The 57671-nt window shown below is 59.1% G+C and carries 46 protein-coding genes, 2 tRNA genes, 3 rRNA genes and 1 pseudogene (2 of these 52 cut by a window edge); 32 read left to right on the top strand and 20 right to left on the bottom strand.

Annotated features, from left to right (window positions below):
• From ACSQ87_RS28235 to ACSQ87_RS28225, 3 genes are all read left to right on the top strand, one after another.
• Nucleotides 1–845, top strand: the 3' portion of a protein-coding gene (locus ACSQ87_RS28235; RefSeq protein WP_008156521.1) for a LysR family transcriptional regulator. The gene continues 85 nt to the left of window position 1, outside the view; the window shows 845 of its 930 coding nt (coding positions 86–930); the start codon falls outside the window, past its left edge; it ends in the stop codon at nt 843–845.
• Nucleotides 846–1161: 316 nt separating this feature from the next.
• The gene (locus tag ACSQ87_RS28230; RefSeq protein ID WP_150656527.1) at nt 1162–1896 is read left to right on the top strand and encodes an ArsR/SmtB family transcription factor; all 735 of its coding nucleotides are present in this window, start codon (nt 1162–1164) and stop codon (nt 1894–1896) included.
• Nucleotides 1897–2023: 127 nt separating this feature from the next.
• Nucleotides 2024–3406 carry an MFS transporter gene (locus ACSQ87_RS28225; RefSeq protein ID WP_436274843.1) on the top strand — a complete coding sequence of 461 codons (1383 nt, stop codon included), beginning with the start codon at nt 2024–2026 and terminating at the stop codon, nt 3404–3406.
• 119 nt (nt 3407–3525) lie between these two features.
• Here ACSQ87_RS28225 and ACSQ87_RS28220 read toward each other — a convergent pair whose 3' ends face one another.
• From ACSQ87_RS28220 to ACSQ87_RS28210, 3 genes are all read right to left on the bottom strand, one after another.
• The gene (locus ACSQ87_RS28220) at nt 3526–4479 is read right to left on the bottom strand and encodes an adenosine deaminase (protein WP_436274842.1); all 954 of its coding nucleotides are present in this window, start codon (nt 4477–4479) and stop codon (nt 3526–3528) included.
• 82 nt (nt 4480–4561) lie between these two features.
• On the bottom strand, nt 4562–5527 hold the full coding sequence (locus tag ACSQ87_RS28215) for a 2-oxoglutarate and iron-dependent oxygenase domain-containing protein (RefSeq protein WP_436274841.1): 966 nt from the start codon (nt 5525–5527) through the stop codon (nt 4562–4564).
• A gap of 158 nt (nt 5528–5685) precedes the next feature.
• Entirely contained in the window at nt 5686–6768 is a 1083-nt protein-coding gene (locus tag ACSQ87_RS28210; protein ID WP_436274840.1) for a BMP family ABC transporter substrate-binding protein, read from the bottom strand.
• Between the two features lie 298 nt (nt 6769–7066).
• On the opposite strand from ACSQ87_RS28210, the gene ACSQ87_RS28205 reads away from it, so the two are divergent.
• Nucleotides 7067–8155 (top strand): calcium:proton antiporter, encoded by a 1089-nt coding sequence (locus ACSQ87_RS28205; RefSeq protein WP_436274839.1) that lies wholly within the window; start codon nt 7067–7069, stop codon nt 8153–8155.
• A 123-nt stretch (nt 8156–8278) separates the two neighbouring features.
• Here ACSQ87_RS28205 and ACSQ87_RS28200 read toward each other — a convergent pair whose 3' ends face one another.
• From ACSQ87_RS28200 to ACSQ87_RS28190, 3 genes are all read right to left on the bottom strand, one after another.
• Nucleotides 8279–9637, bottom strand: coding sequence for an 8-oxoguanine deaminase (locus ACSQ87_RS28200; RefSeq protein WP_223433628.1), 1359 nt, complete (start codon nt 9635–9637; stop codon nt 8279–8281).
• 167 nt (nt 9638–9804) lie between these two features.
• Complete coding sequence (locus ACSQ87_RS28195) at nt 9805–10491, bottom strand: SDR family oxidoreductase (RefSeq protein WP_150656521.1); 687 nt, start codon at nt 10489–10491, stop codon at nt 9805–9807.
• Nucleotides 10492–10516: 25 nt separating this feature from the next.
• Nucleotides 10517–10867 carry a MerR family transcriptional regulator gene (locus ACSQ87_RS28190; protein WP_223433636.1) on the bottom strand — a complete coding sequence of 117 codons (351 nt, stop codon included), beginning with the start codon at nt 10865–10867 and terminating at the stop codon, nt 10517–10519.
• An 82-nt stretch (nt 10868–10949) separates the two neighbouring features.
• Here ACSQ87_RS28190 and ACSQ87_RS28185 point away from each other — a divergent pair, with 82 nt between their 5' ends.
• Complete coding sequence (locus tag ACSQ87_RS28185) at nt 10950–11372, top strand: hypothetical protein (protein ID WP_436274838.1); 423 nt, start codon at nt 10950–10952, stop codon at nt 11370–11372.
• An 85-nt stretch (nt 11373–11457) separates the two neighbouring features.
• On the opposite strand, the gene ACSQ87_RS28180 is transcribed toward ACSQ87_RS28185, so the two are convergent.
• The 6 genes from ACSQ87_RS28180 to ACSQ87_RS28155 form a co-directional block, all read right to left on the bottom strand.
• Complete coding sequence (locus ACSQ87_RS28180) at nt 11458–12384, bottom strand: ABC transporter permease (RefSeq protein ID WP_436274837.1); 927 nt, start codon at nt 12382–12384, stop codon at nt 11458–11460.
• The gene (locus tag ACSQ87_RS28175) at nt 12384–13490 is read right to left on the bottom strand and encodes an ABC transporter permease (RefSeq protein WP_436274836.1); all 1107 of its coding nucleotides are present in this window, start codon (nt 13488–13490) and stop codon (nt 12384–12386) included. The genes ACSQ87_RS28180 and ACSQ87_RS28175 overlap by 1 nt, the downstream gene beginning before the upstream one ends.
• Before the next feature lie 11 nt (nt 13491–13501).
• The gene (locus ACSQ87_RS28170) at nt 13502–15061 is read right to left on the bottom strand and encodes an ABC transporter ATP-binding protein (protein ID WP_223433633.1); all 1560 of its coding nucleotides are present in this window, start codon (nt 15059–15061) and stop codon (nt 13502–13504) included.
• Nucleotides 15062–15592: 531 nt separating this feature from the next.
• Nucleotides 15593–16174: an IMPACT family protein gene (locus ACSQ87_RS28165; RefSeq protein WP_223433634.1), complete on the bottom strand. Its 582-nt coding sequence runs from the start codon at nt 16172–16174 to the stop codon at nt 15593–15595.
• A 7-nt stretch (nt 16175–16181) separates the two neighbouring features.
• The gene (locus ACSQ87_RS28160) at nt 16182–16832 is read right to left on the bottom strand and encodes a TetR/AcrR family transcriptional regulator (RefSeq protein ID WP_046044703.1); all 651 of its coding nucleotides are present in this window, start codon (nt 16830–16832) and stop codon (nt 16182–16184) included.
• Between the two features lie 96 nt (nt 16833–16928).
• Nucleotides 16929–17849, bottom strand: a complete 921-nt coding sequence (locus ACSQ87_RS28155; protein WP_046044702.1) for a LysR family transcriptional regulator — start codon at nt 17847–17849, stop codon at nt 16929–16931.
• Nucleotides 17850–17973: 124 nt separating this feature from the next.
• Here ACSQ87_RS28155 and ACSQ87_RS28150 point away from each other — a divergent pair, with 124 nt between their 5' ends.
• The 13 genes from ACSQ87_RS28150 to ACSQ87_RS28090 all read left to right on the top strand — a co-directional run bounded on the left by ACSQ87_RS28150 (nt 17974) and on the right by ACSQ87_RS28090 (nt 38585).
• Nucleotides 17974–19323, top strand: a complete 1350-nt coding sequence (locus ACSQ87_RS28150; protein ID WP_436274835.1) for an aspartate aminotransferase family protein — start codon at nt 17974–17976, stop codon at nt 19321–19323.
• A 66-nt stretch (nt 19324–19389) separates the two neighbouring features.
• On the top strand, nt 19390–20883 hold the full coding sequence (locus tag ACSQ87_RS28145) for a CoA-acylating methylmalonate-semialdehyde dehydrogenase (RefSeq protein ID WP_223433635.1): 1494 nt from the start codon (nt 19390–19392) through the stop codon (nt 20881–20883).
• A 626-nt stretch (nt 20884–21509) separates the two neighbouring features.
• Nucleotides 21510–23048, top strand: a 16S ribosomal RNA gene (locus ACSQ87_RS28140).
• 82 nt (nt 23049–23130) lie between these two features.
• Nucleotides 23131–23207: transfer RNA gene (locus tag ACSQ87_RS28135), tRNA-Ile, on the top strand.
• Between the two features lie 27 nt (nt 23208–23234).
• Nucleotides 23235–23310, top strand: a tRNA-Ala gene (locus ACSQ87_RS28130).
• A gap of 252 nt (nt 23311–23562) precedes the next feature.
• Nucleotides 23563–26454, top strand: a 23S ribosomal RNA gene (locus tag ACSQ87_RS28125).
• A 147-nt stretch (nt 26455–26601) separates the two neighbouring features.
• Nucleotides 26602–26717: ribosomal RNA gene (gene rrf, locus ACSQ87_RS28120) — 5S ribosomal RNA — on the top strand.
• Together the 16S, 23S and 5S rRNA genes with 2 tRNA genes alongside form the textbook arrangement of a ribosomal RNA operon.
• A gap of 157 nt (nt 26718–26874) precedes the next feature.
• Nucleotides 26875–30324, top strand: coding sequence for an exodeoxyribonuclease V subunit gamma (gene recC / locus ACSQ87_RS28115; RefSeq protein ID WP_436274834.1), 3450 nt, complete (start codon nt 26875–26877; stop codon nt 30322–30324).
• Nucleotides 30324–34010, top strand: coding sequence for an exodeoxyribonuclease V subunit beta (recB, locus tag ACSQ87_RS28110; protein ID WP_436274833.1), 3687 nt, complete (start codon nt 30324–30326; stop codon nt 34008–34010). Before recC ends, recB begins: the two co-directional genes overlap by 1 nt.
• Nucleotides 34007–36115 (top strand): exodeoxyribonuclease V subunit alpha, encoded by a 2109-nt coding sequence (recD, locus tag ACSQ87_RS28105; RefSeq protein ID WP_436274832.1) that lies wholly within the window; start codon nt 34007–34009, stop codon nt 36113–36115. The genes recB and recD overlap by 4 nt, the downstream gene beginning before the upstream one ends.
• A gap of 120 nt (nt 36116–36235) precedes the next feature.
• Nucleotides 36236–36811 (top strand): YfiR family protein, encoded by a 576-nt coding sequence (locus ACSQ87_RS28100; protein ID WP_223433116.1) that lies wholly within the window; start codon nt 36236–36238, stop codon nt 36809–36811.
• Nucleotides 36808–38076, top strand: a complete 1269-nt coding sequence (locus tag ACSQ87_RS28095; RefSeq protein WP_436274831.1) for a diguanylate cyclase domain-containing protein — start codon at nt 36808–36810, stop codon at nt 38074–38076. Before ACSQ87_RS28100 ends, ACSQ87_RS28095 begins: the two co-directional genes overlap by 4 nt.
• A 5-nt stretch (nt 38077–38081) precedes the next feature.
• Nucleotides 38082–38585 (top strand): OmpA family protein, encoded by a 504-nt coding sequence (locus ACSQ87_RS28090; RefSeq protein ID WP_223433118.1) that lies wholly within the window; start codon nt 38082–38084, stop codon nt 38583–38585.
• Here ACSQ87_RS28090 and ACSQ87_RS28085 read toward each other — a convergent pair.
• Complete coding sequence (locus ACSQ87_RS28085; RefSeq protein WP_150658678.1) at nt 38582–39529, bottom strand: LysR family transcriptional regulator; 948 nt, start codon at nt 39527–39529, stop codon at nt 38582–38584. The two genes, ACSQ87_RS28090 and ACSQ87_RS28085, sit on opposite strands and share 4 nt — an antisense overlap.
• Before the next feature lie 163 nt (nt 39530–39692).
• On the opposite strand from ACSQ87_RS28085, the gene ACSQ87_RS28080 reads away from it, so the two are divergent.
• Nucleotides 39693–41219, top strand: coding sequence for a CoA-acylating methylmalonate-semialdehyde dehydrogenase (locus ACSQ87_RS28080; protein ID WP_046045739.1), 1527 nt, complete (start codon nt 39693–39695; stop codon nt 41217–41219).
• Nucleotides 41220–41229: 10 nt separating this feature from the next.
• Nucleotides 41230–42117 (top strand): 3-hydroxyisobutyrate dehydrogenase, encoded by an 888-nt coding sequence (gene mmsB, locus ACSQ87_RS28075; RefSeq protein ID WP_046055589.1) that lies wholly within the window; start codon nt 41230–41232, stop codon nt 42115–42117.
• A 243-nt stretch (nt 42118–42360) separates the two neighbouring features.
• Here mmsB and ACSQ87_RS28070 read toward each other — a convergent pair whose 3' ends face one another.
• The 4 genes from ACSQ87_RS28070 to ACSQ87_RS28055 form a co-directional block, all read right to left on the bottom strand.
• Nucleotides 42361–42705: a cupin domain-containing protein gene (locus ACSQ87_RS28070; protein WP_007946320.1), complete on the bottom strand. Its 345-nt coding sequence runs from the start codon at nt 42703–42705 to the stop codon at nt 42361–42363.
• A 109-nt stretch (nt 42706–42814) separates the two neighbouring features.
• On the bottom strand, nt 42815–43186 hold the full coding sequence (locus ACSQ87_RS28065; RefSeq protein ID WP_150658680.1) for a MerR family transcriptional regulator: 372 nt from the start codon (nt 43184–43186) through the stop codon (nt 42815–42817).
• A gap of 46 nt (nt 43187–43232) precedes the next feature.
• Entirely contained in the window at nt 43233–43808 is a 576-nt protein-coding gene (locus tag ACSQ87_RS28060) for an NAD(P)H-dependent oxidoreductase (protein ID WP_223433122.1), read from the bottom strand.
• A gap of 45 nt (nt 43809–43853) precedes the next feature.
• A complete protein-coding gene (locus ACSQ87_RS28055) occupies nt 43854–44738 on the bottom strand; it encodes a LysR substrate-binding domain-containing protein (protein WP_436274830.1) in 885 nt (294 codons plus the stop codon).
• Between the two features lie 94 nt (nt 44739–44832).
• Here ACSQ87_RS28055 and ACSQ87_RS28050 point away from each other — a divergent pair, with 94 nt between their 5' ends.
• Nucleotides 44833–45597: a sulfite exporter TauE/SafE family protein gene (locus ACSQ87_RS28050; protein WP_436274829.1), complete on the top strand. Its 765-nt coding sequence runs from the start codon at nt 44833–44835 to the stop codon at nt 45595–45597.
• On the opposite strand, the gene ACSQ87_RS28045 is transcribed toward ACSQ87_RS28050, so the two are convergent.
• A complete protein-coding gene (locus tag ACSQ87_RS28045) occupies nt 45587–45901 on the bottom strand; it encodes a putative quinol monooxygenase (protein WP_223433125.1) in 315 nt (104 codons plus the stop codon). The genes ACSQ87_RS28050 and ACSQ87_RS28045 overlap by 11 nt on opposite strands.
• A gap of 160 nt (nt 45902–46061) precedes the next feature.
• Between ACSQ87_RS28045 and ACSQ87_RS28040 the strand changes: the two genes are divergently transcribed.
• From ACSQ87_RS28040 to ACSQ87_RS27995, 10 genes are all read left to right on the top strand, one after another.
• Complete coding sequence (locus tag ACSQ87_RS28040; protein ID WP_223433126.1) at nt 46062–46652, top strand: NAD(P)H-dependent oxidoreductase; 591 nt, start codon at nt 46062–46064, stop codon at nt 46650–46652.
• A 57-nt stretch (nt 46653–46709) separates the two neighbouring features.
• Entirely contained in the window at nt 46710–47621 is a 912-nt protein-coding gene (locus tag ACSQ87_RS28035; RefSeq protein ID WP_223433127.1) for a LysR substrate-binding domain-containing protein, read from the top strand.
• A gap of 103 nt (nt 47622–47724) precedes the next feature.
• The gene (locus tag ACSQ87_RS28030) at nt 47725–48618 is read left to right on the top strand and encodes an NAD-dependent epimerase/dehydratase family protein (protein WP_436274828.1); all 894 of its coding nucleotides are present in this window, start codon (nt 47725–47727) and stop codon (nt 48616–48618) included.
• A 207-nt stretch (nt 48619–48825) separates the two neighbouring features.
• A complete protein-coding gene (locus tag ACSQ87_RS28025; RefSeq protein WP_436274827.1) occupies nt 48826–50271 on the top strand; it encodes a SulP family inorganic anion transporter in 1446 nt (481 codons plus the stop codon).
• A 214-nt stretch (nt 50272–50485) separates the two neighbouring features.
• Nucleotides 50486–51835 (top strand): GntP family permease, encoded by a 1350-nt coding sequence (locus tag ACSQ87_RS28020; RefSeq protein ID WP_008149082.1) that lies wholly within the window; start codon nt 50486–50488, stop codon nt 51833–51835.
• 15 nt (nt 51836–51850) lie between these two features.
• A complete protein-coding gene (locus ACSQ87_RS28015; protein WP_282480080.1) occupies nt 51851–52711 on the top strand; it encodes a MurR/RpiR family transcriptional regulator in 861 nt (286 codons plus the stop codon).
• Nucleotide 52712: 1 nt separating this feature from the next.
• Nucleotides 52713–54170 carry an N-acyl-D-amino-acid deacylase family protein gene (locus tag ACSQ87_RS28010; protein WP_436274826.1) on the top strand — a complete coding sequence of 486 codons (1458 nt, stop codon included), beginning with the start codon at nt 52713–52715 and terminating at the stop codon, nt 54168–54170.
• A 120-nt stretch (nt 54171–54290) separates the two neighbouring features.
• Nucleotides 54291–54659: a glyoxalase superfamily protein gene (locus tag ACSQ87_RS28005; protein WP_150658690.1), complete on the top strand. Its 369-nt coding sequence runs from the start codon at nt 54291–54293 to the stop codon at nt 54657–54659.
• 82 nt (nt 54660–54741) lie between these two features.
• Nucleotides 54742–54987, top strand: coding sequence for a FitA-like ribbon-helix-helix domain-containing protein (locus ACSQ87_RS28000; protein WP_223433132.1), 246 nt, complete (start codon nt 54742–54744; stop codon nt 54985–54987).
• Nucleotides 54984–55403 (top strand): type II toxin-antitoxin system VapC family toxin, encoded by a 420-nt coding sequence (locus ACSQ87_RS27995; RefSeq protein WP_223433133.1) that lies wholly within the window; start codon nt 54984–54986, stop codon nt 55401–55403. The genes ACSQ87_RS28000 and ACSQ87_RS27995 overlap by 4 nt, the downstream gene beginning before the upstream one ends.
• A 49-nt stretch (nt 55404–55452) precedes the next feature.
• On the opposite strand, the gene ACSQ87_RS27990 is transcribed toward ACSQ87_RS27995, so the two are convergent.
• Both ACSQ87_RS27990 and ACSQ87_RS27985 read right to left on the bottom strand, forming a co-directional pair.
• Nucleotides 55453–56157 (bottom strand): methyl-accepting chemotaxis protein, encoded by a 705-nt coding sequence (locus ACSQ87_RS27990; protein WP_415760824.1) that lies wholly within the window; start codon nt 56155–56157, stop codon nt 55453–55455.
• A 201-nt stretch (nt 56158–56358) separates the two neighbouring features.
• Nucleotides 56359–57237: pseudogene (locus ACSQ87_RS27985) on the bottom strand (methyl-accepting chemotaxis protein); the annotation flags it as partial.
• A 396-nt stretch (nt 57238–57633) separates the two neighbouring features.
• Here ACSQ87_RS27985 and ACSQ87_RS27980 point away from each other — a divergent pair.
• Nucleotides 57634–57671 carry the 5' portion of a histidine phosphatase family protein gene (locus ACSQ87_RS27980; protein WP_223433134.1) on the top strand. It continues 634 nt past the right edge of the window, so the window shows 38 of its 672 coding nt (coding positions 1–38); it begins with the start codon at nt 57634–57636; its stop codon lies off the right edge, out of view.

Here is a 57671-nt window from a genome sequence, read left to right as displayed (position 1 = left end):
CGGCCGCGGTAGCCAGTGCGGCGTTGAAGCGCATCGAACAGCAGCTCGGCGCCCGGTTGCTCGCCCGTTCTACCCGTAGTTTGCGGCTGACCGCTGAAGGCGAGGGATTTCTCGAATACGCTCGGGCTGCCTTGAGCAATCTCGATGAGGGCCGCCGTTTATTGGCCAGCGGTCAGGACCAGGTCAGCGGGATTTTGCAGCTGTCGGCGCCTTCGGACTTTGGCCGCAACCTGCTGCTGCCCTGGCTGGACGAGTTTCAGCGAGAGCATCCGAAGCTTACGGTGCGTTTGCTGTTGGGCGACCGCATCGCTGACCTGTTCCGCCAACCGGTGGACATCGCCCTGCGGTACGGCGAGCCGGAAGACTCAAGCCTGGTGGCGCTGCCCATTGCTCCGCAGAACCGCCGCGTCCTCTGTGCCGCCCCGAGTTACCTGGCCCGGCATGGCGAACCACGGCAACTGGAGCAACTGGCTCAGCACAACTGCCTGCTGTTCATGCTCGGCAGCCGGGTCCACGACCATTGGAGTTTCCACGACGGCAAACGCGAGGTCAGCCTGACCGTCAGCGGCGATCGTTTCAGTGATGATGCCGATGTCGTGCGGTTGTGGGCCGTGGCGGGTGCCGGGATCGCCTACAAATCCTGGCTCGATGTCGCGGCCGATGTGCTGGCCGGTCGATTGAAAGTGCTGATGCCGGAACTGCTCTGTGAGCGCGCACCGCTGAATTTGCTGTGCGCCCATCGCGCACAATTGAGTAAGCCGGTGAACCTTTTGCGGGAAATGCTCGCCAGTCGATGCGCCCGGTTGAGTAGTCAATTTCCGACGTTATCGGGCGCCGATCATTAGTCGCAGGCAAATAGCGAAATTTCACTCAGGAACTATCACCAGCAATGGTTTCCCAAGGGCAGGAACCGGCGGTTAACCCGCATATACTAGCGCTCGCTTCATGTACACACCGTCGATCTCGCATTGGCGAGTCCACGTCCGAGTCAGCCAGGCGCCATGGTCAATCGCCGCGGCTTTGCGAAACCTGCGAAGCAATGGCCTGTGCGATGGACGGCTTTGCCCGGGTTATGGCGGTTTCCACGCCTTGGCCGACGACACATTACTGGTCAAGATGTCTCTGAGCAGTAGACGAAACGATTCAACAGGGAGTGAATACATGGAACATGCACCTTGCATCAGCCAGATCGCCACGTTGCTGGCTGACCCAAAGCGCAGCGCAATGATGTGGGCCTTGATGGACGGCTCGGCGCGGCAAACCGAAGAGCTGGCCTTGTTGGCCGGCCTGTCACCGTCTTCGGCCAGTGCGCATCTGGGGCGTTTGTCCGCCGGAGGTCTGTTGAAAGTCGAATTCCGCGGCCGCAAGCGGTTCTTCCGTCTTGCCGCACCCGAAGTGGGGGCCGCGATAGAGGCACTGGCCAGCGCCACCCTGGCCAGCACGCCTCGGGAAGTCCCGGACGTTTTCAAGCGCACGCCCCCCCTCGCGAAACCTCAGGCGGCGCCTTCGTCACTCTTGCGCGCCAGGCTTTGCGACGACCACTTGGGCGGCACCCTTGCCGCCGATCTTTACCAGCGGCTGCTGGACGCGGGCTGGATCGAACAATTCGATCAGCGGGTCATGATCACCCACAAGGGCGCCACGCAATTGGCGACGCGGGGTGTGTTCATCCAGGCGCTGGCTCATCGCAACAGCCGGGTCGCCTGCGCTTGTCCGGACTGGAGCGAAAGACGCCCGCACATGGGCGGATCTCTGGGGGCGGCGTTGCTGCAATTGTTCATGCAGTCAGGTTGGCTGAGCCTGCCCAACGATTCTCGAGCCTTGCAGATCACCGCCGCGGGGCAGCGTGAAATCCATCGATTCGCCAAAGAAACCGAGCTGGAAATGGCGTTGTAGACGCATCGAGATCGACGTCCGAAGCTTCGGGCGTCGTTCAGAGCTGCGAACAGGTCGCATCCAGCCGTAACCCCCAGCCGCTATCGCGCACACTCGTCCGGGGACTTTCGGATTGGGGGAATGTGGCATGGAAACACGAGGCTTCAGCGCGGCAGAACGACTGGAACGGCTGCCCATCAGCGGTTATCACCGAATCATTTTCATCATCATTGCCCTGGCGTTCTTCTTCGACTCCATGGACCTGGCGATGATGACTTTTCTGCTCGGCTCGATCAAAACCGAGTTTGGCCTAAGTACGGCACAGGCCGGGTTGCTGGCCAGTTCGAGCTTTTTCGGCATGGTTGTGGGGGCGTCGCTGTCCGGCATGCTGGCCGACCGCTTCGGGCGCAAACCGGTGTTTCAGTGGAGCATCGTGTTGTGGGGGATCGCCAGTTATCTGTGCTCCACGGCGCAGAACGTTGAAACGCTGACGTTGTTCCGAATCCTGTTGGGGATCGGCATGGGCATGGAGTTTCCCATCGCCCAGTCGATGCTCTCGGAGCTGATTCCAGCCAAACGGCGCGGGCGCTACATTGCGTTGATGGACGGTTTCTGGCCGTTGGGCTTCGTCGCCGCCGGGGTACTGTCGTACTTCCTGCTGCCGGTAATTGGCTGGAGGGACATCTTCCTGGTGTTGGCGGTGCCGGCGGTGTTTGTCCTGGCGATTCGCTTTTTCATTCCCGAATCACCGCGCTGGCTGGAGCAGGCCGGGCATCATGACGTGGCAGACAAGGTCTTGCTGCGCATCGAAGATCGGGTCCGGACATCTCTGGGACGTTCGGATCTGCCTGAGCCGATCCGCCTGCCGAGAGTGGCGAGTACGCCGGGCCATTTCTTTTCCGCGTTGCGGCAGATCTGGTCGCCGCTGTACCGCCAGCGCACGATGATGATCTGGAGTGTCTGGTTCTTCGCCTTGCTGGGGTTCTATGGCCTGACATCCTGGCTCAGTGCATTGCTGCAGCAGTCGGGTTTTGCCGTGACTCAGTCGGTGTATTACACGGTGTTGATTTCCCTCGGCGGGATTCCCGGTTTCCTGATGGCCGCCTGGCTGGTGGAGCGTTGGGGACGTAAACCGGTGTGCGTGGTGACATTGCTCGGCGGCGGGGCGATGGCGTTTCTGTATGGTCAGAGCGCAGTGTTTGGCGGCAATGTCAGCCTGTTGATTGCGTCGGGTCTGCTGATGCAGTTTTTCCTGTTCGGCATGTGGGCGGTGCTTTACACCTACACGCCGGAGTTGTACCCGACATCGGCGCGGGCCACGGGCTCGGGGTTTGCGTCGGCGATTGGCCGCGTGGGTTCGTTGCTCGGGCCAATGGTGACCGGGCTGGTGTTCCCGATGACCGGGCAGGGCGGGGTGTTTGCGCTGGGGGCGATGTGTTTTGCGATTGCGGCGGGGGTGGTGTGGGTGTTCGGGATGGAGACCCGGGGCAAGACACTGGAGGAATTGAGCGAAGCCACGATCGTCAGTTGAACACTGAGCCAATGTGGGAGCGGGCTTGCTCGCGAAGAGGGAGTGTCAGTCAACATCAATGTTGCATGACACACCGCTTTCGCGAGCAAGCCCGCTCCCACATTTGATCTTCAGCGGACTTACGGTTTCACAAGCCGAGCATCCAGGCTGTTCTGCGCCAATCGCTTGGCCTGATCCTGGGTCATGCCCAAATGGGTATACAGCGCATGGAAGTTCTCGGTGACATAACCGCCGAAGTACGCCGGGTCATCCGAGTTCACGGTCACTTTCACGCCACGCTCGAGCATGTCGAGAATGTTGTGCTGAGACATGTGATCGAACACGCAGAGCTTGGTGTTCGACAACGGGCACACGGTCAACGGGATTTGCTCGTCGATGATCCGCTGCATCAAACGCTCGTCTTCAATGGCGCGCACGCCATGGTCGATGCGCTGGATTTTCAGCAAGTCGAGGGCTTCCCAGATGTACTCGGGCGGGCCTTCTTCACCGGCGTGGGCAACGGTCAGGAAGCCTTCGTGACGGGCACGATCAAACACGCGCTGGAACTTGCTCGGCGGGTGACCCATTTCCGAACTGTCCAGACCGACAGCGACAAACGCATCACGGAACGGCAGCGCCTGGGTAAGGGTTTTCTCGGCTTCTTCTTCGCTCAAGTGGCGCAGGAAGCTCAGGATCAAACCGCTGGTGATGCCCAGTTGCTGCTCGCCATCCTTCAACGCGGCGGCGATGCCATTGAGCACCACTTCGAACGGCACGCCACGGTCGGTGTGGGTCTGCGGGTCGAAGAACGGTTCGGTGTGAATCACGTTCTGCGCCTTGCAACGCAACAGGTAGGCCCAGGTCAGGTCGTAGAAATCCTGAGAGGTGCGCAACACGTCGGCGCCCTGGTAATACAGGTCGAGAAACTCTTGCAGGTTGTTGAAGGCGTAGGCCTTGCGCAGGGTTTCGACATCGCTCCACGGCAGGGCGATCTTGTTGCGTTCGGCCAGGGCGAACAGCAACTCGGGCTCCAGCGAACCCTCAAGGTGCAGGTGCAGTTCTGCCTTGGGCAGGGCGTTCAGCCAGTCGTACATAGTCTTTTCTCATCAGGTGCAGATGGCGAGCATTCTACAGATGCCCGTGGAAACAATTAGAAAAACCTGACCAGCCGGTTCATTACAGCGCTTCCTGTTCCCGTCGATAGGCGTAGGTATCGGCGAAGCGCGAGAGCAGGAATTCGGCGCAGGTGGTGGCCGGATACTGTGCCGGGTGCCGTTCATCCTGGCAGCCGGGCAGGCATTCGATGACCGTGTCGGGGTGCGGCTCGGCGAAGAACGGCATCGAGTAACGGTCCACGCCCAGCGGGCTGATCACCCTGTGCGGCGTCGACAGGTAACGGTCGTTGCTCCAGCGCGCCATCATGTCGCCGAGGTTGACCACGAACGTGCCGTCGATCGGCGGTGCATCGATCCACTCGCCTTTGACGTTTCGCACTTGCAGGCCGCCGGCGGCATCTTGATACAGCAGGGTGATGCAACCGTAATCGGTGTGGGCGCCGGCGCCTTGCTGCTCTTCGGAACTGGCGGTGTGGCGCGGTGGGTAATGAATCATCCGCAGCACGCTGACCGGCTCAACGAAACGGGTGTCGAAAAAGTCGCGCTCGATGCCCAGTGCCATGGTCATGGCCCGTAACAGGGTTAGGGCCAAGGCCTGCATGTCGACGTAATGTTGCTCCATCAGCGATTCCCAGCCGGGCATCGACGGGTGGCGGTTGGGGCCGCGCAGCGGTTTTTCTGCCAACACTTCAGGATGATCGGCCGGCAGGTGCAGGCCCATGTCGAAGGTTTCTTTCAGGTCGCTCGGTTTGCTCGGGTCGAGTTGTTCAGTGGCGATGGCGCCATAACCGCGGTGGTGACGGGTTTGGGTGATGTCGATCTTGAGTTTTTCGGCGGCGGGCAGGGCGAAGAAACGTTGGGCGTTGTCGAGCACGGCGTTAATGCGCGCGGCGCTGATTGGGTGACCTTTGATGTAGAAGAAGCCCCACTCGCGGCAGGCGTGGTCGATCTCGGCGGCCACGGCTGGCCAAGCGTTTTGGTCATCGCTGTAGAGCGGGCTGATGTCGATGATCGGGAGTTGGTTCATGCGCAGTCCTTAAGAACGCTGAAAATCCAATGTGGGAGCGGCGGTGCGACGATTCGACTTGCTCGCGAAGACGGCAGAGCATTCAACATTGATGTTGGCTGACACACCGCCTTCGCGAGCAAGCCCGCTCCCACAGGGTTTTGTGTTCGTGGCCGGAATTACTTCGGAATGTCGGCCTTCATGCCTTCAACGTAGTAGTTCATCGATGCCAGCTCTGCATTGCTCGCCGTCGCGCCCGCCGCGATTTTCTCGACGCCTGCCTGATCCTTGATCGGTCCGGTGAACGGGTGGAATGCGCCGCTCTTGATGTCAGCAATGATCTGCTCTGCCTCGGCTTTCACCGGTGCTGGCACCAGATCGCTGATCGGCAACTCAACCGTACCTTCCTTCAAACCACCCCAGTAATCCTGCGACTTCCACGTGAGGTCGAGCACGCTTTGGGTCGCCTGAATGTAGTGCGGGCCCCAGTCGTTGACGATGGACGTCAGCACCGCTTTTGGCCCGAAGTGCGCCATGTCCGAAGCGTAGCCCACGGCATACACGCCACGACGTTCAGCCGCCTGGATCGGCGCCGGGCTGTCGGTGTGCTGGAACACCACGTCCACACCCTGATCGATCAACGCATTGGCGGCATCGGCTTCTTTGCCCGGATCGAACCAGGAGTTGACCCACACCACCTTGATCTCGGTGCCGGGGTTGTATTTGTTCAGGGCCAGTTGAATGGCGTTGATGTCGCGGATCACTTCCGGGATCGGGAAGGACGCGACGTAACCGATCTTCTTGGTCCTGGTCATCTTCGCCGCGAGAAAACCGCCGACGTAGCGACCTTCATACGTGCGCGCCAGGTAGGTGCCGAGGTTCTTGTCCTGCTTGTAGCCGGTGGCGTGTTCGAAGGTCACCTTGGGAAATTGTTTGGCGACTTTCAGGGTCGGGTTCATGTAGCCGAAGGACGTGGTGAAGATCAGGTCGTAGTTGTCCTTGGCCATGTTGCGGATCACCCGCTCGGCGTCGGCGCCTTCAGCAACGTTTTCCACGTAATTGGTGGTGATCTGGTTGCCGAGTTTTTCTGCCAACGCCTTGCGCCCCTGTTCATGCTGATACGTCCAGCCGTGGTCGCCAATCGGACCGATGTAGACGAAGCCGACTTTCAGCGGGTCGGCGGCACTGGCAGTCAGGCTTGCGCTCAGACCGATGGCCGCGGCAACGGCGCAAAGCAGCTTCTTCAACGGACGTTTGTGCATGAATTCGAACTCCATGTTGTTGTGAGGTTGGCAGGGCCAATGCAAATTACTGACCAACAGGACAACAAAATCGCCGAAACCGTGGTGAAGCCTTCGCGAGCAAGCCCGCTCCCACAGGGGAATGCGATCCAATGTGGGAGCGGGCTTGCTCGCGAAGAGGCCCGCAAGGCCGATAAAAGTGCATGGCCTGACACGGCTGCCATCCACTGGTGCGCTAAGGTGTAACGAAACGTTAGCGCCGCCCCACAGTCAGTAGCTCATCACACTGGTTTCGCTTCACACGGCAAAAAGGCCCGCAATGCTCACACTCCTCAAGCAAGAAAAGTTTCTGCTGCTGGCCGTGATTGCCGCCGCCGTCGCCTATCCGCTGGAACACTGGATGCTGCACAGCGGCCAGCCCATCGCGTTAACCGCCGGCCTGGTGCTGATCGCGTTCATTGTCGTTGCCTCCATGCGCGTCGCCCATCATGCCGAGCTGCTCGCAGAAAAAGTCGGCGACCCTTACGGCACGATGATCCTGACCCTGGCCGCCGTGCTGGTGGAAGTGGTGATCCTGGCGATCATGATGAGCAACGAAGCCTCGCCGAACCTGGTGCGCGACACGATTTATTCGGCGGTAATGCTCGACATCAATGGCATTCTCGGCCTCGCTGCGTTGATGGGCGGGCTCAAGCATGGCGAACAGTCCTACAACGATGACTCGGCCCGTAGCTACAGCGTGATGATTCTCACCGCCATGGGCGTTTCCATGGTGGTGCCGGAGTTCATTCCCGAAGCCAACTGGAAACTCTATTCGGCGTTCACCATCGGCGCGATGATCGTGCTCTACGCCCTGTTCCTGCGCATGCAGGTCGGGCCGCACAGCTATTTCTTCAGCTACAGCTACCCGGAAAAACGCCGCAAGAAAGTCCCGGAGGAAGAACCTGAGCCCATCAATCTGGTGCTGAGTATCGGCACGTTGGTGTTCGGCGTGGTGGTGATCGGCGCATTGGCCGAAGTGATGTCCAAGACCCTCGACCTGGGCCTGGAAGGGACGGGCGCACCGCCGGTGATCACGGCGATCCTGGTGGCGGCAATCTCGGCGGCGCCGGAGATTCTGACCGCGTTGCGGGCGGCACTGGCCAACCGCATGCAGTCGGTGGTCAACATCGCCATGGGCGCATCGCTGTCGACGGTGATCCTGACGGTGCCGGTGATGGAAGCGATGGCGCTCTACACCGGCCAGCCGTTCCAGATGGCGATGACCCCGGTGCAGACCGTGATGGTCTTCCTCACCCTGATCGTCAGCGCAATCAACCTCAACGATGGCGAAACCAATGCCATCGAAGGCATGACCCACTTTGTGCTGTTTGCGACCTTCATCATGTTGTCGCTGCTGGGTCTCTGAACACACCACAAAACCACTGTGGGAGCGGGCTTGCTCGCGAATGCGGTGGGTCAGTCAGTATCAATGTTGACTGACACACCGCATTCGCGAGCAAGCCCGCTCCCACATTAGATCGTGGTCGGCTTAGGCGCCCGCGATCAACTGCCGAGCCGCCTGGCTGTGATCGGCAATCAACCCCTTCAAATCCAGCCCTTCAACCTGCCCATCAATCACCCGCCATTTGCCGCCGACCATCACCCGATCCGCCCGATCAGCGCCGCACAGCAGCAACGCCGACACCGGATCATGACTGCCGGAGAACCGCAGCTCATCCAGCTTGAACAGTGCCAGATCCGCTTGCTTGCCCACCGCCAGCTCGCCGATATCGCTACGCCCGAGCAAACTCGCCGAACCCTTGGTCGCCCACCCCAGCACCAGTTCCGGCGTGATCTTCTCGGCGCCATAACGCAGCCGCTGAATGTACAGCGCCTGACGGGTTTCCAGCATCATGTTCGACGCATCGTTGGACGCCGAACCGTCCACGCCCAAGCCCAGCAACGCGCCGGCAGCGGTCAGGTCCAGGGTCGGGCAAATGCCGGAAGCCAGGCGCATGTTCGAACTCGGGCAATGGCAAATCCCGGTGCCGGCGGCGCCGAGGCGAGCGATTTCGTCCGGGTTGAAGTGGATGCCGTGAGCGAGCCAGGTACGTGGGCCGAGCCAGCCGACGCTGTCCAGGTAATCCACGGTGCGCAACCCGAAGCGTTGCAGACAGAAGTCTTCTTCGTCGAGGGTTTCGGCCAGATGGGTGTGCAGGCGCACGTCGAGTTTGTTCGCCAGTTCGGCGCTGGCGGACATGATTTCCGGGGTCACCGAGAACGGTGAGCAGGGCGCCAGGGCGATCTGGATTTGCGCGCCATCGCCACGTTCGTGGTACTCGGCGATCAAACGTTGGCTGTCGGCGAGGATCACTTCACCTTCCTGCACTGTCTGCTGCGGCGGCAGGCCGCCGTCCTTCTCGCCGAGGCTCATGGAACCGCGCGTCAGCATGGCGCGCATGCCCAGTTCGCGGACGCTCTCGACTTGTACGTCGATCGCATTTTCCAGGCCTTGCGGAAACAGGTAATGGTGATCGGCCGCGGTGGTGCAGCCAGACAGCAGCAATTCGGCCAACGCGACTTTGCTGGCGAGGGCGAGTTTTTCAGGGGTGAGGCGGGCCCAGACCGGGTAGAGAGTTTTCAGCCACGGGAACAACGGCTGATTGACCACCGGCGCCCAGGCGCGGGTCAGGGTTTGATAGAAGTGGTGATGGGTGTTGATCAGTCCCGGCAGGATCACATGCTCGCGGGCATCGAAGACTTGTCCACAGGGTGCGGAAGGTTGCTGGCCGGCGGCGAGCACTTCGACGATCAAACCGTCTTGCAGCACCAGGCCGCCACGGGCATCGAGGCCATTGGCAGTGAAGATCGCGAGGGGATTTTTTAACCAGATACGGGTCGCAGGCATGTTGGCCGGCTCCTCTGAAAGTTGGGTTCAGGTTAGCCAGCTCAGTGATTACCCTGTCTGCTGATCCAGGGTCGCCGCGGGGACGAGGTGCGGAGTTTCAATCAAAAAAGCTCGGCAGACAAGCCTCGCCCGACAGGACAACACAAATCCCACAGGGGAAGGGGGGGTTACCAGGGAATGGTTTCACCCCGGTAATTCACAAAATGATGCCCGCCCTTGCCGGTATACGCATTCACCTGATCGACCAATCCGCGCGTACTGGTTTCCACATCAATGTCGGCACCTTCACCGCCCATGTCGGTTTTCACCCAACCCGGATGCAGCGACAGCACGGTGAGTTTCTGCTCGCCCAACTGAGTGACGAAGCTGCTGGTCATCGAGTTCAGCGCCGCTTTACTGGCCTTGTACAACGCCAGCTCGGGTGCATCCGGCATGGTCACGCTGCCCAGCACCGAACTCATGAACGCCAGCACGCCGCTGTCCGGACGAATCTGCCCGACAAAGCGTTGAGCCAGATTGATCGGCGCCACCGCATTGGTGAAGAACAGTTGGCCGACCTCGGCCAGGGTCGCGCCGCCCGGCGTTTGAACTTCCGGGCCTTTGACCCCGGCATTCACGAACAGCAGGTCAAACACTTCGCCCTTGAGTTGTTGGCTCAGGGCGATGACCGCCTGCTGATCGTCCATGTCGAGTTTTTCGATCCGCACCTTGCCCAAGGCCTGCAGGGCTTCGGCGTTCTGCGGGTTGCGTACGGTGGCGGTGACCTGCCAACCGTCGGCCAGCAGGGTTTTCACCAGACCGAGGCCCAAACCCCGGGAGGCACCGATGATGAGTGCGGTTTTTGCCGTAGACATAAGTGGCTTCCTTGATAAATGAGGATCACGGATTCAATGGACAACGCTGGCCGAGCCGTTGCTGCAACTCCTGACGCAACGCGTCGAGTTCGGCCATGCGAGTTTCGATCAGTTTGAGTTTGTCTTGCAGCAATTGCGTGACGGCGCTGTCCGGATCGGGCGACTGCCATATCGCGGCGACGCTGTTGCCGATCTCGCCGAGGGTAAAGCCCAATCGCTGAGCGGTCTTGATGTACTGCACCAGTTGCACCATGTCCGCCGGATAGTCGCGATAACCGTTGGCGCTGCGTTGCGCCGCAATCAACCCGCGCTGCTCGTAGAAGCGCAGCGTGTCGCGGCTGACGGCGCTGGCTTGGGCTAATTCACCGATGCGCATCATGACATCTCGAGAGGGCTTGACCCTGGAGCATACTCCAGGCTTTAGCCTTGTTGCTCCCTGAATTTATGGAGCAAGACGGATGTGGACTTCAACGCAATATCGCCGGTTGGTGAAGGGTAGCGCCTGGTATGACTTGATCGTCATGGTGGCGTTTGTCACGCCGTGGAGTTTTGCGGCGTTGCATGGAGTTTTGTTGAGCGTGAGTCAGGCGTTCAACTTGTCCGGCGAGTTGCCACCGTTTGAGCCGATGCACATGCTGATGGCCAATTTGTTGGGGTCGATTGTCTGCGTGTGGGCGGTGCTGCGGATTCGGGATCCGCAGCAGGTGTTTGGGCGGTATGACGCGGTGGGGCGGTTTTTGTTTGCAGCCTGGCAGGCTTATGCCTTGGCTCATGGCGGGAGTTCGCTATTGGTGATTTTCCTGTTCTTTGAATTGGCGTGGGGCGTAGCTCAGGTGTTGCCTGTTCGGGCGCTTTCGCGAGCAAGCCCGCTCCCACAGTAGATGTGGGTTGATCACAAAATCCAGGCTCGACTCGGTCCAAATGTGGGAGCGGGCTTGCTCGCGAATAGGCCCGTCCGGCTAACCCCTAATGCCCGGCCCGCCACGGCTGCCCCAACGACACCGGCGCATACAACCGTGTACGCAGCGCATCTCGCGACAACAGCACCAACACCACAATGGTCGCGACATACGGCAGCATCGCCAGCAGACTAGACGGAATCGCCAGCCCCAACCCCTGCGCCACCAAATGCAGGATGCTGGCGAGTCCGAACAGATACGCTCCCAGCAGCAACCGCCACACCCGCCAACTGGCAAACACCACCAGTGCCAGGGCAATCCAGCCCCGGCCGGCGCTCATGTTCTCCGCCCACATCGGCGTGTAAGCCAGCGACAAATAGGCCCCGGCCAATCCAGCCATCGCCCCACCAAACAGCACCGCCAACGTGCGCACGCCCAACACCGGAAAGCCCATGGCACTGGCCGCATCCGGGTTTTCCCCGACCGCCTGAATGATCAGCCCGACGCGACTTTTCACAATCACCCAGGTCACCAGCGCAAACAACGCGAACGACACATACACCAACAGATCCTGCGCAAACAGCATCCGCCCGATCAGCGGGATTTCACTCAAATAAGGAATCGCCACCGGCTCAAAACCTGCCAGCGGTTTACCGACCCACGCCGCGCCGACAAAGGTCGACAGGCCCACGCCGAAGATCGTCAGCGCCAACCCGGTGGCCACCTGATTGGCGTTGAACACCAGCGCCACCAGCGCAAACAGGGACGACAACAGCATCCCGGCAAGCATCGCCAGCAACACACCGAGCCACAGGTTGCCGCTGCTCAACGCGACGATAAAACCGATCACCGCACCAAACAGCATCATGCCTTCCTGGCCGAGGTTCAGAACGCCGCTCTTCTCGCAGATCAGTTCACCCAGCGCCACCAACAGCAACGGCGTACCGCAGCGGACCATGGCGTAGAAAATATTGCTCAGCAGATCGATATCCATCACAGCGCTCCTGCGTGTACGGCGGTGGCTTGTGCGCGACGGGTCCAGCGCAGGTTCAAGCGCGGTCGGTAGAGAATCAGCACGTCACTGGCCAGCAGGAAAAACAGCATCATTCCCTGGAACAATTGGGTGATTGCTTGCGGCAGATTCATGCTCATCTGCGCGCTCTCGCCGCCGATGTACAGCAGCGCCATCAGCAGGCTGGAAAACAGAATACCGATGGGATTGAGTCGCCCGAGAAACGCCACGGTGATCGCGGCATAGCCGTAACCGGGCGAGACTTGCGGCACCAGTTGGCCGATCGGCCCGGTGACTTCACACACCCCGGCCAGCCCCGCCAATCCTCCGCTGATCAACAGCGCGAGCCAGATCAGCCGCTTCTCGCGAAAGCCGACAAAACCCGCAGCACGCTTGTCCAGCCCGAGGACTTTGATCTGGAACCCGACAAAGCTTTTCTGCAGCAACACCCACACCGCCACCAACGCGAGCAAGGCGAAATACACGCCCATGTGGACCCGGCCATCCTCCATCAGCAGCGGCAATCGGCTGGCATCACCGAACATCGCTGATTCGGGAAAGTTGAACCCCGCCGGATCCTTTAGCGGCCCATGCACGCAGAACAGCAGCAGGTTCAGGGCGATGTAATTGAGCATGATGCTGGTGAGGATTTCATTGGCATTGAAACGCGTGCGCAACCACGCCGTCAGCCCGGCCCACGCGGCACCGGCCAGGGTACCGACGAGCAGGATCAGCACCAGCGCCCAGCGGCTTTGCATACCGATGATGTTCACCGCCAATGCACTGCCGGCCAGCGCACCGAGCAGCAACTGACCTTCGGCGCCGATGTTCCAGATTCGTGCTTGGTACGCCACCGCCAGACCCAATGCACAAAGCAGAATCGGCAGCGCTTTGACCAATAGTTCGGAGACGCCATACAAGTCGCTGACCGGTGCGATCAGCAAGGTGTGCAGGGTGAGCAGCGGATCGTGACCCAGCGCAATAAACAGCAGCGAGCCACAGCCCAACGTCAGGACAGCCGCCAGCAACGGCGAGCACCACAGCATCAGGCGCGATTGGTGGCCACGAGGTTCGAGAGAAAGCAGCATGTGAAACTCCGTTAAACCATTGCACGTGATTGAGGAGCGTCGAACTCGCCGGCCATCCAGCCGCCGACCTCGATCAGGCGGGTGTCGACCGTGGGCTTGAGCGGTGACAATCGACCACCGCACAAAGCGCCGAGGCGGTCGCTGATCTGGAACAGTTCGTCGAGGTCTTCGGAGATCACCAGGATCGCCGCGCCGGCGTCGCGCAAGGCAATCAGCGCCCGGTGAATGGTCGCGGCAGCGCCGACGTCCACGCCCCAGGTCGGGTGCGCGGCCACCAGCAGTTTCGGTTGCTGCAGGATTTCCCGGCCGAGGATGAATTTCTGCAAGTTGCCGCCGGACAGGCTGCGGGCCGGTGTCTGGGTGTCGGGTGTCTTCACCCCGTAGCGGCGGATAATTTCTTCGGCCAGCGCTTCGACCTTGCCGCGCTGGATCAGGCCGTTGCTGATCAGCCCTTGTTGAAAGGCTGTGAGCAGGGCGTTGTCAGCCAGGCTCAGGTCCGGCACCGCACCATGACCCAGACGTTCAGCAGGGACAAAGGCCAGGCCCAGTTTGCGCCGTGCATCCGGCCGCAAGTGCGCCACCGGTTGCCCGGCGAAATTGATCGTTGCGCCGTCGTTGCGGCTGAGCGGTTCTTCGCCACTGAGCAGGGCCAGCAACTCATCCTGACCATTGCCCGCAACCCCGGCGATGCCGACGATTTCGCCACTGCGCACTTCAAGCCCGATGTCCTTCAGCGAACAGCCGAACGGATCCGGGTTGTGCCAGGACAAGCCCGTCACGTTCAGGAATGCATTAGCGCCAGTGGCTTTCGGATAATCCGTAATCAGCGCAGCGGCTTCGCCGACCATCAACTGCGCCAGTTGCCGATCCGAACACTCGGCCGGCACGCAATGCCCGGCCACCCGACCGCCGCGCAACACCGTGGCGCTGTGGCACAACGCGCGAACTTCACCGAGTTTGTGGCTGATAAACAGAATGCTGCAGCCCTCGGTGGCCAGTCGACGCAGGGTGACGAACAATTCGTCGGCCTCTTGCGGAGTCAGCACCGAGGTCGGCTCATCGAGAATCAGCAGACGGATGTCCTGCATCAGGCAACGAATGATTTCCACCCGCTGGCGTTCACCGATCGACAGGCTGTGGACAAGTCGCTCCGGCTCCAGCGCCATGCCGTAACGCCGGGAGACTTCACGGATTTTCGGCTCAAGCTGCTTCGGTGTGCCAGCCGCCGCGCCCATCGCCAAGGCAATGTTCTGCGCCACGCTTAGCGTCTCGAACAGCGAGAAATGCTGGAACACCATACCGACTCCCAGCCCCCGAGCCTGAGCCGGGTTGCGCAGGGTCACGCGTTGCCCTTGCCAGATCATCTCTCCCGAGTCTGCATGGATGACGCCGTAGATGACCTTCATCAGCGTACTTTTGCCCGCGCCGTTTTCGCCGAGCAGGGCGTGGATTTCGCCGGGTGCAATGCTCAGATCGATAGCGTCGTTGGCCAGGCAACCGGGGTAGCGCTTGCTGATTCTGCGCAGTTGCAGACGAGGTGTTGGATCGGGGATCGGCACGGGGTTGGGCATGACAGGCTCGGGTCGATTGAAGTGATGCCTGTGGACAAAGCAATTTTCTGGCCATTGAGTCAGGAAAACTCAACAGCGTTACAGGCAAAGGCTTGGAAGACGACGGCTTGCCCTATGTCGATCCCGAACCAGGCACCACTTGAGGGCAACGTCGTTGATCAGGCTCCGGTTTTGCTCAGGGTGTTTGATCAAAAAACGAGCAACCGACGACAAGCCACGCCGGACATGGGGCGGCGACAGCCATGAACGGGTTATCCACAGATTGCTCCACAGTATTTGTGCGCAAGCCCGAAGCTCGGGCATAAGCACTGTGTGGCTTTCTTCTAAAGGTGATAAACCGCTCTAACTGATTGTTTTTACGTGGATTTAGCTTTTTTGATGGCGGATTGGTCGAAAAGTGAGCAAAGCCCGCAAAGCCGCATGACAGAAGGGTTGCAGCCGGGTGTGCTCAGGTTATCCACAGCCGGGTGCACAGTAGATGTGGGCAAATGCACCGGTTCGACGAAAGGGCTGCGAACGTTATTGGTGCGATTAGTGCTGCAACAAAATGCGTCCGCGACTCAGATCCGCCAGCTGCGTCTGCAGGGTGTCTATCTGGCTTTCGCCGATCGCCAATTGCAGTTCTACGCCGTTGGCCGTGAACGTTTCTTCCACAACCAAGCCACCCAGTTCCGCCACCCGAAGCTTCACCAGCGGCAACTCTGCAAACGCACAGGCACAACTCACCGACACCCGACTGATCAGTTCAACCTTTGCCGCCGCTTGCAGGCACTTGTTGGCGCCGCCGCCATACGCCCGGGCGAGGCCACCGGTGCCGAGTTGAATGCCGCCATACCAACGAATCACCAGCACCGCGACCTGATCGCAATCCTGCGCGTCGATTGCCGCCAGAATCGGTCGGCCAGCGGTGCCGCCGGGCTCACCATCGTCAGTGCTGCGGTATTGCTCGCCAAGTTTCCAGGCCCAGCAATTGTGCGAGGCATTCAAATCGCTGTGCTGTTCGATGAACGCCTGGGCTTCAGCAGGGCTGCTGATCGGCGCGGCGAAAGTGATGAAGCGGCTTTTGCGAATCTCTTCGCGGTACTCGCAAAAACCGCTGAGGGTAAAAGGCATAAGTGTCTTAGATCGTTGGCGTCAGGCCGCAGCCTTTGAGAATGATGCGGATCAGGTTGTTGCCGGCGTCTTCCATGTCCTGCTTGGTCAACTTGGTGCGCCCGCTGACACGGCAGATCTGTGTGGCGAAATCGGCGTAATGCTGAGTGCTGCCCCACAACAGGAAGATCAGGTTCACCGGGTCGACCGGGTCCATTTTCCCGGCGTCGATCCACGCTTGGAACACGCCCGCCCGGCCCTGGAACCAGGCGCGATAGTCCTGGTTGAAGTACTCGGTCAGGCATTCGCCACCGCTGATGACTTCCATCGCGAAGATCCGCGAGGCTTGCGGCTGGCGACGGGAGAATTCCATCTTGGCGCGGATGTAACGCGTCAGCGCTTCGGCCGGATCATCTTCCGCGGTCAGGGTGTTGAAGGTGCTGTCCCACAACTGGAGGATGTTGCTCAACACCGCCACGTACAAACCGAGTTTGTTGGTGAAGTAGTAATGCAGATTCGCCTTGGGCAACCCGGCATTCAGGGCGATGGTGTTCATACTGGTGCCTTTGAACCCGTGACGGGCGAACTCGTCTTCGGCGGCTTTGATGATGGTCTCTTCGTTCTTCTGACGAATGCGGCTGGCAGGTTTGCCGCCGTGAGCGGGGACTTCAAAGGTCATAGGCACTTCCGAACAGGTGGGTGGGTGCAACCAGTGCGTTGATAGCGCACCCACAGGCATCAGACAAGTCCTGACGCGATAAAACCCCAGGACTTTCTAGCGTGTCGCAGCCAGGCTCTCCAAAAAGCTTTCCAGCACCAAATGCGGGCGACGGCCCTTGCGCGTGACCGATGCAAGGCTCAGGTCATAAAAACGCACCTTTGGTTTCAGCGCACGCAATCGGCCTTGCTGCACCCAGAGGCTGGCGTAGTGGTCCGGCAGGTAGCCGATGTAGCGTCCGGTGAGGATCAGGAACGCCATGCCTTCACGGTCCGAGGCACTGGCGGTGCAATTGAGCGCCTGGTAGTGGGCCTGGATTTCTGCGGGCAAACGGAAAGTCGGGGCGATGGCGTCCTGGCTATTGAGGCGCTCGTCATCCAGTTGTTTATCGTCGACATAAAACAACGGATGACCAACCGCGCAATACAGGAGCGAGCGTTCGCTATAGAGCGGCTGATATTCCAGCCCCGACAGCGCGCTGGCTTGCGGCACCACGCCGACATGCAATCGACCGTCGAGCACGCCTTGTTCGACTTCATTGGGCGCGATCATGCGGATCTGGATCTGCACGTCCGGCCCGCGTTCCTTCAATTGCGCCAAGGCGTGGGTGATGCGCATGTGGGGGAGGGTGACCAGGTTGTCGGTCAGGCCGATGGTCAATTCGCCGCGCAGATGTTGGTGCAGGCCGTTGACCTCGGTGCGGAAACTTTCCAGCGCACTTAATAGCTGCAAGGCCGATTGGTAAACCTCGCGGCCTTCCTCGGTCAGGGAAAACCCAGCACGACCGCGTTGGCATAAACGCAGACCGAGGCGCTGTTCCAGATCACTCATTTGCTGGCTGATGGCCGAGCGGCCGATCCCCAGCACCGACTCCGCTGCGGAGAAGCCGCCGCACTCCACCACACTGCGAAAGATCCGAAGCAGGCGGATATCAAAGTCACTGACTTGCGCCAGCGGATCGGGGCGACGGCTGCTCATAGTTTAGTAATGACCTGACTGAACGTTAGAAGAGTTGGATTTCACCGACTTTATCCTCGTGGCAATTTAGCTGCAAGAACGCTTTTGATCTCTATGCCGCTTATTGCCCTGCGAGGTTTTGCCCATGAACTTGCCTGAAAACAACCCGACTTCCCTGGCCAGCCAGCTCAAGCTCGATGCTCACTGGATGCCCTACACCGCCAACCGTAATTTCCAGCGCGATCCGCGACTGATCGTGGCGGCAGAAGGCAGTTGGCTGATCGATGACAAGGGCCGCAAGGTTTACGACTCGCTCTCTGGTTTGTGGACCTGTGGCGCCGGGCATACCCGTAAGGAAATTCAGGAAGCGGTCGCCAAGCAATTGGGTACCCTCGATTACTCGCCGGGCTTCCAGTACGGCCATCCGCTGTCGTTCCAGCTGGCTGAGAAAATCACTGACCTGACCCCGGGCAATCTGAATCATGTGTTCTTCACTGACTCGGGCTCCGAGTGTGCTGACACGGCGGTGAAGATGGTTCGTGCTTACTGGCGTCTGAAAGGCCAGGCCACCAAGACCAAAATGATCGGCCGTGCACGTGGTTATCACGGCGTGAACATCGCCGGCACCAGCCTCGGCGGCGTGAACGGCAACCGCAAAATGTTCGGTCAGGCGATGATGGACGTCGATCACCTGCCGCACACCTTGCTGGCGAGCAATGCTTATTCCCGTGGCATGCCGAAAGAGGGCGGTATCGCCCTGGCGGATGAGCTGCTCAGGTTGATCGAGCTGCATGACGCTTCGAACATCGCTGCAGTGTTCGTCGAGCCAATGGCCGGTTCGGCTGGCGTACTGGTGCCACCACAGGGTTATCTCAAACGTCTGCGCGAGATCTGCGATCAGCACAACATCCTGCTGGTGTTCGACGAAGTGATCACCGGTTTCGGCCGTACCGGTTCGATGTTCGGCGCTGACAGCTTCGGCGTGACCCCGGACCTGATGTGCATCGCCAAACAAGTCACTAACGGCGCGATTCCGATGGGCGCGGTGATTGCCAGCTCCGAGATCTACCAGACTTTCATGAACCAGGCGACGCCTGAGTACGCGGTGGAATTCCCGCACGGCTACACCTATTCCGCGCACCCGGTGGCTTGCGCTGCTGGCCTGGCAGCACTCGACCTGCTGCAAAAGGAAAACCTGGTGCAGAGCGTGGCCGAAGTCGCGCCGCATTTTGAAAATGCGCTGCACGGTCTGAAGGGCTCGAAAAACATCATCGATATTCGTAACTACGGCCTGGCCGGTGCGATCCAGATCGCGCCGCGTGACGGCGACGCCATCGTGCGTCCGTTCGAAGCCGGCATGGCCCTGTGGAAAGCCGGGTTCTACGTGCGCTTCGGCGGCGACACCCTGCAGTTCGGCCCAACCTTCAACAGCAAGCCGCAAGACCTTGATCGTCTGTTCGACGCGGTCGGCGAAGTGCTGAACAAAATCGACTGATTTTCCCCTCTCTATATGGAGGCGCCCTTTGAAGGGCGCCTGTGGACAACTTTTCAGGAGTGCTGCATGAGCCTTATCCCGCATTTGATCAATGGCGAACTGGTGACCGAAGAAGGTCGCACGGCCGATGTGTTCAACCCGTCCACTGGCCAGGCAATTCACAAGCTGCCATTGGCCAGCCGCGAAACCATTCAAAAAGCCATCGACTCGGCCAAAGCTGCGTTCCCGGCCTGGCGTAACACTCCGCCGGCCAAGCGTGCTCAAGTGATGTTCCGCTTCAAGCAACTGCTGGAGCAGAACGAAGCGCGTATTGCTCAGCTGATCAGCGAAGAGCACGGCAAGACGCTGGAAGATGCTGCCGGCGAATTGAAGCGCGGTATCGAGAACGTTGAGTTCGCTTGCGCGGCACCGGAAATCCTCAAGGGCGAATACAGCCGTAACGTTGGCCCGAACATTGATGCCTGGTCGGACTTCCAGCCGTTGGGCGTGGTGGCCGGTATTACTCCGTTCAACTTCCCGGCCATGGTGCCGCTGTGGATGTATCCGCTGGCGATCGTTTGCGGCAACTGCTTCATCCTCAAACCGTCCGAGCGTGATCCAAGCTCCACGCTGTTGATTGCTCAATTGCTGTTGGAAGCCGGCCTGCCTAAAGGTGTGCTGAGTGTGGTGCACGGCGACAAGGCTGCGGTGGACGCGCTGATCGAAGCGCCAGAAGTCAAAGCATTGAGCTTCGTTGGTTCGACGCCGATTGCCGAATACATCTACGCCGAAGGCACCAAGCGCGGTAAACGCGTTCAGGCACTGGGTGGCGCGAAGAACCATGCGGTGCTGATGCCGGATGCGGATCTGGATAACGCGGTCAGCGCATTGATGGGCGCGGCTTATGGTTCTTGCGGTGAACGTTGCATGGCGATCTCGGTGGCTGTGTGCGTCGGTGACCAGGTGGCGGATGCGCTGGTGGCCAAGTTGGTACCGCAGATCAAGGCGCTGAAAATCGGTGCCGGTACTTCATGCGGTCTGGACATGGGGCCGCTGGTTTCCGGTCAGGCTCGCGACAAAGTCAGTGGCTATATAGAAGACGGTGTTTCATCCGGTGCTTCTTTGGTGGTCGACGGTCGTGGTCTGAGCGTGGCCGGTCATGAGGAAGGGTTCTTCCTGGGTGGCTGCCTGTTCGACAACGTCACACCAGAAATGCGCATCTATAAAGAAGAGATCTTCGGGCCGGTGCTGTGTGTTGTCCGGGTTAACAGCCTGGAAGAGGCGATGCAGCTGATCAACGATCACGAGTATGGCAACGGCACCTGCATCTTTACCCGTGATGGGGAAGCGGCGCGGTTGTTCTGCGACGAGATCGAAGTCGGTATGGTCGGCGTCAACGTACCGCTGCCGGTACCGGTGGCATATCACAGCTTTGGCGGCTGGAAGCGCTCGCTGTTCGGCGACTTGCATGCGTATGGTCCGGATGGCGTGCGTTTCTACACCCGTCGCAAGGCCATTACCCAGCGCTGGCCACAACGGGCGAGCCATGAAGCTTCGCAGTTCGCATTCCCTAGCTTGTAAGTAGAAGGGAAGAAGGCCGGCCCCTTGGGGCCGGCCTTTGCGTTTCAGGGGCTGTTTTCACCTATATGACAGAATTGTGAAGATAGGTGTTGACGGCAGATTCTGGAAGTCTATAATTCGCCCCACTTCCGGCGCAGTCGAAACGGAAAACTCCTTGGTAAACAACGAGTTATGCAGTTTTCGACAGCGAGTTGCTTAAGGTCATCGAAGCCCAGAAGGAGTTGAAAGAGCGAGGTGGTTTGGCTCTTTTAACGATTCGATCTTCTCGGTCGAAAGCGGAGAAAAAGAGGTGTTGACAGCAGCGAGTAACGCTGTAGAATTCGCCTCCCGCTAACGAGAGATCGTAAGCGCAAGTGGTTGAAGTTGCAAAGGAAACTTTGAAAACTTCTTAAAATAACCGCTTGACAGCAACAGAGGCTGCTGTAGAATGCGCGCCTCGGTTGAGACGAAAGATCTTAACCAACCGCTCTTTAACAACTGAATCAAGCAATTCGTGTGGGTGCTTGTGGAGTCAGACTGATAGTCAACAAGATTATCAGCATCACAAGTTACTCCGCGAGAAATCAAAGATGTAACCAACGATTGCTGAGCCAAGTTTAGGGTTTCTTAAAAACCCAAAGATGTTTGAACTGAAGAGTTTGATCATGGCTCAGATTGAACGCTGGCGGCAGGCCTAACACATGCAAGTCGAGCGGCAGCACGGGTACTTGTACCTGGTGGCGAGCGGCGGACGGGTGAGTAATGCCTAGGAATCTGCCTGGTAGTGGGGGATAACGCTCGGAAACGGACGCTAATACCGCATACGTCCTACGGGAGAAAGCAGGGGACCTTCGGGCCTTGCGCTATCAGATGAGCCTAGGTCGGATTAGCTAGTTGGTGAGGTAATGGCTCACCAAGGCGACGATCCGTAACTGGTCTGAGAGGATGATCAGTCACACTGGAACTGAGACACGGTCCAGACTCCTACGGGAGGCAGCAGTGGGGAATATTGGACAATGGGCGAAAGCCTGATCCAGCCATGCCGCGTGTGTGAAGAAGGTCTTCGGATTGTAAAGCACTTTAAGTTGGGAGGAAGGGCATTAACCTAATACGTTAGTGTTTTGACGTTACCGACAGAATAAGCACCGGCTAACTCTGTGCCAGCAGCCGCGGTAATACAGAGGGTGCAAGCGTTAATCGGAATTACTGGGCGTAAAGCGCGCGTAGGTGGTTTGTTAAGTTGGATGTGAAATCCCCGGGCTCAACCTGGGAACTGCATTCAAAACTGACAAGCTAGAGTATGGTAGAGGGTGGTGGAATTTCCTGTGTAGCGGTGAAATGCGTAGATATAGGAAGGAACACCAGTGGCGAAGGCGACCACCTGGACTGATACTGACACTGAGGTGCGAAAGCGTGGGGAGCAAACAGGATTAGATACCCTGGTAGTCCACGCCGTAAACGATGTCAACTAGCCGTTGGGAGCCTTGAGCTCTTAGTGGCGCAGCTAACGCATTAAGTTGACCGCCTGGGGAGTACGGCCGCAAGGTTAAAACTCAAATGAATTGACGGGGGCCCGCACAAGCGGTGGAGCATGTGGTTTAATTCGAAGCAACGCGAAGAACCTTACCAGGCCTTGACATCCAATGAATCTGCTAGAGATAGCGGAGTGCCTTCGGGAACATTGAGACAGGTGCTGCATGGCTGTCGTCAGCTCGTGTCGTGAGATGTTGGGTTAAGTCCCGTAACGAGCGCAACCCTTGTCCTTAGTTACCAGCACGTAATGGTGGGCACTCTAAGGAGACTGCCGGTGACAAACCGGAGGAAGGTGGGGATGACGTCAAGTCATCATGGCCCTTACGGCCTGGGCTACACACGTGCTACAATGGTCGGTACAGAGGGTTGCCAAGCCGCGAGGTGGAGCTAATCCCAGAAAACCGATCGTAGTCCGGATCGCAGTCTGCAACTCGACTGCGTGAAGTCGGAATCGCTAGTAATCGCGAATCAGAATGTCGCGGTGAATACGTTCCCGGGCCTTGTACACACCGCCCGTCACACCATGGGAGTGGGTTGCACCAGAAGTAGCTAGTCTAACCTTCGGGAGGACGGTTACCACGGTGTGATTCATGACTGGGGTGAAGTCGTAACAAGGTAGCCGTAGGGGAACCTGCGGCTGGATCACCTCCTTAATCGACGACATCAGCTGCTCCATAAGTTCCCACACGAATTGCTTGATTCATTGAAGAAGACGATAAGAAGCAGCCCGAAATTGGGTCTGTAGCTCAGTTGGTTAGAGCGCACCCCTGATAAGGGTGAGGTCGGCAGTTCGAATCTGCCCAGACCCACCAATTTTGTGTGGGAACCTGTAGAAATACGGGGCCATAGCTCAGCTGGGAGAGCGCCTGCCTTGCACGCAGGAGGTCAACGGTTCGATCCCGTTTGGCTCCACCACTACTGCTTCTGTTTGTTGAAAGCTTAGAAATGAGCATTCCATCGTGATGATGGTGAATGTTGATTTCTAGTCTTTGGCTAGATCGTTCTTTAAAAATTTGGGTATGTGATAGAAAGATAGACTGGACGTTACTTTCACTGGTAACGGATCAGGCTAAGGTAAAATTTGTGAGTAGCTCTTAATTGAGCAATGCATGCGAATTTTCGGCGAATGTCGTCTTCACAGTATAACCAGATTGCTTGGGGTTATATGGTCAAGTGAAGAAGCGCATACGGTGGATGCCTTGGCAGTCAGAGGCGATGAAAGACGTGGTAGCCTGCGAAAAGCTTCGGGGAGTCGGCAAACAGACTTTGATCCGGAGATGTCTGAATGGGGGAACCCAGCCATCATAAGATGGTTATCTTAAGCTGAATACATAGGCTTAAGAGGCGAACCAGGGGAACTGAAACATCTAAGTACCCTGAGGAAAAGAAATCAACCGAGATTCCCTTAGTAGTGGCGAGCGAACGGGGACTAGCCCTTAAGTGGCTTTGAGATTAGCGGAACGCTCTGGAAAGTGCGGCCATAGTGGGTGATAGCCCTGTACGCGAAAATCTCTTGGTCATGAAATCGAGTAGGACGGAGCACGAGAAACTTTGTCTGAATATGGGGGGACCATCCTCCAAGGCTAAATACTACTGACTGACCGATAGTGAACTAGTACCGTGAGGGAAAGGCGAAAAGAACCCCGGAGAGGGGAGTGAAATAGATCCTGAAACCGTATGCGTACAAGCAGTGGGAGCCCACTTTGTTGGGTGACTGCGTACCTTTTGTATAATGGGTCAGCGACTTATTTTCAGTGGCGAGCTTAACCGAATAGGGGAGGCGTAGCGAAAGCGAGTCTTAATAGGGCGTCTAGTCGCTGGGAATAGACCCGAAACCGGGCGATCTATCCATGGGCAGGTTGAAGGTTGGGTAACACTAACTGGAGGACCGAACCGACTACCGTTGAAAAGTTAGCGGATGACCTGTGGATCGGAGTGAAAGGCTAATCAAGCTCGGAGATAGCTGGTTCTCCTCGAAAGCTATTTAGGTAGCGCCTCATGTATCACTGTAGGGGGTAGAGCACTGTTTCGGCTAGGGGGTCATCCCGACTTACCAAACCGATGCAAACTCCGAATACCTACAAGTGCCGAGCATGGGAGACACACGGCGGGTGCTAACGTCCGTCGTGAAAAGGGAAACAACCCAGACCGTCAGCTAAGGTCCCAAAGTTATGGTTAAGTGGGAAACGATGTGGGAAGGCTTAGACAGCTAGGAGGTTGGCTTAGAAGCAGCCACCCTTTAAAGAAAGCGTAATAGCTCACTAGTCGAGTCGGCCTGCGCGGAAGATGTAACGGGGCTCAAACCATACACCGAAGCTACGGGTATCACTTAGGTGATGCGGTAGAGGAGCGTTCTGTAAGCCTGTGAAGGTGAGTTGAGAAGCTTGCTGGAGGTATCAGAAGTGCGAATGCTGACATGAGTAACGACAATGGGTGTGAAAAACACCCACGCCGAAAGACCAAGGTTTCCTGCGCAACGTTAATCGACGCAGGGTTAGTCGGTCCCTAAGGCGAGGCTGAAAAGCGTAGTCGATGGAAAACAGGTTAATATTCCTGTACTTCTGGTTATTGCGATGGAGGGACGGAGAAGGCTAGGCCAGCTTGGCGTTGGTTGTCCAAGTTTAAGGTGGTAGGCTGGAATCTTAGGTAAATCCGGGATTCTAAGGCCGAGAGCTGATGACGAGTTACCCTTTGGGTGACGAAGTGGTTGATGCCATGCTTCCAAGAAAAGCTTCTAAGCTTCAGGTAACCAGGAACCGTACCCCAAACCGACACAGGTGGTTGGGTAGAGAATACCAAGGCGCTTGAGAGAACTCGGGTGAAGGAACTAGGCAAAATGGCACCGTAACTTCGGGAGAAGGTGCGCCGGTGAGGGTGAAGCATTTACTGCGTAAGCCCATGCCGGTCGAAGATACCAGGCCGCTGCGACTGTTTATTAAAAACACAGCACTCTGCAAACACGAAAGTGGACGTATAGGGTGTGACGCCTGCCCGGTGCCGGAAGGTTAATTGATGGGGTTAGCTAACGCGAAGCTCTTGATCGAAGCCCCGGTAAACGGCGGCCGTAACTATAACGGTCCTAAGGTAGCGAAATTCCTTGTCGGGTAAGTTCCGACCTGCACGAATGGCGTAACGATGGCGGCGCTGTCTCCACCCGAGACTCAGTGAAATTGAAATCGCTGTGAAGATGCAGTGTATCCGCGGCTAGACGGAAAGACCCCGTGAACCTTTACTATAGCTTTGCACTGGACTTTGAATTTGCTTGTGTAGGATAGGTGGGAGGCTTTGAAGCGTGGACGCCAGTTCGCGTGGAGCCAACCTTGAAATACCACCCTGGCAACTTTGAGGTTCTAACTCAGGTCCGTTATCCGGATCGAGGACAGTGTATGGTGGGTAGTTTGACTGGGGCGGTCTCCTCCTAAAGAGTAACGGAGGAGTACGAAGGTGCGCTCAGACCGGTCGGAAATCGGTCGTAGAGTATAAAGGCAAAAGCGCGCTTGACTGCGAGACAGACACGTCGAGCAGGTACGAAAGTAGGTCTTAGTGATCCGGTGGTTCTGTATGGAAGGGCCATCGCTCAACGGATAAAAGGTACTCCGGGGATAACAGGCTGATACCGCCCAAGAGTTCATATCGACGGCGGTGTTTGGCACCTCGATGTCGGCTCATCACATCCTGGGGCTGAAGCCGGTCCCAAGGGTATGGCTGTTCGCCATTTAAAGTGGTACGCGAGCTGGGTTTAGAACGTCGTGAGACAGTTCGGTCCCTATCTGCCGTGGACGTTTGAGATTTGAGAGGGGCTGCTCCTAGTACGAGAGGACCGGAGTGGACGAACCTCTGGTGTTCCGGTTGTCACGCCAGTGGCATTGCCGGGTAGCTATGTTCGGAATAGATAACCGCTGAAAGCATCTAAGCGGGAAACTAGCCTCAAGATGAGATCTCACTGGGACCTTGAGTCCCCTGAAGGGCCGTCGAAGACTACGACGTTGATAGGTTGGGTGTGTAAGCGCTGTGAGGCGTTGAGCTAACCAATACTAATTGCCCGTGAGGCTTGACCATATAACACCCAAGCAATTTGCTGACCTGAAGAGGCACCAGATTGCGGTGTGTGAAGACGACACAAGTCGAAAATTCGCAACGCAACACACAAATCTATTGCATACCCAATTTGCTGAAACGTCGAAAGACGGTTCAGTACCCGAATTTCTTGACGACCATAGAGCATTGGAACCACCTGATCCCATCCCGAACTCAGCAGTGAAACGATGCATCGCCGATGGTAGTGTGGGGTTTCCCCATGTGAGAGTAGGTCATCGTCAAGATTAAATTCCGAAACCCCTATCTGCGTCTGCAGGTAGGGGTTTTGTTTTGTCCGCAGGAAAAGTTCTCACAGCAATACCGGACGGCTCCCGGCTGTCACAGTCTCCCGACAATGCTAAGGTTCGGCCCTAGCTTTTGTATTTTTCCAAGGAAGCCTTTATGCCGGACGCGACGTCCCTCAGTGTTGGTTTTATGGTGGTTCACGGCAACCGCCTGGACGAGTTGCGCAGCCTGGTAGTCAGCTGGATGCGGCGTTACCCGTTGGCTCCCTTGGAAAATGAAATTGCCCTGGTTCAGAGCAACGGCATCGCCCAATGGCTGAAGCTGGCACTGGCAGAAGACCCTGAAGACGATGACATGGGCGGCTGCGGAATCGCAGCAGCCATCGATGTGCAGTTACCGGGTAGCTTCATGTGGCAGCTCTATCGCATGGTGCTTGGACGTGACGAAATCCCGGTCAAATCCCTGCTCGATAAAGCTCCCTTGACCTGGCGTCTGATGCGTCTGCTTCCGCAGTTGATCAACCAACCGCACTTCGAACCCCTGCAGCGCTTCCTTACGAATGACACAGACTTACGTAAACGCTATCAATTGGCGGAGCGATTGGCGGATCTGTTCGACCAATATCAGGTGTACCGTGCCGACTGGCTTGAAGACTGGGCAGAAGGTCGCCATCAATTACGAAATGGTAGAGGCGAGTCCAAACCTCTGACCCCGGCTAACTGCTGGCAGGCAGAGTTGTGGCGTGCGCTGTTACTGGATGTGGGTGAACAAGGCATGGCGCAAAGCCGAGCCGGCGTCCATCAACGGTTTATCGAACGCATCAACAGCCTCGACGTAGCTCCCAGCGGATTGCCTTCGCGGGTGATCGTTTTCGGGATTTCCTCACTGCCCGCTCAAGCCCTGGAAGCACTGGCGGGGCTGGCCCGGTTCAGCCAGGTTCTACTTTGCGTGCACAACCCGTGTCGTCACCATTGGGCAGACATCGTCGCCGATAAAGACCTGTTGCGGCATCAATACAAACGTCAGGCTCGCAAGAGCGGAATGCCGGTTGTGCTCGACCCGCAAACCCTTCACCAGCATGCCCATCCACTACTGGCGGCATGGGGCAAGCAGGGGCGGGACTACATCAATCTGCTCGACAGCTACGACGATCCCAACAGCTACCGCTCGGCATTCCGCGATGGCCGTATCGACCTGTTCAGCGATAGCCAGCCACAGAACATGCTCAATCAATTACAGGACGACATTCTTGAGTTGCGTCCCTTGAACGAGACTCGCGAACGCTGGCCGGCTGTCGATCCGGCAAACGACGAATCGATCCGTTTTCACATTGCCCATAGTGCCCAGCGTGAAGTGGAGATCCTCCACGACCAGTTGCTCGCACGCTTCAGTGCTGATCCGGATTTAAGGCCTCGCGATGTGATCGTGATGGTCCCGGACATCGACAGCTACGCACCGCATATCCGTGCGGTATTTGCTCAGCTTGAACGCCACGATCCGCGTTTCATTCCCTTCACGCTCGCCGATCAAGGCCAACGTGGCCGTGACCCGTTACTGATTGCTATCGAGCATCTGCTCAAACTGCCCGACAGCCGTTTCCCTGTGAGCGAGATCCTCGATCTGCTGGATGTTCCTGCACTACGCGCTCGCTTCGGTGTAGAGGAACGCGATCTGCCGACCCTGCACCGTTGGATCGAAGGCGCAGGCATCCGCTGGGGCATGAATGCCGAGCAGCGCGCGGGTCTCGGTCTGCCGCAGGAGCTGGAACAAAACAGTTGGCGTTTCGGCCTGCGACGGATGCTGCTCGGTTATGCCGTGGGCAGTGCCAATGCTTGCGAGGGTATCGAACCCTACGACGAGATCGGTGGTCTGGATGCCGCGCTCATTGGGCCTTTGGTCGCGCTGCTGGACGCTTTGGAGATTGCCCACCAGGAACTCTCTCAACCCGCAGCTCCCAAACAATGGGGCTTTCGATTGCACGCACTGGTTCAGTTGTTTTTCCTGGCCAGTAACGAGCATGACGACTACGTGTTGGCCCAACTCGAAGAGCTGCGTGAAACCTGGCTTGAGACGTGCGAGTCAGTTGGCTTGCATGATGAGCTGCCGTTGACCGTGGTCCGTGAAGCCTGGCTCGCCGGCCTTGACCAAGGCCGCCTGTCCCAGCGTTTTCTGGCCGGTGCGGTTAACTTCTGCACCTTGATGCCCATGCGCGCGATCCCGTTCAAACTGGTCTGTTTGCTGGGCATGAATGACGGCGACTACCCGCGCGCGCAGCCGCCACTGGACTTCGACCTCATGGGCAGTGACTACCGCCCTGGCGATCGCTCCCGACGCGAAGATGACCGCTATCTGCTGTTGGAAGCCCTGTTGTCGGCACGTGACCAACTCTATATCAGCTGGGTCGGTCGCAGCATTCGTGATAACAGTGAACGCCCTGCGTCGGTATTGATTGGCCAATTGCGAGATCATCTGGCCAGCGGTTGGCGACTGCATGATGTCGACGAAGATCTGCTTGAGGCCATCACTCAGGAACATCCACTGCAACCGTTCAGCGCCCGCTACTTCCATGAAGGCGATGATTTGTTCAGCTACGCGAATGAATGGCAGGTGCTGCATCAGATCAGTGAGCCGTCGGCTGATATCGAGGTCCTTGATCCCTACGTTCAGGAGGAGCCGCTGAGCCTCGGTCAACTGCAGGACTTCCTGCGTAATCCTGTGCGACATTTCTTCAGTCAGCGACTGAAGGTGTACTTCGAAGCGGCTGAAGTGCCCTTGGCTGATGAAGAGCCATTTGTACTCGATGCGTTGCAACGTTACAGCCTCAGCGACAGCTTGCTCGAAGCGGCACTGGGACATCTGGATAGCACCGATCAGATACTGGAAGCGCAGGCAAAACGCCTTCAAAACAGTGGGCTTCTGCCCATGGCCGGATTCGGCGAATGCCTTCAGCGAGAGTTGATCGAACCGTTACCGGATCTGTTGCAGCGTTATCAGCAGCTCTTGGCGTTATGGCCAACGCCGCTCACCAACGCTCTGCCAGTGAATCTGGAGTTGCAGGGGCTGCGCCTGGAAGGTTGGCTCAGCGGCCTGCATCAGCGTGCGGACGGTGGTTTGCTATCAGTCACGACAATCCCCAACAGCATCGGCTCAATCAAATCTCGCAAATGGCATCGGCTGATACGGCCTTGGGTCAATCATCTGGTTGCCTGCGCCAGTGGTATGGCGATGACCACCGCGTTGGTGGCCAGCGACGACAGTCTGCTACTCGGTCCGATGGAGGAGGGTGCAGCCTTGCGGATTCTGGGCGACCTGTTAATGGCTTGGCAAACGGGCATGCGTCAACCGCTGCCGATTGCGGTGAAGACCGGCTTCGCATGGCTTGGTCAAACTGATCCGGTCAAAGCCCAGGCCGCAGCCCGGAAGGCCTATGAAGGTGATGGGTTGACCACCGACGGCGAGCGTCGAGAAAGCCCGGCACTCGCACGGCAGTTCGCCGACTTCGACACGCTTGTCGCAGACGAAACGTTCCCGGATTGGTGCAACGCATTGTACCGGCCGCTGCTTGAAGCGCCTTGGCGTTCATTGAACAGCGAGGAGGCGCGCTGATGACCACCAAACCTCTGGCCTTGGCATTTCCCCTGCGCGGTAGCCAATTGATCGAAGCGAGCGCCGGGACCGGCAAGACCTTCACTATTTCCGCGCTGTATCTGCGCCTTGTCCTTGGCCACGGCGCAGAGTCGAGCGGCTTTGGGCGTGAACTGTTGCCGCCGCAAATCCTCGTTGTGACGTTCACCGATGCCGCGACCAAAGAATTGCGCGAACGCATCCGCACACGTCTTGCTGAAGCAGCGCGGTTTTTCCGTGATGAAACACCGGCGCCCGATAGCCTTATCGCGGAGCTTCGTGAGGAGTACCTTCCTGAGCAATGGGCCGGGTGTGCGAACCGCCTGGACATCGCCGCGCAGTGGATGGACGAAGCGGCAGTTTCAACTATCCACAGTTGGTGCCAGCGCATGTTGCGCGAGCACGCGTTCGACAGTGGCAGCCTGTTTACACAAACCCTGGAAACCGATCACAGCGATTTGCTGGGCGAAGTCCTGCGTGATTACTGGCGCCTGTTTTGCTACCCGATGCAAGGCGATGCGCTGAACTGGGTGCGCGGAAATTGGGGCGGTCCGGCGGCTTTACTGCCGCGAGTACGTGGTTTGTTCGCCAGTGAGCGAGACAGTGTTGAAGGTAAAGAGCCTGCCGAGCTGATCACGGAATGTCTGCAAGAGCGGCGGGTAGCCTTGCTCGAACTCAAGATGCCCTGGCGCCAGTGGGCGGACGAGTTGCTTGCCATCTGTCACCAGGGTGTTGCGAGCAAGAGCGTCGACGGTCGCAAGATGCAGGCGCGCTATTTCGAACCCTGGTTTGAGAAGATCAGGGCCTGGGTTGAAGACGAATCCCTTGAGCAACTGGATATCGGCACCGGCTTCACGCGCCTGACACCCGAGGGTATGGCTGAAGCCTGGAAGGGCGAAGCACCCAGTCATCCGGGACTGGATGCCATGCCCGGCCTCAAGGCCAGTCTCGATGGATTGCCGACACCTGATGCCGCCGTGCTGCAACACGCCGCCCAGTGGGTCGGTACTCGGTTCGAGGAAGAAAAGCGTCGTCGTGCGGAGATGGGCTTCGATGACATGCTGCTGCGCCTCGATGCAGCATTGCAGTCCGATGGCGGTGAGCGGCTGGCGACCCTGATTCGCGAGCAGTTTCCGGTGGCGCTGATCGATGAGTTCCAGGACACCGACCCGGTGCAGTACCGGATCTTCGAGAGCATCTATCGCATCGAAGACAACAATCCCGAATGCGGTCTGTTTCTGATCGGCGACCCCAAGCAAGCGATTTACGCGTTCCGCGGTGCCGACATCTACACCTACTTGCGCGCCCGCCAGGCCACCGCTGGCCGCCTGCATACCTTGGGCACCAATTTCCGTTCCAGCCACGGCATGATCAATGCTGTGAACCATGTGTTCGAGCGTGCCGAGTCTCGCGAGACCGGGCGAGGCGCGTTCCTGTTTCGTGAAAAGAACGGTGAGAACCCGGTACCGTTCCTGCCCGTCGAATCCCAGGGACGCAAAGAAGTTCTACACATCGACGCTCAGATTGTGCCTGCTCTCAACATCTGGCATTTGTCCGCCGAACAGCCATTGTCCGGCGCGGTGTACCGACAACAACTCGCCGCCGCCTGCGCCAGTGAAATCACCTCTTTGCTCAATGGCGGCCAACAAGGTCGGGCGGGTTTCCTACAGGACGGCAAGGACTTCAGAGGGCTGCTGCCAGCGGATATCGCGGTCCTGGTCCGCGACGGTAAAGAGGCCCAGGCTGTGCGCGGCGAACTCTCCGCCCGTGGCGTGCGCAGTGTCTATCTGTCGGACAAGGACTCGGTGTTCGCCGCCCAGGAGGCCCACGATCTGCTGACCTGGCTCAAGGCCTGCGCCGAGCCGGATGTCGAGCGTCCACTGCGGGCCGCATTGGCCTGCATCACGCTGAACCTGTCACTGGCTGAACTGGAGCGGCTGAATCAGGACGAACTGGCCTGGGAAGCGCGGGTTATGCAGTTCCGCCGCTACCGCGAGCTCTGGCGCAAGCAGGGCGTGTTGCCCATGCTGCGGCGCTTGCTGCATGACTTCCAGCTGCCTCAGACATTGATCATGCGCAGTGACGGCGAGCGGGTGCTGACCAATTTGCTGCACTTGTCCGAATTGCTGCAACAGGCGGCCGCCGAACTCGATGGTGAGCAAGCGCTGATCCGTCATTTGTCCGAGCATCTGGCGTTGTCCGGTCAGGCCGGCGAAGAACAGATCCTGCGTCTGGAGAGTGACGAACAACTGGTCAAAGTCGTGACCATTCACAAGTCCAAGGGACTTGAATATCCCTTGGTATTCCTGCCATTCATTTGCTCGGTGAAGCCGGTGGATGGCAGCCGCCTGCCGCTGCATTACCACGATGAAAGCGGCAAGGCTCAGGTGACCTTGAAGCCGACGGCCGAGTTGATAGTTCAGGCGGATGATGAGCGTCTTGCCGAAGATTTGCGCTTGCTTTACGTAGCCCTGACCCGGGCGCAACACGTCTGCTGGCTCGGAGTGACTGATCTCAAGCGCGGCAATAACAACAGCTCGGTGCTGCATCTTTCAGCATTGGGTTATCTGCTGGGCGGCGGAGCACCACTGGCCGAGTCGGCGGGCTTGAAGCGTTGGCTGCAAGACCTGCAGCAGGACTGTCCTGCGCTGAGCTACGGTGAAATGCCTGAAGTGACCGCCGAGCACTACCATCCGCCGCACAACGATGCGACGTTGCTTGCTCCGCTGATACCCAAACGCAAGGCCAGCGAAAACTGGTGGATTGCTTCCTACAGTGCCCTGCGCATTGGCGACAGCATGAGCGTGGGCACTGATGAAGCGCCGGAGAGCCCGCAGGCGCAAAAGCTCTTCGACGACGAACGCCTCGATCCGCAAGCACCACGAGAAGTGGTGGCCGGTGGTGCTGATATCCATCGATTCCCTCGTGGGCCGAACCCCGGCACCTTTCTCCATGGTTTGCTCGAATGGGCCGGTGATGAGGGTTTTGTCGCCACGCCGCAAACTGTGGAAGATGCCATTGCCCGTCGCTGCAACCGTCGTGGTTGGGAGGGCTGGATCACCGCCCTGAGCGACTGGCTGCAGCATCTGCTTACGTCCCCGCTGCATATCGGCGGCGGGCAGGCCCCCGTGGTATTCGAGCAGCTCACCCAATACCGGGTCGAGATGGAGTTCTGGTTCGCCAGTCATAAGGTCGATGTGCTCAAGCTCGATGAACTGGTGCGTCAATACACCCACAACGGCGTGGCCCGGGTGGCTGCCGAGCCGGTGTTGCTCAATGGCATGTTCAAAGGCTTCATCGACCTGACGTTCGAGCACGACGGCCGCTACTACGTCGCCGACTACAAATCCAACTGGCTGGGCGTCGATGATGCGGCCTATACCGAGCAGGCCATGGAGCAGTCGATTCTCGACAACCGTTACGACCTGCAATACGTGCTGTACCTGTTGGCTCTGCACCGCCAGCTCAAGGCGCGACTTGCCGATTACGATTACGACCGGCATGTCGGTGGTGCGCTGTACCTGTTCCTGCGCGGTACACGCGCTTCCAGCCAGGGCGTGTATTTCGCCCGTCCTCCAAGAGAGCTGATCGAACGTCTGGACCGGCTGTTCCAGGGCAAGCCAGAACCCAAGGCCGAACCCGCCTGGGAACAGGGAGTTTTGCTATGAGTCGCACCTTCGCTGATTTGCTGCCCACTTCGTTGACAGCTGAAAGCCTGGCGGATCTGGCGCCGTTGAGTCGCGCCGATGACTTGCTGCTGTTGTTGACGCGCTGGGTTGAGCGCGGCTGGCTGCGAGCGCTGGACAAAGCCTTCGTCGCTTTTCTTCATGAGCTCGCTCCCGGCGATGATCCGCTGGTGCTGCTGGCCGCTGCGTTGGCCAGTCATCAACTGGGCCACGGTCATGTGTGCCTGGATGTGTTCGAGACGCTCAAGGAACCGGACTTCGCCCTGTCGCTGCCACCGGAAGGTGATGTGCAAAGTGGTGCGATGTTGTTGCCGTCGCAATTGCTTGAGGCGCTGGACGGTGCCCATTGGTGCAAGGTCCTGGCCTCCAGCAGTCTGGTCGCTTTGGCGGTCGACGGTCGCGAGGCGGCGCAGCATCGGCCATTGGTGTTATCGGGTAAACGCCTGTACTTGCGTCGTTACTGGACTTACGAACGGCGTATCGACACCTCGCTGCGCCAACGCCTGGTGGAACACGAAACCACGCCGGATGATTTGTCCCAACGCCTCACCAGCTTGTTCGGCCCAGCCAAGCCCGGTGAAGTGATTGACTGGCAAAAGCTCGCCTGTGCCCTCGCCACCCGCAGCGCATTCAGCATCGTTACCGGTGGCCCGGGGACCGGCAAGACGACGACGGTTGTGCGTTTGCTGGCGTTGCTCCAGGCGCCGGCGGTGGAGGCAGGCAAGCCGTTGCGCATTCGTCTCGCGGCACCCACCGGCAAGGCTGCAGCCCGACTGACAGAGTCCATCAGTCAGCAGGTCAGGACTCTGGAAGTCGATGAAACCGTACGAGTGAAGATCCCCTCAGACGTTACCACCGTGCACCGTCTGCTCGGCAGTCGCCCCGGTACTCGACACTTCCGTCACCATGCCGGTAATCGCTTGCCGCTGGATGTATTGGTGGTGGACGAAGCCTCGATGATCGATCTGGAAATGATGGCCAACCTGCTCGATGCGTTGCCGGCCCATGCCCGTCTGGTGCTGCTCGGTGACAAGGATCAACTGGCATCGGTGGAGGCCGGCGCCGTGCTGGGCGACCTGTGCCGCGACGCCGAGGCCGGTTGGTACAGCCCACAGACTCGCCTGTGGCTGCAAGCGGTCAGTGGTGAAAACCTGGATGCCAGCGGTTTGCAGGAAGACACCCAAGGGACTCATCCCCTGGCCCAGCAAGTTGTGATGCTGCGTCATTCACGCCGGTTCGGCGAGGGCAGCGGCATTGGCCAACTGGCTCGTTGGGTCAACCAGCAGCAACCCGAGGAAGCCCGCAAGTTGTTGGCGGCTCGAAGCCATGACGACGTGTTTTCCCTGTCCCTCAAGGGGGAGCAGGACCGGGCGCTGGAACGCTTGCTGCTTGAGGGGCATGGCGATGGACCGCAGGGTTATCGCCATTACCTGAGTCTCTTGCGCAGCCTGCGACCACCGCTCGACAGCACGCTTGATGATTCCTGCTGGACCGATTGGGCTCGCCAGGTACTGCAAGCCTTCGACGCCTTCCAGTTGTTGTGCGCCGTACGTAAAGGGCCGTGGGGCGTGGAGGGGTTGAATCAACGCGTGACCGCCGCGCTGCTCAAGGCTCGGCTGATCGACAGCGACCAGCAGTGGTACGAAGGTCGACCAGTGCTGATGACCCGCAATGACTATGGTCTGGGATTGATGAACGGCGACATCGGCATTGCCCTCAAGCTGCCTGAACGTGAGGGGCCAGAGGTTGGGAAGCAGGTGCTGCGTGTGGCGTTCCCGCGTAATGATGGTCAGGGCGGCGTACGGTTTGTACTGCCGAGCCGGCTCAATGATGTGGAAACCGTGTACGCGATGACGGTGCACAAATCCCAGGGCTCGGAATTTGCCCATACGGCGTTGATTTTGCCGGATGCCCTGAACCCTGTGCTCACCAAGGAGTTGATCTACACCGGAATTACCCGGGCCAAAAACTGGTTCACCCTGGTCGAGCCGCGTCCCGGTGTATTCGAAGAGGCAGTGAGGCGCAAGGTCAAGCGCTTGAGTGGCTTGATGCTGGAATTGGATGAGGGTGTTGAACCAAGGGGTTGAAAGGGGCGGCGCCAGACGATGGAAACTGTCCCGAAGTGCCGTAGGGCGCTGCCTCGCTGGTGTTTGAACGCTGTGCTATCGTTGCGGCATCATTTCGCTACGATCGAAGAGAATCCCTGCATGAAGGTCGCTGTCTGGACGACACAGCGCGTTATCGGGTGCAAACAAGTGCTGTTCGCCGGCCTTCTCTGTTTGTTCACCAGCGTCGTTTTCGCTCAGTCGGAAACGCCTGTGAGCATGGCCGACCAACGCGCAAAATCCGTCACGCAGGTAGTACTCGGAATCCTCAGTTATGCCCGTTGGCCTGTTGAACCAGCACAACTGCGCTTGTGCATAGTGGGCCCCACCGAATACACCGACGATCTGGTCAAAGGCACGACTCAGGCCACCGGTCGGCCTGTTACCGTGCGCAGACTGCTGGCTGACAACCCGTCCATTGTTGGTGAGTGCGACGCGGTGTACATCGGCAAACTGACCAGTGATGAACGCAGCCAGCTATTCGCTTCGCTGACAGGGCATCCGGTGCTGAGCATCAGCGAAGGCGACGACCCATGCACCGTCGGCAGTCTGTTTTGCCTACGGGTCAGCGATGAGCAAGTGTCCTTTGAGGTCAACCTGGATTCCGTCGCCCGAAGTGGCGTGCGTATTCACCCCAGTGTGCTGCAACTGTCCCGCCGCAAGCCGGCGGCGCCATGAGTCTATTCAAGTCGGGTAACCGCCCAACCTTGCGCTCGGTCATCGGGCGCGGACATTTGATCGTTGCACTCGTGGGCGTGGCCATGGCCAGCATCTCGCTGACGTTGCTCGGCGTACTGGCGTTGCGGGTCTATGCCGACCATAACTTGCACCTGATTGCGCGCTCGATCAATTACACCGTGGAAGCGGCGGTGGTGTTCAACGACAAGTCTGCCGCTACCGAAGCGTTGGCGTTGATTGCGTCCACCGAAGGAGTGGCCGATGCCCAAGTGCTGGACGAGCAGGGCACGTTGCTGGCTCGCTGGGAGCGGCCGGAAACGGGCTTGTTCTCTGATCTCGAAATGCAGATTGCCAGGGCCTTTCTGGAAAAACCGATCAGCATGCCAATCGTTCATCAAGGTCGGGAAATCGGCAGCATCCAGCTCACCGGCCACGGGGGCAGCCTGTTGCGGTTTTTGCTCAGCGGTCTGGTCGGCATCGTCTTGTGTACCGCCGTCAGTGCCTGGGTGGCGCTCTATCTGGCGCGCCGACAACTCCGCGCAATCACCGGCCCGTTGCGCAGCCTGGCGTTCGTGGCTCACGCCGCACGCAGTGAGCGAGCCTTCGATCAGCGTGTACCACCCGCCGCCATCGCCGAACTCGACAACCTGGGTAATGACTTCAATGCCTTGCTCGACGAGCTCGAATCCTGGCAGACCCACCTGCAAAGCGAAAACGAAACCCTGGCCCACCAGGCCAGCCATGACAGCCTCACCGGGTTGCCGAATCGAGCGTTTTTCGAAGGCCGGCTGATTCGAGCGCTGCGTAATGCCAACAAGCTCAACGAGCAAGTGGCGGTGCTGTTTCTCGACAGCGACCGGTTCAAGGAAATCAATGATGGCTTTGGTCATGCCGCTGGCGATGCGGTGCTGGTGGCCGTGGCCAAACGGGTTCGTGCGCAGTTGCGTGAGGATGATCTTGTGGCGCGTTTGGGTGGTGACGAATTTGCCGTCATGCTGACACCGCTGCATAAGATCGAGGACGCCGAGTGGATTGCCGACAAAATCATCGCCAGCATGGAAGTACCGATCCCCTTGCCGGGCAATACCCAGGTGTTGACTTCACTCAGCATCGGCATCGCCGTGTACCCCGACCATGGAGCCACACCGGGCGTGTTGCTTGACGCCGCCGACGCGGCCATGTACCAAGCCAAGCGCCTTTCCCGAGGCGCACAGCACACGGCCGGGTCGGAGCACCCTGTCGCCGATGTTCAAACCAGGAGCTAATTTTTGTGTTCTCACTGACCCGGCGTTCCCTGCGATTTTTCACGTTCACCGTATTGATGGCCTTGCTGGCATTGACCGGTTGCCAGACAGCACCGCAAAAAGGCCTGACTCCGGTACAGATCGCTGTGCTTAAACAGCAAGGTTTCGAATTGACCGATGAGGGCTGGGCCTTTGGCCTGTCCGGCAAAGTGCTGTTTGGCAGTGACGACGACAGCCTCAACCCTGCCAGCACCGACATCGTCGAGCGTATCGGCAAGGCGTTACTTGGCGTTGGAATTGAGCGAGTGCGGGTCGATGGTCACACCGATGCCTCGGGCAAAGAGTCTTACAACGAACAGCTCTCACTGCGCCGCGCAAAAAGCGTCGGCAAGGTGCTGACCGCTGTCGGGATGAAAGAACAAAACATCCAGCTGCGCGGTCTCGGCAGCAGTGAGCCGGTTGCCTCCAACGACACGCCGGCCGGTCGTACCGAGAACCGCCGGGTGTCGATCGTGGTGAGCTCCGACTAATCGGCGAACAGGGTCTCCCGACTTTCGCCCATCAACAGACCCTGATTCTGCTCAGTGACCGCACGGATGTAATCCCACAACAGGGTAATCCGCTTGAGCTTGCGCAGGTCCTCGCGGCAGTACATCCAGAACTGTCGAGTGATGTTGATCTCTTCCGGCAACACCGGCAGCAATCGCGGATCCTGGGCCGCCAGGAAGCACGGCAGAATCGCCAGCGACCGCCCTTGCTGCGCGGCCACGAATTGCGCAATCACACTGGTGCTTCGCAGGTTGGCACTGGCGCCGGGCAACACATTCGCCAGGTACAACAGCTCCGAGCTGAACGCCAGATCGTCGACATAACTAATGAATGAATGTTTACCCAAGTCAGCCGGGCGGCGGATCGGTGGGTGCTTGTCCAGATAATCCTGCGTCGCGTAGAGCTGTAATTTGTAATCGCAGAGTTTGCAGCAGACGTACGGGCCATGCTCCGGGCGCTCCAGGGCGATGACGATATCCGCCTCGCGCTTGGACAGGCTGATGAAGTGCGGCAGCGGCAGGATGTCCACCGAGATCGCCGGGTAGGCATCGACGAAATGGCTCAGCTGCGGGGTGATGAAAAAGCTGCCGAAGCCTTCGGTGCAGCCCATGCGCACATGCCCGGACAACGCCACGCCAGAGCCCGAAACCTGCTCGCAGGCCATGTGCAGCGTGCTTTCGATCGACTCGGCGTAACCCAGCAACCGCTGGCCTTCGGCGGTCAGGACAAAACCGCTGGTCCGGGATTTCTCGAACAGCAAAGTGCCCAATGCCGCTTCCAGCGAACTGATGCGCCGCGACACTGTGGTGTAGTCGACCGCCAGGCGCTTCGCCGCGGTGCTGGCCTTGCGGGTGCGGGCGACTTCAAGGAAAAACTTGAGGTCGTCCCAGTTCAACGAGCCTAGAGACGTGATGTTTTTTTGCATGATGGACCGGCTTTTATGTGCGTTCTTATTAGAAGTTTGCACATCTATACTCCAAAAACAGTCCGACAACCAATTCGCGACACACGCCTCATCTCAAGGCGACATTCTCGCCTTGGCTCCCCAGATAGCTCTCTAAATAAGAACAACGTCCCGGAGACCCAACATGAACGCATCGCTCACGCCAAACGAAACCACTGTCCAAACGGTAAAGCTGTTGATCGACGGCGAGTGGGTCGAGTCCCAGACCACCGAATGGCACGACATCGTCAACCCGGCGACCCAGCAAGTGCTGGCGAAAGTGCCGTTCGCGACGGCGCAGGAAGTCGACGCCGCGATCAGCGCCGCCCATCGCGCCTTCCAGACCTGGAAGCTGACGCCGATCGGCGCGCGGATGCGCATCATGCTCAAGCTCCAGGCGTTGATTCGCGAACACTCCAAGCGCATCGCCGTGGTGCTCAGCAACGAACAAGGCAAAACCATCGCCGACGCTGAAGGCGATATCTTCCGCGGCCTGGAAGTCGTCGAACACGCCTGCTCCATCGGCAGCCTGCAAATGGGCGAGTTCGCCGAGAACGTTGCTGGCGGCGTCGATACCTACACCCTGCGTCAGCCAATCGGCGTTTGCGCCGGCATCACCCCGTTCAACTTCCCGGCGATGATTCCGCTGTGGATGTTCCCGATGGCCATCGCCTGCGGCAACACCTTCGTACTCAAGCCGTCCGAACAGGACCCGATGTCGACCATGCTGCTGGTGGAACTGGCGATCGAGGCCGGTGTTCCGGCCGGCGTGCTCAACGTCGTTCATGGCGGTAAAGACGTGGTGGATGCGCTCTGCACCCACAAGGACATCAAGGCTGTTTCCTTCGTCGGTTCGACCGCCGTCGGCACTCACGTCTACGACCTGGCCGGCAAACACGGCAAGCGCGTGCAATCGATGATGGGCGCGAAGAACCACGCCGTTGTGCTGGCGGATGCTAACCGCGAACAAGCGCTCAATGCGCTGGTCGGTGCCGGTTTCGGTGCGGCCGGGCAACGCTGCATGGCCACATCCGTCGTGGTGCTGGTGGGCGCGGCCAAGCAATGGCTGCCTGACCTGAAGGCGCTGGCGCAGAAACTCAAAGTGAATGCCGGCAGTGAGCCGGGCACTGATGTTGGTCCAGTGATTTCCAAAAAGGCCAAGGCGCGGATTCTGGATTTGATCGAGAGCGGCATCAAGGAAGGCGCCAAGCTGGAACTGGACGGTCGCGATATCACCGTTCCAGGCTTCGAGAAGGGCAACTTTGTCGGCCCGACCCTGTTCTCCGGCGTAACCCCCGAGATGCAGATCTACACCCAGGAAATCTTCGGTCCGGTGCTGGTGGTGCTGGAAGTCGATACCCTCGATGAGGCCATCGCACTGGTCAACGCCAACCCGTTCGGCAACGGCACTGGCCTGTTCACCCAAAGCGGTGCGGCGGCACGTAAATTCCAGACTGAAATCGACGTCGGCCAGGTCGGCATCAACATCCCGATTCCGGTGCCGGTTCCGTTCTTCAGCTTCACCGGTTCGCGCGGGTCCAAACTCGGCGACCTCGGTCCATATGGCAAGCAAGTGGTGCAGTTCTACACTCAGACCAAGACTGTCACCAGTCGCTGGTTCGATGACAACAGCGTCAACGACGGTGTGAACACCACCATTAACTTGCGTTAAGGAGCCGGACATGAAAATCGCTTTTATCGGTCTCGGCAACATGGGCGCGCCGATGGCGCGCAACCTGATCAAGGCTGGCCATGCTCTGCAGCTGGTCGACCTGAACAAAACCGTTCTGGCAGAGCTGGAACAACTGGGCGGCAGCATCAGCGCTTCGGCGCGTGAAGCGGCTCAAGGCGCCGAGCTGGTGATCACCATGCTGCCCGCCGCTGTGCATGTGCGTAGCGTGTGGCTGGGTGAAGACGGCGTGCTGGCAGGTATCGCCAAGGGCGTGCCGGCAGTCGATTGCAGCACCATCGATCCGCAGACGGCGCGTGATGTTGCCGCGGCGGCGGCCAAGCAAGGCGTGGCCATGGCGGATGCGCCTGTGTCGGGCGGTACTGGCGGTGCGGCAGCCGGGACCCTGACGTTCATGGTCGGCGCTACCCCTGAGCTGTTCGCCACCCTGCAACCAGTGCTGGCGCAGATGGGCCGCAACATCGTCCATTGCGGCGAAGTCGGCACCGGGCAAATCGCCAAGATCTGCAACAACCTACTGCTGGCGATCTCCATGGTTGGTGTCAGCGAAGCCATGGCGCTGGGTGATGCGCTCGGCATCGACACGACGGTGTTGGCGGGAATCATCAACAGTTCCACCGGTCGTTGCTGGAGTTCAGAAATGTACAACCCGTGGCCGGGCATCGTCGAAACGGCGCCGGCCTCGCGCGGTTATACCGGCGGTTTCGGTGCCGAACTGATGCTCAAGGATCTGGGGCTGGCCACGGAAGCGGCACGTCAGGCGCACCAACCGGTGGTGCTCGGCGCGGTGGCCCAGCAGTTGTATCAGGCGATGAGCCAGCGTGGGGAAGGTGGCAAGGACTTCTCGGCGATCATCAACAGCTATCGAAAACCCCAATAGATTCACTCGGGATCTGTGGCGAGGGAGCTTGTCGGAACGCCGCACCGTCCCGCTGGTTCGCGAAGCGGACCCAAACCGGCGAGTGCGGTGCTTCAGAATGAACGCATTTACTGATTTACGACGGCTTCGCCGCCGAGCGGGAGCAAGCTCCCTCGCCACAAAAGCCCTTAGCCTCAGGTGAGGCATGATTCATACGAACATTTACCGGGAAATCACGTCGGGTGATCTCCCGGTTTTTTTGCATCAGGCAAACACGAAATACTTGCGCACGGTCTCAACCACTTCCCACGTGCCTTTCATGCCCGGCTCAATGACGAAAATATCACCGGCGCGCAGATGGATCGGCTCCTTTCCTTCTGGGGTTATGATGCAGTACCCCTCGCGGAAATCGCAGTATTCCCACTTCACGTACTCCACATACCACTTGCCCGGCGTGCAGATCCAGGTGCCCATGATCTTGCTGCCGTCTTCGCTGGTGTAGGCGTTGAGGTTGACGGTGTGCGGGTCGCCTTCGAGTTTTTCCCATTTGCAGGCGTCGAGCACCGGCAGTGGGTGGGTATCGCGAAGAACGGTAATAGGTGCGGTCATGTGGACTCCGAGGCAGTGGACTAGAGAACTGAAGTCGCACCCTATAGCGCCCGTCCACCGGTCAGTTGTCTGTGCTCGACATTGAGCTGTCCAGAAACGCGCATAACCCTCAAAGACTGTTCAGCGGGCAATCGAACCGGCTCTGTTCGAGGCTGGCTTCGAACTCGACCAATTGCGAATGCTGCTGCGACAGCGCAGCGATCCGTTCGCTGATTTCCTGCTTCTTGGCGGCGATGACCTGATGGGCCAGTTCCCACGGCATTTGCGGCCCTTGATGTCCGGCGAAGATCGACTGCAATTCCTTGAGCCTGAAACCCAGCTGCTGCGCGCACTTGATGAAGATCAGCAGGTCAACGCTTTGCTGGTCGTAGACGCGGTATTTTCCTAGCCGCTGAGCGGCAGGCAGCAGGCCGATCGACTCGTAATGGCGGATGCTCTTGATCGTGGTTCCGGAGCGTTGCGCGGCTTGGCCGATGTACATGGAAAGTCCCTTTTCGCCGTGGTAGCCCGGTGCATTATCGGCAGACTCAGCGGCTGGCGATAGCCTGGGCCTGCAGCAACCAGGTTTCACGCTGGTCAGCGCTGGAACCGAGAATCGGGCCGAACGTGAGCGTGCGTTGTGGCTCGATGCCGCAGAACGCGAGCGTGGTTTTGCGTACCTGATGCAGTCCAGGCATGCGATAGATCCAGCGGTAATACCAGGGTGGCGTGTCCATGGTCACCAGCAAATGGGCGCTGCGACCGTGCAGGAGTTTCTCGGGAAAGGCTTTGCCTTCGCGGTATTTGAAAGCGAAACCTGGCAGGAACACCCGATCGAAAAAGCCCTTGAGCAACGCCGGAATTCCGCCCCACCAGATCGGATACACCAGCGTCAGGTGCTCGGCCCACACAATGTCCGCCTGGGCGCGGCGCAAGTCGGCTTCCAGTGGTTGGACCTGTTGATAACCTTCGCGCAGCACCGGGTCAAAGTCCATTGCGCCCAGAAACAACTGGCGCACCTCATGCCCGGCACGCGCCGCCGACTGTGCGTAACGTTCGGCGAGTGCGCCGCAGAAACTGTTGCTCGCCGGATGACCCAGAATCACCAGAATTCGCTTGCCCATCGTCTCTGTCCTTGAAGATGAAAACTCAAGGGTAAAGTCTGCCCCTCAGGGGAGAGTCAAGGCATGCAGCAAGGCCTTCGCATAACCGGGCAACGCCTCAAAGTCCCGCGCACAGAGCAGGAGTTTGCGTGTTGCCCAAGGTTCTTGCAGGGCGAGACGCTTGAAGAATTGTTCACCACGCCAGCGCTCAACCGCCGCGAGGGGCACGATCGCCAGCCCGGCCCCCCGGGCGACCATGCGCATCACACCTTCGAAACCGTCGGCGCGGATGCGGATTTGCAGGCGTGACCCGGTGTGCAGCGCCTGTTCTTCCAGGTACACCGCCAACGCGCTGTTGGCGTTCAGACCGACATAGTCGTGGTGCAAAGTGTCGCTGAAACTCACGACACCTGCGTGTGCCAAGGGATGATCGCGGGGCATGATCAGCACCAGCGGATCGTCGCGAAACGGGCGGGTCTGCAGGTCGTCAGTGTCGACGGCGTCAGAGACGATGCCCAAGTCTGCCGCACCTTGGCGCAAGGCGTGGGTAATGCGCGCACTGGGAAGTTCTTGCAGATCGATGTCGAGGTTGGGGTGGTCACGAAGAAAGTCTGCAAGCAACTCAGGCAGGTACTCGGTGATAGCTGTGGTATTGCACAACAGTCGCACCTGACCTTTGACTCCCTTGGCGTATTCGGCCAGATCCTGCTGCATGCGTTCAGCCTGTTGCAGCAGGACGCGGGCGTGTTGCGCCAGGGCTTTGCCCGCAGGTGTGGGCGTAACGCCGCGACGACCGCGCTCCAGAAACACGATCCCCAACGAAGCCTCCATGGCGCGGATGCGCGCACTCGCCGCCGCCAGGGACAGATGACTGCGAGTGGCGCCGGCGGTGATGTTGCCGCTGTCGAGGATGTTCAGGTAGAGGCGCAGGTCGGTCAGGTCGAAGTGCATGTTGTGTCCCGAAGATCGAGCCTCTATCAAAACAAGAGGCTGCCTCAGTATATGGCAGATTTTCAAGCCGCCAATCCGGGCTCACGATAGCGCCATGAATACTCTCGCTGCGTTTTATCAAAACCTCGGTCTGGCCCTTTCATTGATGGTTATCGCGACCTTTCTGCTGGCCGGCATGATCAAGGGTGTGATCGGCCTCGGACTGCCGACCATCGCGATGGGTTTGCTCGGTCTGGCTATGGCGCCGACGCAGGCTGCCGCGCTGCTGATCATCCCTGCGACGCTCACCAACGTCTGGCAACTGGCATTTGGCGGGCATCTGCGGGGGTTGATCAAACGGTTGTGGCCGATGCTGCTGGCGATCTTCATCGGCACCGGGGCCGGCACGTTGTGGATCGGCATGGCCGGTGGTCATTGGGTCGTGCGGGGATTGGGCGCTACGCTGTTGCTCTATGCGTTGAGCGGATTGTTTCTGCCGACCTTGCGTGTTGGCCGTCACACCGAGCGCTGGCTCGGTCCACTTTGTGGCCTGTTGACGGGCGTCATCACCTCGGCCACCGGCGTCTTCGTGATTCCCGCCGTGCCTTATCTGCAAGCCTTGGGCTTGAGCAAGGATGAACTGGTGCAGGCGCTGGGTCTGTCGTTCACCGTCTCGACCCTGGCCTTGGCCGCTGGCCTGTTATGGCGCGACGCACTGGGCGGTGGCGAGTTAAGTGCGTCGTTGCTGGCGCTGATCCCGGCGGTGCTCGGCATGTTGCTGGGGCAATGGCTGCGCCAGCGGATCAGCGCCACGCTGTTCAAGCGTGTGTTCTTCATCGGCCTCGGCGTGCTCGGTGGCCACTTGCTGATCAGCGGGTAGCGGACGGCGGGCTGAGCATGTCGATGGCGCGGATATCGAAATCCCGTTCCAGGTACTCATCGCGCTGCTCGAGGAACTGCTTCATGTGTGGCAGGTTCGAGTGCACGTCCAGGTGGGCCTGGGACTGCCAGATCTCGTAGAAGATAAACAGCGTCGAGTCCTGTTTGTCGCGCAGCATGTGGTACTCGATGCAACCCGGCTCGGCGCGGCTCGCTTGCACATAAGCGCTGAAAAACGCTTCGAAGGCGTCGGATTTTTCCGGGCGGGTCTTGGCGTGCAGGATGAAGCCTTGCATTTCACTCATCAGAAATCTTCTCAAGTTCAGAATCGGCGCAAGTTTATGGCAATAATCGCGTGTCGATTCGTGCGTATTGGTCAAATGAATTTTGTGAATTCAGCGCTTATTCCGCGCGAGGCAGATCGCTACGCTGCCGCCATCGAATTCCAACCTTCCGAGACTTCCCATGAAAAAAGTCCTGTTGCTCAATGGCGGCAAAAAATTTGCCCACTCCGATGGCCGCTACAACGCCACCCTGCATGAAGCTGCGCTGAGCGTGCTGGATCGCGGCGGTGTGGACGTGAAAGCCACCTTCATCGACGAGGGTTACGACGTCGCCGAAGAAGTTGCCAAATTCCTCTGGGCCGACGTGATCATTTATCAGATGCCCGGCTGGTGGATGGGCGCGCCCTGGACCGTCAAGAAGTACATCGACGAAGTCTTCACCGAAGGCCATGGCAGCCTGTACGCCAGTGACGGCCGCACGCGCTCCGACGCGTCGCAAAAGTACGGCAGCGGTGGTCTGTTGCAGGGCAAGCAATACATGTTGTCCCTGACCTGGAACGCGCCGCAGCAAGCCTTCGACGATCCGACCGACTTCTTCGAAGCCAAGGGCGTGGACGCGGTGTACTTCCCGTTCCACAAGGCCAACGAGTTCCTCGGCATGACCGGTTTGCCGACGTTCCTGGCCGTCGATGTGATGAAACGCCCGAATGTCGAAGCCGATGTGGCGCGCTATGAGCAGCATTTGACCGAGGTGTTCGGCCTGCCGGCGTAAGGTTCCTTTTGCCCCGCATCCAGCTACTATCAAGCCAGTTTTGAATGAGGGGCACCCGTGAAAGCCAGATCCGATGAGTTGCAGATTTTCGTCTGCGTGATTGAATGCGGATCGATTTCCGCTGCGGCCGAACAGGTCGGGCAAACGCCTTCAGCGGTCAGTCGTACGCTGTCGCGGCTGGAGGCGAAACTCGATACCACGCTGATCAACCGCACCACGCGGCGCATGGACCTGACCGAAGAGGGCAAGTACTTCTTCGAGCACGCCAAGCTGATTCTCGATCAGATGGACGAGCTCGAAGAACGCCTGACCTCACGTCAGCAAACCCCGTCCGGGCGTCTGCGGATCAATGCCGCATCGCCATTCATGCTGCACGCCATCGTGCCGTACATCGACGAATTCCGCCGCCTCTACCCGGACATCCAGCTGGAACTCAACAGCAACGACCTGATCATCGATTTGCTCGAACAAAGCACCGACATCGCCATCCGTATCGGTACGCTCGCCGACTCGACCTTGCACGCTCGATCTCTGGGTTGCAGTCCACTGCACATCGTCGCCAGCCCGGCCTATCTTGAAAAACACGGTGTACCGGCTGAAGTGGCGGATTTGTCCAGGCACACGCTGCTGGGCTTTACCCAGAACGAAGGCCTCAACCAATGGCCGCTGCGTTACGTTCACGGTGATCGCTGGCCGATTCAGGCGTCGATCAGCGCCTCCAGCGGCGAGACAATCAGGCACTTGGCGCTGGAAGGCCAAGGCATTGCCTGCCTGTCGCACTTCATGACGATTGATGACATCCGCGCCGGACGTTTGCAGGTGCTGCTGGCGGATTTCAACAGCGGTTATCGCCAGCCGATCAATGCCGTGTACTACCGCAACTCGCAACTCGCCCTGCGGATTCAATGCTTCCTGGACTTCATCCAGGGCAAATTGGCGGCTTACGCGAACGCGGATTTCAAGGGCTGATTCGTGATCCCTGCGCAAGAGTGAATTGGGCAACGCTGTCTGTTTCCACAGGCATCGGTCCTCGATACTGGATGCATCACTTATTAACGCAGGGAGTTTCTCCATGAACGTATTCGTCACCGGCGCAGCCGGTTTTATCGGCGGCTCCATCGCTACGGGTCTGGTCCGCGCCGGCCACAACGTCACCGGTCTGGTTCGCAGTACCGAACAAGCTAATGAATTGCGCGAACTGGGCATCGCCCCGGTAATTGGCACGCTTGACGACAGCGCACTACTGGCCGAACAAGCCCGCGCTGCCGACGCCGTGATCAACGCCGCCAGCAGCGACCATCGCAGCGCGGTAGAAGCGTTGCTCGATGCACTTCGCGGTTCCAACAAAGTGTTCCTGCACACCAGCGGCTCGAGCATCGTCGGCGATGCGTCGGGCGGTAAATCCAGCGACGTTATCTATTACGAAGATAACCTGCCGGCACCGACTGTCGATAAGGCTGCGCGCGTGGCCATCGACAGCCTGATCCTCGCCGCAGCAAAGGACGGGGTGAACTCGGCAGTGATCTGCAACACCCTGATCTACGGCCATAGCCTGGGCGTCAATCGCGACAGCGTGCAGTTGCCGCGTTTGCTGAAACAGGCGCGTAAAAATGGGGTGGTCCGGCATGTCGGTACCGGCCAGAACATCTGGTCCAACGTGCACATCGAAGACGTGGTTTCCCTGTACCTGCTGGCGCTGACCAACAACGTACCGGGCACCTTCTACTTCGTCGAAAGCGGTGAAGCGTCGTTCATCGACATGACCACTGCGATTGCCCAGACGCTGAATCTGGGTGAGCCGCAGGACTGGCCGCTGAAAGATGCAGAAGCCGAGTGGGGCTATGAAATGGCCAACTATGGCCTGGGCTCCAACAGCCGGGTTCGCGGAAAAAATGCGCGCGAATTGCTGGGCTGGGCGCCGAAGCGGACTTCGGTGATTGAATGGATTCGTGACGAGATGGTTTGAATTCGCTTTAAACCGAGTCGCTGCCTTCGCGAGCAAGCCCGCTCCCACAGTGGATCTTCGTCGTACACAAAATCTGTGTCGGGTGAAGATCCACTGTGGGAGCGGGCTTGCTCGCGAAGGCGTTTTCAGCAGCCCAACAACTGGCCGGACTGTCCTCAATTCCGTAACATCCGCTTCCTCTTTTCCCGCCTGTATTTTAGGTCAGCCATGAAACCCAAACGTCTGCGCGCCGATACCCTGGCCGGGCTCACCACGTCTTTCGCTCTTCTACCCGAATGCATCGCCTTCGCGCTGGTTGCGCACCTCAATCCATTGATGGGGCTTTACGGCGCGTTCATCATTTGCACCCTGACCGCGCTTTTCGGCGGCCGGCCGGGCATGGTGTCCGGCGCCGCGGGGTCGATGGCCGTGGTGATCGTTGCTTTGGTGGTGCAACACGGCGTGCAGTACTTGCTGGCCACCGTGCTGCTGGGTGGATTGATCATGCTGGCGTTCGGGTTGCTGAAGCTTGGCAAGCTGGTGCGCATGGTGCCGCACCCGGTGATGCTCGGCTTCGTCAACGGCCTGGCGATCATCATTGCCCTGGCGCAGCTGGAACACTTCAAGAGCGATGGCGTCTGGCTCAGCGGCACGCCGCTATACCTGATGGCGGGGCTGGTTGCCGTGACGATGGCCATCGTCTACCTGCTGCCGCGTCTGACGCGTGCCGTGCCGCCGGCGTTGGTGGCGATTCTGGGCGTTGGTTTGGCGGTTTATCTGCTCGGTTTGCCGACCCGCACCTTGGGCGACATGGCACACATTGCCGGCGGTTTGCCGACGTTTGCGCTGCCAGACATCCCCTGGACCCTGGAAACCCTGCGCATCATCGCCCCTTACGCGATATTGATGGCGTTGGTCGGCTTGCTGGAAACCCTGCTGACCCTGAACCTCACCGATGAAATCACTGAAAGCCGTGGCTTCCCGGATCGCGAATGCGTGGCGCTGGGCGCTGCCAACATGGTCTCTGGTGTATTCGGCGGGATGGGCGGCTGCGCCATGATCGGCCAGACCGTGATCAACCTCAGTTCCGGTGGTCGCGGTCGGCTGTCCGGTGTGGTGGCCGGGGTGATGATTTTGCTGTTCATCCTCTTCCTCTCGCCGCTGATCGAGCGCATCCCGCTGGCCGCATTGGTCGGGGTGATGTTCGTGGTGTCGCAGCAGACGTTTGCCTGGGCTTCGTTGCGGGTGGTGAACAAGGTGCCGCTGAACGACGTGTTGGTGATCATCGCGGTAACGGTCATTACGGTGTTCACCGATCTGGCCACCGCCGTGCTCTGCGGGATCATCATTGCGGCGCTCAACTTTGCCTGGCAACAGGCCCGCGAGCTTTATGCCGACAGTCACCTCGAAGCCGATGGCAGTAAGCTTTACCTTCTGCATGGCACGCTGTTCTTCGCCTCGACTGCGCCTTTTCTAAACCAATTCGATCCTGCCAATGACCCGTCCGTGGTGACGATCGACTGTCGCCACATGAGCTTCGTCGACTACTCGGCCATCGCCGCGCTCAAGACCTTACGCGAGCGCTACACCAAGGCCGGCAAGCACCTGCGGGTGCTGCACTTGTCCGAACGCTGCAAGAAACTGCTCAAACGCGCCCGCGTGAACCACGACTGAGACTGACAACTGATCGTTCCCACGCGTGGGAACGATCAGCGTGGGGCGATGAAAGTTCCACTATCCAACTTTCATATCCGTCGACCGCCCATACCTCTGCGCGACAACCCTTATCCCTCCACGAAAATTACTTTCACCTCGTTTGAAAATAACACCTCGAAATGTTTTATGAGTTTCACAACCCATTCGACGTGACCCTTTCGAGGAGTACCGCATGACACCGTCCTTCGGCTATTGGCTGCTGGTTTACGCCGCCATCGCCATCATCGCGCTGATCGTTCTGATTGCCCGTTACCGGCTCAATCCGTTCATTGTCATCACCCTTGTGTCCATAGGCCTGGCGCTGTTGGCCGGGATGCCACCATCGGGCGTGGTGGGGGCGTACGAGGCGGGTGTCGGCAAGACGCTGGGCCATATCGCGCTGGTGGTCGCACTGGGCACGATGCTCGGCAAAATGATGGCCGAGTCCGGCGGTGCCGAGCAGATGGCGCGAACATTGATCGACCGCTTCGGTGAGAAAAATGCCCACTGGGCGATGGTTTGCATCGCTTTTCTTGTCGGACTGCCACTGTTCTTCGAGGTCGGTTTTGTACTGCTGGTGCCGATCGCTTTCACCGTGGCGCGGCGCGTGGGCGTTTCGATTCTAATGGTCGGTTTGCCGATGGTCGCCGGACTTTCGGTGGTCCACGCCCTGGTGCCGCCGCATCCGGCGGCGATGCTGGCGGTGCAGGCTTATCAGGCCTCGGTGGGGCAGACCTTGCTCTACGCGATCCTGATCGGGATCCCGACTGCGATCATCGCCGGCCCCCTCTACGCCAAGTTCATCGTGCCGCGCATTCAACTGCCGGAAGATAACCCGCTGGAGCGTCAGTTCCTCGAGCGTGAACCGCGTGACAGCCTGCCGGGTTTCGGCATCACCATGGCGACCATTCTGTTGCCAGTGGTGCTGATGCTGGTCGGTGGCTGGGCCAATCTGATTTCCACTCCGGGCAGCGGTTTCAACCAGTTCCTGTTGTTCATCGGCAATTCGGTAATCGCCTTGCTGCTGGCGACCTTGCTGAGCTTCTGGACGCTTGGCCTGGCCCAAGGCTTCAACCGTGAATCGATCCTCAAATTCACCAACGAATGCCTGGCACCGACCGCCAGCATCACTTTGCTGGTGGGCGCGGGCGGTGGCTTGAACCGGATTCTGGTGGACGCTGGCGTCACCGACCAGATCGTCAGTCTGGCCCAAGTATTCCACCTGTCGCCGCTGTTGATGGGTTGGCTGTTCGCCGCGCTGATGCGCATCGCCACCGGTTCTGCCACCGTGGCCATGACCACCGCGTCGGGCATCGTCGCGCCGGTGGCCATTGGTCTGGGTTATCCCCATCCAGAGCTGTTGGTGCTGGCGACGGGCGCGGGGTCGGTTATCTTTTCCCACGTCAATGACGGCGGTTTCTGGTTGATCAAGGAATACTTCAACATGACCGTCGCCCAGACCTTCAAGACCTGGACGGTGCTCGAGACCATTATCTCGGTCGTCGCCTTCGGTCTGACCGTGGGTCTTTCTTATCTGCTTTAGCCGGAGCCACCTGCCATGGACATCCTCTACCAGATCCGCGCCCGTCAGGATTCCTTCAGCGCGGGCGAAGGACGCATCGCTCGGCTGATGCTCGACGACGTAGGATTTGCCTCCGCCGCCAGCCTCGATGAACTGGCGCTGAGAGCGGAAGTCAGCACCGCCACGCTCTCGCGTTTTGCTCGCACCGTCGGCTGCCGCGACTTACGCGATCTGCGCCTGCAACTGGCCCAGGCCAGCGGCGTCGGCAGCCGTTTTCTCGACCCGGCGGGCACGCCCGAGCAGTCGGCGTTTTACGGGCAGATCGTTGGCGATATCGAATCGACCTTGCGCCAGCATTTGTCGGCGTTCGACGAATCACGTTTCGCCGATGCGGTGAAACTGCTGGGCAAGGCGCGGATGATTCACGCCTTCGGCATGGGCGGTTGCTCGACCTTGTGCAGTGATGAACTACAGGTGCGGCTGGTGCGATTCGGTTACCCGATTGCGGTGTGCCACGACCCGGTGATGATGCGCGTTACCGCCGCCAGCCTCGATGCGGAACGCGTCGTCATTGCCTGTTCGCTGACCGGCATCACCCCCGAACTGCTCGAGGCCGTCGAGTTGGCGCGCAGCTACGGCGCACGAATTCTCGCCATCACCCGGGCCGACTCGCCGCTGGCGCAATTGGCTGATGTGCTGCTGCCGCTGCAAGGCGTCGAGACCTCGTTCATCTACAAACCCACGGCGGCGCGCTACGGCATGTTGCTGGCCATCGACGTGCTTGCCACCGAGCTGGCGCTGGCCAATCCTGAAGACAATCAAGAGCGTCTGCGGCGGATCAAACTCGCCCTCGACGATTACCGCGGCGGCGACGATCACTTGCCGCTGGGAGACTGACATGATGTACGACACGCTGATCCGCAACGCCCTGATCATCGACGGCAGCAACGCCCCAGGTTATCCCGCCGACGTGGCGATTCTGAACGGCCGCATCGAGCGTATCGGCGACTTGCACGATGCCAGCGCCACCGAAGAAATCGACGCCGCCGGCCGCGTGTTGGCGCCAGGTTTCATCGACGTGCACACCCACGACGACACCGTGGTGATCCGCCAGCCGCAGATGCTGCCCAAACTCAGCCAGGGCGTGACCACGGTGATTGTCGGCAACTGCGGGATCAGCGCTTCGCCAGTGAGTTTGCGTGGCGATCCGCCCGACCCGATGAACCTGCTCGGCACCGCCGCCGCGTTTGTTTATCCGAGGTTCAGCGACTACCGTGCAGCCGTCGAAGCGGCGAACACTACGCTGAACGTGGCTGCACTGGTCGGCCATACGGCGCTGCGCAGCAATCACCTCGACGATCTGTTTCGCACTGCCACGCCGGACGAAATCAGCGCGATGCGCGAGCAACTGCGCGAGAGCCTTGAGGCCGGTGCGTTGGGCCTGTCCACGGGGCTTGCCTATGCCAACGCGTTCTCGGCTTCCACCGATGAAGTGATGCAACTGACAGAAGAGCTGACTGCCTTCGGCGCGGTTTACACCACGCATTTACGCAGCGAATTCGAGCCGGTGCTGGAGGCCATGGACGAAGCATTCCAGATCGGCCGTCATGCAAAATCCCCTGTGATCATTTCCCACCTCAAATGCGCCGGCGCCGGTAACTGGGGACGCAGTCCGCAACTGTTGGCGTCCCTCGAACACGCGGCGAAAACTCACCCGGTGGGCTGCGACTGTTATCCCTACGCGGCGAGTTCATCGACGCTGGACCTCAAGCAAGTCACCGACGCTCATCGCATCACCATTACCTGGTCCACGTCTCACCCTGAAGTGGGCGGCCGTGACCTGATGGACATCGCCGCCGAGTGGGGCGTGTCGCTACTTGATGCCGCCCGACGCCTGCAACCGGCCGGCGCGGTGTACTACGGAATGGACGAAGCCGATGTAAGAAGAATCCTCGCACATCCGCTGTCGATGGTCGGCTCTGACGGATTGCCGGAAGACCCGTTTCCGCATCCACGCTTGTGGGGCGCATTCCCACGCGTGCTCGGACATTTCAGTCGCGATGTAGGGCTGTTTCCGCTGCACACCGCCGTACACAAGATGACCGGATTGTCGGCGGCGCGATTTGGCTTGAAGGAACGTGGCGAAATCCGTGAAGGACATTGGGCGGATCTGGTGTTGTTCAATCCTGAAACGATTCGCGATGTGGCGGATTTCAATGACCCGCAACAGGCCGCGGAAGGGATTGATGGGGTGTGGGTCAACGGTGTCTTGAGTTACAGCGAAGGTCAGGCAAATGGAAGAAGGGAAGGGCGGTTTCTGGCACGGCAAGGGGACTTGCGTGACGGATTCCAGTGAACATTCCGAGTGCTGCGTCACAGTGATGGCACATTGAGACTAAAGAAAGCCATCGCCAAGCCGAAGCGCTGACATCTCGCCCGGCTACACTTTGGGCCTTATCAGTCTGGGAGCAACGCCATGAGCTTCGGCAAAACCACCCCGATCCTGCGGATTTTCGATGAAATCAAGGCCGTGGAGTTCTACGTCGACTTTCTGGGATTCAAGATCGACTGGCAGCATCGTTTCGAGCCCAACTTTCCGTTGTACCTGCAAGTCTCCCGTGGTGAGTGCGTGCTGCATCTGTCCGAACATCACGGCGACAGCACACCGGGATCGGCATTGCGGATTGAGACTGATGAACTCGAGGTATTCCAGCAGCAACTGTTGGCCAAGGAATATCCGTTCGCCCGTCCACAGATCCAGGCCATGCCGTGGGGCAGCCAGGACATGACCGTGACCGACCCGTTCGGGAATCGGTTGGTGTTTACCAATGCGATCTGTGTGTAAAGCCGTTCGGCAGCTCTGCGAGTTTCGATGGAGCAAGGTGTGTTAGCCTAAATCAATGATTTCATTGATTGCAGGAGGCATCATGGCCAGCATTACGATTCGAAACCTGGACGATCAGATTAAGGAGCAGCTGCGCATCGCAGCGGCCCACAATGGGCATTCGATGGAAGAAGAGGCTCGCCTGATACTCGGCAGAGCCCTGGCTACCATTGATCGCGCAGGAGGGCTTGGAAGCCGTATCCGCAACAGGTTCAGCGCCAGTGGTGGGGTTGAGCTCGATCTTCCTTCGCGTCACGAGAAAGCGACAGCGGTGGATTTCTCCGAATGATAGTGCTCGATACCAATGTTCTTTCAGAGTTCATGCGGGTCGAGCCTGACACTCAAGTACTTGCCTGGGTTGATGCGCAACCGGCGATGGAATTGGCAATTAGTGCTATCACCGTGGCAGAGATTCTCCATGGCATTGCCCGACTCCCGTTTGGTAAGCGCAAACAGAAACTTGAAGCTCATGCGATGGCGATGTTCGAAGAGGACTTTGCCGGAAGGATTTTGCCTTTTGATGCTCACGCCGCCGTGGAGTACGCGACGCTGGTTGCTGGCTGTGAAGCTAATGGTCGGACGGCGTCGATGGCCGATGCGCAGATTGCCGCAATCTGCCGAAGCCACGGAGCTCCTATTGCGACCCGTAATGTCCGGGATTTTGAGTTTCCAGGCGTAGAGGTGATCAATCCATGGCAGGCCTGAGCGCTTGATGATCGTTCCCACGCGGGAGCGTGGGAACGATCAGGTGTGATTACACCCGGAAGTGGCTGACCATCATCTGCAACTGATTGCCCAACCGCGCCAGTTCAACACTGGACGCAGCGGTTTCGTCGCTGGCGGCGGCGGTCTGTTCGGACACGTCGCGCACGTTGATGATGCTGCGGCTGATCTCTTCGGCCACGGCGCTTTGCTGCTCGGCAGCGGCGGCGATCTGCTGGTTCATCGACTGGATGTTGGACACCGTGCGGGTGATGTTTTCCAGTGACACGCCAGCCTTGCGAGTCAGCGCGACGCTGCTGTCGGTCAGGGCGCGGCTGTTGTTCATCACCGCCGACACTTGTTGAGTACCATTCTGCAGACCGGCCACCAGGCCTTCGATTTCTTCGGTGGACTTCTGAGTGCGCTGAGCCAGGCCACGGACTTCGTCGGCAACCACGGCAAAGCCTCGACCGGCTTCACCGGCTCGGGCGGCTTCGATAGCGGCGTTGAGCGCCAGCAGGTTGGTCTGTTCGGCCACGGCCTTGATGACGTCCATGACGCTGCCGATCTTGTCGCTTTCCTGTTGCAGCACGCTCATGGCTTCGGTGGAACGCGCCACTTCAGTGGCCAAGCGTTCGATCTGGGCGATGGCTTCGTTGACAACTTTGTCGCCTTCACGGGCTTCGCCGTCAGCAGCGGCCGCTGCCTGGGAGGCTTCTTCGGCGTTGCGCGCGACTTCCTGCACGGTGGCCGTCATCTCGTGCATGGCGGTGGCCACTTGATCGGTTTCGATCTTCTGGCTGTTCACGCCGGCGCTGGTTTGCTCGGTCACGGCGGACAGTTCTTCAGCAGCGCTGGCGATCTGGGTGACGCCGTCGCGGATGCCGCTGATCAAGTCGCGCAGGGTCACGCCCATGCGAGCGATGCCTTGTTGCAACACACCGAGTTCGTCGCGGCGAGTCACTTTGACGTCCAGGGACAGGTCGCCGCTGGCGATGCGCTCAACCACGGCCAAGGTGTCGCGCAGCGGGCCGGTAATCTGACGGGTGATGATCACGGCAGCAATGATGCCCACCAGCAACGCCAGCAAGGTGCTGATCAGCTGCAGCGTGCGAGCCTGGGCGCTTTCGATGTCACGGCGGTCGAGCTGGATCTGATACAGCTGATCACTCAGGGTCACGATGGCGGCGCCCTGGTCGGTCATTTCCTTGCGTGCCTGCACCGCATCGCTGTTCGCCGCTTTATAAGCCTGCAAGGCGCTGCGGTAGTTGGTCAGTGCGGTTTCCAGCTGACGCAGGGCGTCTTGCTGAGTGTCGGCGAAATGCACATTGAGGGGTTTCAGGCTGGCGATCGCCACGTCCAGTTGGCCGACGGCTTTTTGCTCGGTCTCGGCGTTGGTGGTCGCGGTGTAGCCGCGCACTTCGTAGCGGGCCAGCAAGAAGGCTTCCTTGGCCGCCGTGATGGCCTGGAATTGTTCGAAGCGCTGGTCGCTCAGAGGCATTTGCTGCACGCGGGTGTTGATGGCGTTGATCAGCGTGTTCGCGGTCTCGGCATTGGCGCCCATGGTGTCGCGCGCGCTGTTACCGGTGCGGTACGCGCTGCGCATTTTGTTCAGGGACGTCTTGTAGGCGTCGATGACGGCGCCTTGCTCTTTGAGCAGCTTGAGGTTTTCCGGGCTCTTGAATTTCACCAGCAGCGCTTGTTGCTGAGCGGAGAACGCCTCGAGCGTGGTCTGAACGTTCTGTGCGGCAGTTTCGTCGCCATTGGTCAGCATGTATTGCAGGCGAACCACTCGCAGCTTGGTCAGGCCGGCATTGAGCTGGGTGATGTCGCTCATCCAGTTGCTGCGGTCAATCAACCCGCCCAGGCTCGTCCAGCCGGTCAGGGCGAGGACGCAGGTCAGGGCCAGGACCAGGCCAAACCCCAAGCCCAGCTTCATGTTCACGCTGATATTGCCGAACCAGCTATTCATCAAAAGTCCTCCAGGAACGTTGTACTTCTAGATCGTCGGTTGGCTGGAAGATTGTTGTTTTTGGTAGCCAGCAAGGTGTGTAGCAGGACTGTATCGGCAGCAATTACGAGAGCTGAATGGTTTTTGCGGGACCGATGTGTAACAAGGCTTTTGTGCAGGTCTTAAGCTTTTTTTCACATGAGTTTCACCGGCTGCCGACGCCAGCCTCTTTACTCTCGCCGCATCGAATGACAGTGATGCGTGCCGGCGAGGCGGTTTGATGTGGAATTGAGACTGAGACTGTTCGGGATAAAACGCTC

The organism is Pseudomonas sp. LjRoot277 (assembly GCF_964253845.1).
Lineage (GTDB): Bacteria > Pseudomonadota > Gammaproteobacteria > Pseudomonadales > Pseudomonadaceae > Aquipseudomonas.
Note: the sequence above shows the minus strand (reverse complement) of the source record. Positions and strands in the feature narration are given on the sequence as shown.

What these genes read in the sequence shown, in the direction of transcription:
- ACSQ87_RS28000 (WP_223433132.1), top strand. Translation starts at nt 54,742, where the DNA reads ATGGCCAGCATTACGATTCGAAACCTGGACGATCAGATTAAGGAGCAG.
- ACSQ87_RS28010 (WP_436274826.1), top strand. Translation starts at nt 52,713, where the DNA reads ATGATGTACGACACGCTGATCCGCAACGCCCTGATCATCGACGGCAGC.
- ACSQ87_RS28215 (WP_436274841.1), bottom strand. Translation starts at nt 5,527, where the DNA reads ATGAACCAACTCCCGATCATCGACATCAGCCCGCTCTACAGCGATGAC.
- ACSQ87_RS28200 (WP_223433628.1), bottom strand. Translation starts at nt 9,637, where the DNA reads ATGCCTGCGACCCGTATCTGGTTAAAAAATCCCCTCGCGATCTTCACT.
- ACSQ87_RS28060 (WP_223433122.1), bottom strand. Translation starts at nt 43,808, where the DNA reads ATGGGCAAGCGAATTCTGGTGATTCTGGGTCATCCGGCGAGCAACAGT.
- ACSQ87_RS28005 (WP_150658690.1), top strand. Translation starts at nt 54,291, where the DNA reads ATGAGCTTCGGCAAAACCACCCCGATCCTGCGGATTTTCGATGAAATC.
- ACSQ87_RS28080 (WP_046045739.1), top strand. Translation starts at nt 39,693, where the DNA reads ATGAACGCATCGCTCACGCCAAACGAAACCACTGTCCAAACGGTAAAG.
- ACSQ87_RS28095 (WP_436274831.1), top strand. Translation starts at nt 36,808, where the DNA reads ATGAGTCTATTCAAGTCGGGTAACCGCCCAACCTTGCGCTCGGTCATC.
- ACSQ87_RS28015 (WP_282480080.1), top strand. Translation starts at nt 51,851, where the DNA reads ATGGACATCCTCTACCAGATCCGCGCCCGTCAGGATTCCTTCAGCGCG.
- ACSQ87_RS28070 (WP_007946320.1), bottom strand. Translation starts at nt 42,705, where the DNA reads ATGACCGCACCTATTACCGTTCTTCGCGATACCCACCCACTGCCGGTG.
- ACSQ87_RS28175 (WP_436274836.1), bottom strand. Translation starts at nt 13,490, where the DNA reads ATGCTGCTTTCTCTCGAACCTCGTGGCCACCAATCGCGCCTGATGCTG.
- ACSQ87_RS28030 (WP_436274828.1), top strand. Translation starts at nt 47,725, where the DNA reads ATGAACGTATTCGTCACCGGCGCAGCCGGTTTTATCGGCGGCTCCATC.
- recB (WP_436274833.1), top strand. Translation starts at nt 30,324, where the DNA reads ATGACCACCAAACCTCTGGCCTTGGCATTTCCCCTGCGCGGTAGCCAA.
- ACSQ87_RS28185 (WP_436274838.1), top strand. Translation starts at nt 10,950, where the DNA reads ATGTGGACTTCAACGCAATATCGCCGGTTGGTGAAGGGTAGCGCCTGG.
- ACSQ87_RS28020 (WP_008149082.1), top strand. Translation starts at nt 50,486, where the DNA reads ATGACACCGTCCTTCGGCTATTGGCTGCTGGTTTACGCCGCCATCGCC.
- ACSQ87_RS28230 (WP_150656527.1), top strand. Translation starts at nt 1,162, where the DNA reads ATGGAACATGCACCTTGCATCAGCCAGATCGCCACGTTGCTGGCTGAC.
- ACSQ87_RS27990 (WP_415760824.1), bottom strand. Translation starts at nt 56,157, where the DNA reads ATGACGGCCACCGTGCAGGAAGTCGCGCGCAACGCCGAAGAAGCCTCC.
- ACSQ87_RS28150 (WP_436274835.1), top strand. Translation starts at nt 17,974, where the DNA reads ATGAACTTGCCTGAAAACAACCCGACTTCCCTGGCCAGCCAGCTCAAG.
- ACSQ87_RS28225 (WP_436274843.1), top strand. Translation starts at nt 2,024, where the DNA reads ATGGAAACACGAGGCTTCAGCGCGGCAGAACGACTGGAACGGCTGCCC.
- ACSQ87_RS28180 (WP_436274837.1), bottom strand. Translation starts at nt 12,384, where the DNA reads ATGGATATCGATCTGCTGAGCAATATTTTCTACGCCATGGTCCGCTGC.
- ACSQ87_RS28170 (WP_223433633.1), bottom strand. Translation starts at nt 15,061, where the DNA reads ATGCCCAACCCCGTGCCGATCCCCGATCCAACACCTCGTCTGCAACTG.
- recC (WP_436274834.1), top strand. Translation starts at nt 26,875, where the DNA reads ATGCCGGACGCGACGTCCCTCAGTGTTGGTTTTATGGTGGTTCACGGC.
- ACSQ87_RS28100 (WP_223433116.1), top strand. Translation starts at nt 36,236, where the DNA reads ATGAAGGTCGCTGTCTGGACGACACAGCGCGTTATCGGGTGCAAACAA.
- ACSQ87_RS28065 (WP_150658680.1), bottom strand. Translation starts at nt 43,186, where the DNA reads ATGTACATCGGCCAAGCCGCGCAACGCTCCGGAACCACGATCAAGAGC.
- ACSQ87_RS28155 (WP_046044702.1), bottom strand. Translation starts at nt 17,849, where the DNA reads ATGAGCAGCCGTCGCCCCGATCCGCTGGCGCAAGTCAGTGACTTTGAT.
- ACSQ87_RS28050 (WP_436274829.1), top strand. Translation starts at nt 44,833, where the DNA reads ATGAATACTCTCGCTGCGTTTTATCAAAACCTCGGTCTGGCCCTTTCA.
- ACSQ87_RS28045 (WP_223433125.1), bottom strand. Translation starts at nt 45,901, where the DNA reads ATGAGTGAAATGCAAGGCTTCATCCTGCACGCCAAGACCCGCCCGGAA.
- recD (WP_436274832.1), top strand. Translation starts at nt 34,007, where the DNA reads ATGAGTCGCACCTTCGCTGATTTGCTGCCCACTTCGTTGACAGCTGAA.
- ACSQ87_RS28195 (WP_150656521.1), bottom strand. Translation starts at nt 10,491, where the DNA reads ATGTCTACGGCAAAAACCGCACTCATCATCGGTGCCTCCCGGGGTTTG.
- ACSQ87_RS28145 (WP_223433635.1), top strand. Translation starts at nt 19,390, where the DNA reads ATGAGCCTTATCCCGCATTTGATCAATGGCGAACTGGTGACCGAAGAA.
- ACSQ87_RS28040 (WP_223433126.1), top strand. Translation starts at nt 46,062, where the DNA reads ATGAAAAAAGTCCTGTTGCTCAATGGCGGCAAAAAATTTGCCCACTCC.
- ACSQ87_RS28055 (WP_436274830.1), bottom strand. Translation starts at nt 44,738, where the DNA reads ATGCACTTCGACCTGACCGACCTGCGCCTCTACCTGAACATCCTCGAC.
- ACSQ87_RS28220 (WP_436274842.1), bottom strand. Translation starts at nt 4,479, where the DNA reads ATGTACGACTGGCTGAACGCCCTGCCCAAGGCAGAACTGCACCTGCAC.
- ACSQ87_RS28210 (WP_436274840.1), bottom strand. Translation starts at nt 6,768, where the DNA reads ATGCACAAACGTCCGTTGAAGAAGCTGCTTTGCGCCGTTGCCGCGGCC.
- ACSQ87_RS28190 (WP_223433636.1), bottom strand. Translation starts at nt 10,867, where the DNA reads ATGCGCATCGGTGAATTAGCCCAAGCCAGCGCCGTCAGCCGCGACACG.
- ACSQ87_RS28025 (WP_436274827.1), top strand. Translation starts at nt 48,826, where the DNA reads ATGAAACCCAAACGTCTGCGCGCCGATACCCTGGCCGGGCTCACCACG.
- ACSQ87_RS28160 (WP_046044703.1), bottom strand. Translation starts at nt 16,832, where the DNA reads ATGACCTTTGAAGTCCCCGCTCACGGCGGCAAACCTGCCAGCCGCATT.
- ACSQ87_RS28205 (WP_436274839.1), top strand. Translation starts at nt 7,067, where the DNA reads ATGCTCACACTCCTCAAGCAAGAAAAGTTTCTGCTGCTGGCCGTGATT.
- ACSQ87_RS27995 (WP_223433133.1), top strand. Translation starts at nt 54,984, where the DNA reads ATGATAGTGCTCGATACCAATGTTCTTTCAGAGTTCATGCGGGTCGAG.
- ACSQ87_RS28165 (WP_223433634.1), bottom strand. Translation starts at nt 16,174, where the DNA reads ATGCCTTTTACCCTCAGCGGTTTTTGCGAGTACCGCGAAGAGATTCGC.
- mmsB (WP_046055589.1), top strand. Translation starts at nt 41,230, where the DNA reads ATGAAAATCGCTTTTATCGGTCTCGGCAACATGGGCGCGCCGATGGCG.
- ACSQ87_RS28085 (WP_150658678.1), bottom strand. Translation starts at nt 39,529, where the DNA reads ATGCAAAAAAACATCACGTCTCTAGGCTCGTTGAACTGGGACGACCTC.